We start from the raw sequence: 55,935 nt of genomic DNA on the forward strand, positions 1-55,935 counted from the left end.
GTTTCTGGGCAATTCCATTATATCAAAAGAGCGTTATTTATGCCCTTTTTATTGGCTAAAATATTGAATTTTCAAGGTACAGTACACCTGATTGGTGTGGGAAGTTTGAGTCATATAATTGGAACGGAACAAAATGTTCACTGGAATATATTTATTTTCACAATATCAGTAATCAGTGCATGCTTTGGGAACAGCACCATATGGAAGAACGTCTGAAACAGGATGCTGAGAAAATTATGGGGATGCTAATTAATGTAAAGGAATCAGAAAATATTATCCTTGCTATGCAAAGCATGCTACGTTATGCTATGCTTCTTTTCAGTACCGGTGATTACAGGAACACGATACCATATGCAGATGCGATATTCGAGAAAATACAAAGCTCTTATGAGCTGGCAGAAATTGAACTGGTGAATATTTATGAAAAGATTCTCGCGATGTACTCGGAAGCTGAGCTGCTAGATAAGGCGCATGAAATAGCTGTCCTTTGCGAAACCCTATTGCAGGAAATGGAACGGAAAGGATATTACGAAGAACTGCGTTCGTTTGATATCACACCGATGCAGTATAGATCTTTCATTGGATTAAAACTGACCACTGCATATCTAAATCACGCAATAGCGCTTTCAAGGATGGAAAGCCACGCGGATGCAGACAGGTATTTATGTATGGCCGAAAAAATGGTGAATGAGCATCCGGAAATAGAAGTCTCAGAGGCAGGCATCGTACAAAGAATAATTATGTTCAGGAAAAATGGTTTGCCAAAACCGAAACGTGAGGAGGATTTCGAACAAGAGTATCGCAAATATAAAAATGAGATTGAAACAACATTAAGCAGATATATGAGAAGCAAAGAATATGATACTTCATCATTACTGCGGATTGTTGAATTGATTGAAAAAATGACATGTATGCCGGAACACGAGTTCTTCAAGAATACATATGCGATGGCAAAGTACTACTATGTTCTTAACATGCTATTTGGTAATGTTGGTCGTAAAGATTTGGCATATCAGATGCTTCAGAAAGCAGCCCAAATAGCAGAAAATGACGATAATAAAGAGTCATTGCATGCCGATATTTACTCAGATATGTGTGCATATGAGAGTAGTTCTCAAAAAAAATCTTTTTATTCACGAAAAGCTTTGACAATATATGAGAGCTTACAGGCAAATGGACAAGATTATTCTCCAAACTCATATGCAATGACCCTTTATAATGCGAGCATCATTTCAATGGAACAAAGTGAGTATAAAACAGCGATGGAATATGTGAAAAAAGCATGTTATATTTGGAAAAAGTTGTTGCAATCAACAACAGACGAGCAAATTAATGCATATTTGGCTGAAGCGCAAAGATTGATCATGTATTTGGAACGGAAGATGAAGTGAGTTATGCATAGTTACTCTTGATAGCATTTATATTGATACGATGCTGTGTGAAGAGGTACTGGAGAGTTCAGAAGACATAAGAATTGAAGCACAATCCCGATGTGGTTGAAATTATCAACTGCATCGGGATTTTTTTGATTTCCCCCTACTATCAGAGCAATTATGTTGTGAGATGATTAATCCGTAATGAGGAAGGGCGTGTAGCCGTGAGTTCATATAAGAACTTGGAGTAATAACTCCCCCTCCTAAGATGGCAAATTGCTCATGAGATACTTATCTCACAGGAGCGACAGAGAGTTTTCTCTTCCAAAAGGAACAGAGAACTCCCCCCTCCGGAGAATGGAATTGTCCATGAGACAATTAATTCATCGAAGGAAACTTCGAAAACGGAACCTTGAAAACTCCATAAGAAACATGCCAAAACGCCTGGTTATCGGGGCGTATAGTTCGATAACAGCGACCATTGAGCGGCTGAAGACCTCTGGGGAATGTGACACCAATCGTTGCACGGTAATCAAACAACCAAATTTACATAGATGCAAAGGAGAATTCTACCATGAAGAAATATAACTATTCTAACGAGATTGCAAACGTTGTTAAGAAGTTCCTGACTGACGATGACTGGCATTACTCTTTCGACGAAGAACGTGGCATTTTCGATTTTGGTCTGAGAGTGAGAAGCAAGATCCAGAAGATCAAGTACCTCATCGACGTCAAGGAAGATGAGATGGTGGTTTACGGTATCTGTCCGATTGGTGCTGATCGCGATGACGAGAAGATGATGGCACAGATGGCTGAATTCATCTGCCGTGCAAACTTTGGCCTGAAGAACGGATGTTTCGAGTTCGACTTCAGAGACGGTGAAATTCGCTATAAGAGCTTCATCGATTGTGACGATGTGCTTCCTTCCACTGAGGTTGTAAAGAACAGCATTCATTGTACCGCAGCAATGTACAAGCGTTATGCGGCCGGTATTACATCCATCATCTTTGCCGGAAGTTCTGCAAAGGAGGCCATTGCCATGTGTGAAAAGTCTCCTGACGAGGAACTTCGTAGTATGCTTGCAGAGATCGGAGCGGATGCTGGCGATGGTGATGTTGCTGATATGATTGCTCGTCTTGCTGAGAGACTGGGAATCACAACCGAAGAGGAAGCAGCAACCAGTGAGACTGCATCTTCCGAAGATGCAGCAGAGGTTCACGTAGATCTGTTTGGTAAGAAGAAAGCGGAGGTAGCATAATGAATGTTCTGATCAAAAGCTCCAATGGTATTACACAGGTATCAGCAGATTCCAAGCTGTTATCTCAGAGAAAGGTTTTTATTGAGGGAGAAATTACACCGGAAGCTGCATGCGAATTCATCAAAAAGATCATGGTGCTGAATGAAGAAGATTCTAGTAAGCCTATTGATGTTCTGATTAATAGCCCTGGCGGTGAAATCAATTCCGGTATGGTTATGTACGATGTGATTCAGGCAAGTAAGGCTCCTATCAGAATGTTCTGTATTGGAAGAGCATACAGCATGGGTGCAGTTCTATTTGCCTGCGGAAATCACGGAAGATACATGCTTCCACATTCGGAATTAATGCTTCATGAACCTCTTTTGGGCAATCGTGTAGGAGGTAACAGTTCATCTATCAAGTCTATTTCGGAGAGTCTCCTGGAGACAAAACGAAAGATGAACCAGATTCTTTCTAAACATACCGGAAAGAGTGAAGAAGAAGTAGAGAAAGCCACAAGTTATGATCACTACTTTAGCCCGGAAGAAAGTAAAAGCTTTGGACTTTGTGATCAAATCGTAGACTTTAGTGTGATTATGGAGGGTTAAGTCATGGAAAAAGAAAAAGTGATTCTTGGTGAGAACTGTTGTTATTCTGCAGACAGTAATGAGACTGGATTAAACAACAACGTGATCGTATGTGGTGGCAGCGGTAGTGGTAAGACCATGTCTGTCTCTGAACCGAGATTACTTGAGACCAAAACCTCAAGTATGATCGCAAACAGTCACAAAGAGACGTATTGTGAATAAGTACATGCCTTTGTTCCAGAAGAGAGGTTATGAAATCTTAGACCTCAATTTTGTGAATCCTCTTGAAAGTTCATGTGCCTATGATCCGCTGGAGTATGTAGGAAGCTATTCAGATATTACATTTCTTGCGAAATCTATCGTAAAGGCAGACCCACAGAAGGATAACTCCAGCGCTGATCCATACTGGGATGAAGCAGCCACTTCCCTTCTGTCAGCAGAAATTGCATATACCTTGATGACGAAGGACAATGCCACATTTGCAGATGTTCTGGAACTGCATGACAGCCTTGTTCTGGATGAAGGTAGTGGAACAATCAGAACATCATTGGATGGAAAGTTTGAATACATCGCATCGAAGGATCCGACCTGCTTTGCGGTATCCTGTTGGAAATCCTTCAAAAATCTGCCTATCAAGACGGCAGGATGTGTGTTTGGAACCTTGAACACCACCATCGATACTATCTTCTCTCCCGAACTTAGGAAGATGATGGCAACCAAGAAGAAGGTGGATTTCGAACAGATGGCAACCAAGAAAACAATTCTGTTTGTGACAACCAGTGCAGTAAATCCGGCGCTTCATTGCTTCGTAAATATGTTCTATGCACAGGCATTTAAGCAGCTATTTGAATATGCTGAGAATCGTCCTGATGGAGTGTTACCTATTCCGGTCCACGTGTTATGTGATGACTTCGCAACCGGCAGTCGCGTATTGAACTTCCCGGAATACATAAGTATCTTCCGCGAGAAAGGCATCTCCGTAACGCTTCTTCTTCAGTCTGAAAGTCAGCTCGAACAGATGTACGGAACAGATAATGCAACTACGATCATAAACAACTGTGATTCATATATCTATCTTGGTGGGATGGATCTCAGAACAGCACAGAACATCAGCTTGAGATTAAATGCACCTCTGGATGAAGTTCTTTATATGCCTATTGGGCAGGAAGTACTCTTCAGACGAGGACAGCGTCCGATCGTTACCAGAAGATACGACATTCAGAAGAATGATGTCTATCAGAAGGTAACAAAGGACTATAACAAGAGAATGGCAAATCAGGAAAGATAAGGAGGACTATTATGCAGAAGTATATGTATCAGAGACATGTAAATACATCCGAACACAAGCGAGACTATATGAAAGGTGGTTAGCTCCCCCTGGCTGACCAAGGATAACGGGCTGTTATCATTTAAGTAGAAAGAACGAAGGGGGTGACGCAATGAGTAGTAAGGAACTCGGTGGTGTGGGAAGAGGTATTGACTCTTCCTAAAAACAACAGCAGCGTTGAATGAACGGATAGGGAGGTGATTGTTTTCAAGTAATTAGGAGCTGGCTATACGATCAAGATGACAAGAATGCAATATATAACAAATATGAAGGAGAATAATTCTATGAAGAATATGAACATTGAAAATCAGAATACAACCAATAACAAGATGAACAAGTGTGAAATGCTTCCTGGTGGAGGTTTCTTTGGAGGCGAGCAGAAGGAGACGCTTCCGGGCGGCGGATTCCACGGAGGCGAGCAGAAGGAGACGCTTCCGGGCGGCGGATTCCACGGAGGTGAGCAGAAGGAGACACTCCCGGGCGGCGGATTCCACGGAGGTGAGCAGAAGGAGACACTCCCGGGCGGCGGATTCCATGGAGGCGAGCAGAAGGAGACACTCCCGGGCGGCGGATTCCACGGAGGTGAGCAGAAGGAGACACTCCCGGGCGGTGGATTCCATGGAGGCGAGCAGAAGGAGACACTCCCGGGCGGAGGCTTTCATGGAGGTGAGCAGAAGGAGACACTTCCGGGCGGCGGATTCCATGGAGGTGAGCAGAAGGAGACACTTCCGGGCGGCGGATTCCATGGAGGCGAGCAGAAGGAGACGCTTCCGGGCGGCGGATTCCACGGGGGTGAGCAGAAGGAGACACTTCCGGGCGGTGGATTCCATGGAGGCGAGCAGAAGGAGACGCTCCCAGGCGGTGGTTTCCACTAACAGAACTGGGTTTGCGGACGTTATTCGGTAGTTGGGAGGTGATTTTTTGATTAATAAAATGTTTAGAATAATCAATGTTTCTGCGGTTCAGGCACAAAATATGCCTAATGCTCCCCCCTGCCCTTCTGGTAATTCAGGGTCTTATTATAAGGCTGTAGATGAATTACCGTAACGACTCAATATTTGAGACGTTATTAGGAAAGGTTATTCATGAGAAGGTCTCAGGTATTGAGTTGAGAGGAGGGATGATATGGATGGATTTATTCATATTACAGCAATTGCTTTGATCATAGGTTATGCAGCCTTTTCAGTATGGTTCATATGCAAGAGACAAACTGTTTGGGGAAGCGTAGGATCATCGGCAGGATTGCTGTGTGGAGGTGTGTTTATTGTTCCAGTAGCTGAAGCAATTGCTTCGTTCATTTGCTGGGGTATTGTTGTAGCAATCGTATTAGCAATCATTGGTGCAGTAGCCAATTAATATGGGAGGAAAATGAGATGAGAGAATTTGCATTTGGAACAGATCAGCAGTTTGAAGAACTGGATCAGCAGTTATTGGATAATCAGTGTCACGTATACAACGGTTGTATCCTTCCAGAATGCTGCACTCCAAAAACCGCAAGAATTGGATTTGAGCAGAACTGCAATGGGCATTATATCCTGTATATTGACAAGGGCATTTGTGCTGAGACGGATAATTCCGACTTTAAGAATTTCATCACAAATGGAGAAATCAGATTTATCTGTATGGATGATATGATCTGTTTTCTTCGAGGGCTGCAACCTCTTTTTGAAGCCAATAGTTTTGAAAGTGAAGATATACATCATGATATTGTGGACGGGCAGAACAGCAAGGAGGAGGCTTGCTTAGGTAAAACTGTAGAACCGACTTCTGATGATCCGGTATATGATCCTTCGAAAGTAAAAGCACTCAAGGAGGAAGCAGATGTGCCCAAGATGGTTTGGCCGGAGGAGATTGCAGCACCTCTTAAGAAGAAGGTGTTTGGCCAGGATAATGTGATTGATGAAATCGCGAATAAGATTGTCATCAATAAAATGAGGAAGGATAAGAAGCTTCTGGTAATGGCATTGATCGGCCCGACAGCAACTGGTAAATCCGAGACAGCGAAATCACTGGCTGATGTTCTTAGTAATGTATATGAAACTCCGTATGGTTACATCGAGATCGCAGGAAGTGAGTTCGTAGGTGAACATACTGTTCATAGATTCTTCGGAGCTCCTCCTGGATATATTGGCTTTGGTAATGATACGGTTTTAGAACCTGTTAGAAAAAACAAAAAGCATGTGGTTGTGATTAACGAAATCGAGAAGGCTGACACAAAGCTTCTTACTGGATTAATGGAAGCTATTGATACCGGTTTCCTGGGGATGGCAGATAACTCAAAACCGATTGATTTGAACGAATGCATCCTGTTTTTTACCTCAAACATTCCAATCGATATGGATAGATACCAGAAATTATCTAAGTTTGAGAAAGCAGAAATGTGTAGGGATCAATTCACAAAGCACTGTGGTAGACCGGAAATCAGCGGTAAAATTGGAAACTTTATTGTTTTCAATGCACTCTCTGACACTGCGACTATGGATATTGTAGCCAAGTTTGTAAGGGAAGAACTCAAAAACTATGAGCTTCGACTGGTGCGAATTGATGAAGGATTAATGCTTGATTTCTTAAAGCATCAGACAAAATACGGAGCAAGAGGGATCCGAGATCTTGTCAGTGATGCTATTGGAGAGCACCTTTTGAGAGAAAGACGACTGGAGTCATTAAGAGATAAATCAGTAGCATTAAAGGGAACAATTGGTGCAATTGAGTTTGAAATCGCATAAGGAGGAATTTATGAGACGAGTAGTGAGATTGATTGAGAATGGACTTACTAGAGTGGCCTATGGATTAGATTCAGTAATGAGCTGCTTTAGCTGTGACTATGACGAAGATCTGATGGAGGAGGAAGAAACAATGGAGGCAATGCAGGAAAAAGGGATTCCTAATAAGACAATTAAATTCTCGACTAAAGTGCTGGATGATTTCAGAAAAAATGTAGGAAAGTACAGAGCTGAAACAGGTGGTATGCTTGCATCAAAGACGGATCCAAACTTAATTGATGAGTGTTACTTTGATGTTCACTCAAGAAATACATCAGGCACCTTTTACTATGACGTCGAGTCTATGTCTGAAGTGTTTAGGGCATGGAAGGCCAATGGATTTGTAACAAATGGTATTTACCATTCTCATCCGATTGGATGCGTTCGCCCATCCTACCATGATATTTCTACAGCGCTTCTTCACCTGAGATTCTTCGAATTGGATTACTTCTATCTTCCGATTATCCAGAATGAAAGAAGAGGATTTTACACTATGTACTTCTATGTGGTGCGTCAGGAAGATGATTGCCTGAATGTTAATTTGGAATATGTACTTAAAGCCAACGAAGACGGCTATGTATATGCTTCATTTAAAAAGTGGAGTCAGAATTATTCAATCAAACAGTTGGATGCATATCGTGATGGCATTAACTGCCAGGAAGAAAGACATGCAGAAGCGGAAGAAAAGAAGGTAGATAGCCTCAATGCTACTACCATTACAAGTCAGGAGGAGAGTGTTATGAGAAAAGCTGTAGAGAGCAATGATTACTTTACTAAGGTGCAGAGCTTATATCCGGATCATGTTCTTGATAAGGTGATCATCTGCATTGGTACTGGTGGCGCAAGAAGTGCACTTGAGAATTTTGCAAGAAGCGGCTTCAGAAATTATATTCTTATGGATGCTGATATTGTAAGCCCGTCAAATGTTGCTACACAGGGAGTCTTCATCAGTGAGATGGGTAAAAAGAAGGTTGATGTTATCCGCCAGCGTATTCTGGACATTAATCCTGATGCGAAAGTTGTATGCGTTGATCGTTTCCTTGATGACAATATGTCTGATGAAGAGTTTAAGTCCTACATGGACATGTTCCCTGGAAGAAAACCTACCGACTATCTGATCCTGGGATGTACGGATAACTTCGAAGCGCAGAAAAGAAGCTCTATCCTTGCATTAAAGTATGGTACTCCGTATCTTGCAGCAATGATGTATAAAGCAGGTGCTGCTGCCGAACTCATCTTCGTGTATCCAGGAGTAACAGAGAGCTGTCCGAGATGCCTTCTTGGCAGTCGATTTGAAAAGTATGAGAATGGATTTGAAAATGATGTTGACTCATCTGCTTGTACTATTTTTGCAACTGAGAGAATGAATGCACTGAAAGGATATATTGCTCTCATGCTGCTGATGTATCATGAGGCACCGGGCAATGCATTCAGCGATATGCTCGACAGCGTCAAAGATCGAAACTTTGTACAGATCAGATTAAATCCTAATGTAAGGGATGTGCTGGGTATCGGTATTTTTGACAGAGTGTTTACAGGGGCTGAACGATATACATTTATGGATGAAACAGTCTGGATCCCGCAGAAACCGGATCATCCATCAAACGGATATGAAACCTGCAAACTTTGTGGTGGTACAGGTCATCTGGAAGACCTTCATATGAAATGGCCGGATACAAGAAATATCAAGATGGAGGAAGTGACCGCTAATTCGGTGGCAAGCGATTATGCCGATCAGACTGCCTAAGGTATACATAGTGGGTGGTGGAGGCTTTTAGGGGCTCTCCCCTCCAGCAAATCGTCAAAGGGGTTCAAGTATCATTATAGATGAAATCATAATATGTTAGGAGGAACGAAATATGAAGGAATTTGTATATGGAAGTGATCATCAGTACGAATTACTGAAAGAATCCCTTGAAGATCATCTTTGCCATGTGTATTCGCACTGTTATCTGCCAGGAGCTTGCAGCAAGAATATCGCCAGAATCGGTTTTGAAAAGGAGGAGAATACATATGCCCTCTTTATCGATAAAGGCATTTCTTGCAGCAACAATCAGGCACCAGCTCTTTTTAAAGACTGGCTTGCGATTGGAACAGTAAGATTTCTGGATTTCACAGATATGAAAGAGTTTTTAAGAAGCTTGAAGTGCTTGTATTAAGGAGGTGTTATAAGTGACAGGATGGATTGTAGTAGGAGTAGTGATGGTAGTTGCTGGCATACTTATATATTGCAGTCGAACAAAGGAGACCCCAGCAAGACCTGCCGAGACAACACAAAGAACGACACCCCAGCAGACAAGAGTGGTGCCGCTTTCTCAAAAAAATGAAACTGGTCCAATGGTCTACTATGCAAATGATAGGCATTGTGGCAAGGATAGAGAGTATCGTTTCAATTATAAAAAAGTTAACGGATCCTGGAGAGCTTATATACTTCGAATGCCTAGCCTTGGCAATCGTGATGCAAGAAGTATTCCGACACATAGACTGTGGGATGACAGTAACAACGCGTACATTTGCTGGGATAAGACGGTCAACTCGTTAAAAGACATGCAAAATATTTCCAGAGTGTGGGCGGATTGTATTCAGGAATATATAGCAACTGGTAAAAGGTTTGGACCTGAGTAATAGCAAGATGATTTGGAGGTGTTGATATGAATATGGATGAATGGATGGTTATAGTAGTTGCGATCATTGCAATTACTGCCTGTGTTAAAACCGGTATATTGATTTCACGTAATCAGAATAGTACTTCGGCACCTTCAAACTCAGGAAACCAGGCAATTACATTAGTTGGAAATTCGGCCAAATCCGCAACAGAAACAGGCCCGATGGTTTATTATGCAAACGATAATCATGGGCGCAGAGATAAAGAATATCGGTTTAATTACAAGAAAGTTAATGGATCCTGGAGAGCTTATATTCTTCGTATGCCGAGTCTAGGAAGCCGATCAACAGATGGGCATGCGACTCATAGACTCTGGGACGGATCCAAGCCGTACGTGTGTTGGGACAGTCCTGTAAATTCTCTGAGTGATATGCAGACCATCTCTCGTGTATGGGCAGACAACATTCAAGAGTATATTGCTACAGGCAAAAGATTTGGTTAATAAAAAGAAGTTTGCAGAGTTGAGTGCTTCATAATATAGCAGGCGGGAGAGGGGTGTTTATTCTCTCCCCCTTTCTGTCTATGGATAATTCGATGTTAAGCTGTATATATCAAAAAGAAAGAGGTATACAGCTATGAAGAATATCTGGAATGAAGCTGCAATCCGAAAAGAGTTTGCAAGATTGGATGCAAAGACTGGTTTAAAGGAAGCAACCCTGCCAATTAGTTTCAGCAATGCTAAATGCACACTGGGATCCTATAGCTCTGCCGGTGGAGGAGCATTTCGTTTCTCCAGACACTACTTTGATGATCCATTGTGGCCGATAGAAGAGGCCCTGGATACCATCCGCCATGAGTATGCACACTACATGGATCATATGGTATATGGCAATGTGGGACACGGGGCTACTTGGAAGAAATGCTGTATTGAAGTTGGTTCTCTGCCGATTCGATGTTACAGCAGAGAGAGCGCGAATTATTATCAGGATATGTATGAAGCTGAGCGAAAGCAAGCAGCGATTCTTGATCATTACAGAACCGGCTCTTTCATTATGCATCCTCGATTTGGCAGAGGACGGATAGTGGAGATTGTCGGTGCTGATATTAATCGTTATGCATTGGTCAACTTCAAAGATATGGAAACCAAGAAGCTTTCACTAACATGGGTAGATAAGAATTGTGGGAGGTGCGCTTAATGAAAAGATGTTCTAATCCAAACTGTGATTCTGCTTTCTTATATGGTGAGGACAAGGAGGTATGTCCATTCTGCCATAGTGAATTAGTACACAATATGGACAATGCAGTAGTTCATTTACAACCGGCTGATCGCATACCAGGGCTTGAACCTGTGCGAAATCAGGCAGTGCAGTTCATTCATGAGCATCTTGGCACAATGGAATGTCATGGCCGAATCGTGGAGATTGATCATCAGGAACTGTTTAACTCAAAGCGTTTAAAGCTGATCAATACAATCTTTAGAGGAGAACCATACCAGTTTGCACATCAGACAATCGAGTATACGATTAGGGTGGAAAGTCTATCAGATGAGTATCCTCCTGAAGTACGAGATTTCTGCTTATATGGAAGCTATCTTGGAAGAATGCAGGTGGGTGATGAAGTACAGATCAAAGCCAAGAATTTGAAACACCGTAGAGTTGTGAAGTCTATCTACAATCGAACGACAGATACAACTGTTAAACCTGGATTTCAGATTCCGGCGATCCTGGTACGGATACCCATAGCTATTCTATCAATAATATTGATTGCTTTAATGTGTAGTATTGTATGGATGGTTGAAAGTGGAGCTGCGGCTATTTTATTGACAGCTGTTTTGACCGCTCTGATTCCTATCATAATAATGATATGGATTTTCTGGGAAATTGTTAAAGGTATATTTAGGAGGTAATCATGAATCAGTATAGAGAACAGATTTTACAGGCTCAGAAAACTGCAGCAATAGTAAACCTGCTGAAAAAGAATAATTATCTTACTGCAGTAGGTGCAAACGATGTGGTGATTGATCATGATAATACTTTTGTACCAGTAATACACCGTTGGTATCGAATTGAGGGATTCAGGGCTAAGGAAGATGAACAGGAAACAAAGGCAGCTGTAAGTAGAGCAGCGTATGGATGGCTTCGTGGCGCACATTCAAACTGCTCTGCATTTGTAATGGATCATGTCAGAGACGAAGTCAGAGTATTCTATGGAACGGGTAGTAATACAGATTTAGGATCCATCTTTTCTTCAATCATTCCGGAGTGCATTGTACATAATGCAACATGGGAAGGTGCTACGTATGCATATAATGGTATTCTGTCAGGGACTATTTCAGCAGACAGTTTTGCTGATACTTTTGCTGGCATGAGAGGAGGAGCATGTTACATTGCATGCGTTGTTATTCCAGTCAATGATGACGAAGTGTGGGAGAAGATTAGAGAGAACGAGGTGTTGATTGGACGCTTAGAACAGTTTAAATCCTTCCAGAGGGTATATGGAAATGCGACAAGACGAACAGAAGAGATCCCAATTCCAGAGATTGTGCGTGCTATTTCCCTTCTAAAAGACGAAAATACGTTTTTAAGTAACAATGTTGGACGAGGGTTTGCAAGAAGTTGCGTGCGCTTTGGTGCATCTGACAGGGACACCTATTATCGCTTAGGAGCAGTATTGCGGTCCTGTATGCATTATGATTCGGAAAATCAGGAAGGATTCGAACCAGTACGGATTCTGGATGTACATGGAAATGTCGGAGGATCCAGAGCCTGTTTGGCGATTCCGAGGGTTAATATTTTAAATCAAGTATATCATGGGTACGCAGATCTGGTTTCTTGGCAGACTGTACAGAGCCTTGAAAAGTTCTGCTCAATGCCTATTAATTCTTATACCGGCTTTTATGTTAGAAACAATAATGTGACTGAGAATACACTTAAGGTGTTTCCTGAGATTAGACCTATCAGAGAATCAGGTATTACCATTGGATCCTTTGTTAACTCTTCGGTGCCTGCTGTAATTCCGTTATCTGCATTATATTCTCATATGCTGATTGCTGGGGCAACAAGATCTGGCAAAACTACTACGGTTAAGGAGATTGTTAAAGGCCTTTATAATCTGGGAATTCCATCCCTGGTGATTGAGGGGGCTAAGAAGGAATATATTGGATTACTTTCCGAAATTCCTGAACTGCAAGTATTAACACCGGGGACTGATGGTCTTCAGCTGTTTATCAATCCACTTCAGGTTGAAACTGGTACTCTTATTGAAAACCATGTGGATGCCGTTGTGAGAGCGATAACTGCTTCCACAGCTGGTGAACATCCGATTCCCGAAGCACTGGAAGGTTTGCTGAAACAGACATATGAAAAAGCAGGATGGTACTATGGAATGATGGCATATGAGGATGAGAGAAAGCCGTTTCCGACATTCAAGGACGCCTATAATAATATTCCAGAATATATCAAATCACATGCCCGTTATGGGGCAGAAGTAAAGCAGAATCTTGAAGGTGCTCTGACTCTGCGAACTGAGAATATGTATACAGGTGCACTCGGTAGAAGTTTTTCTAGACCATTTGGCATTACCGCAAAGGAACTTCTCGAAAATCCAACTGTTATAGAACTCGCAGATTTCTCTGATACAGGAACAGAGTTTTTGATGAACATTCTGCTCTTTAAGCTGCATTGCTATATTTCCCGTCTCCCGGACAGCAATACTCTTAAACGGGTCATTGTTGTTGAAGAGGCACATAACGTGTTTAGAAAAACACTTTCAGAGGACAGTAGCCGTGCAAGAAGTAATGATTATTTTGAAAAGATGCTGGCAGAAATCAGCGCATCCGGAACTGGAATGATTCTTTGTGATCAAAGACCGGGTATTATGTCGGATGCTGTGATTGCAAATACCAGTGTTAAAGTGGTACATGCGCTTACGGCGGCAAAGACAGATCTGGACCTGATGGCTTCTTCTCTGGGACTAAGCGGCACACAGGCTGAGAGAATCATGGAATTTGATAAGGGTATTTGTTTGATTGGTATCCGTGGAATTCCTGGTGTGCAGCATGTGAAAGTTAAGTCGTTGAATAAAGGAGAAAAACTGAATCCGGCATGTCATATCTGCGCTGGAAGATTTCGCTGCAGAAAAGCATCAGTGTTAACAATGATTCAGTCAATGGACGAAGGTCGAGTTCGATATCATATTTCCAAGATTCAGGCAAATCCATATAATACTGCGGTATTGTCTCGAAATATTGATTGTATGTTACGGGACTTAAATGTTAGCGCTGCAGCTGTTACAAAATGCTGTTTGCTTGGAGTTCTATTGCAGAAATATGGGACTATATCATATCAAGAGTCAAGAGTAATTCTGAATTCTTATAATCAGTATCTGAAAGGAGGAGCAAATAATGAGTGAGATTAGTGGTGGCGGTTCTAATGAAGGCACTAGTAGCGGCACTGAAATGGATAATTCTGCGGAAGTTGGTTCTTCGGTAGAAACTGGTGGTGCAACTGAAATGAATGGCACTAATGAGGTAGGCACTTCGAGTGAAACCAATGGAGCTGTCGAAATTGGTTCAGCTAAAGAAACCAGTGGAAATGAGATTGCGATTAATCCTGAGCAGACCTCGCATGGTATGAATCAGATACTCGAGACTCCGACAACATTGGAACAGGCCCAGATATCAGTAGAACATTTCCACAACCAGTCGATTGCTCAGATCCTAGACATGAATGGGAAATACATCAGTGAGGCTGATCGTGGAAGAATTGAAAACGGTGTAAATAGCATTAAAGCGATAGAACATAATCCAAACTCCGGACGTTCGGGAGCTTTTAGTACGATGAATGGGAAAAGCAGGATAGAAGTTTCTGCTTTGAGTAAGGACCAGATGGAACGAACTACCAAACATGAGACAAATCATTTTGCCAGCAAGAACAGAGAAATAATCGTTCCTATGCCGGATAAAGGTGGCCATATGGTGTACCAGACTGTTGGAATGAGACACACAAGTTGGTTTCACAATAATACTACTGGTGAGAATTCCGGATTTGAGACTAAGGGTAGAGGTTTGAATGAAGGAATGACCACAATGTATACAAATGAGCAGCTTTCTGCTCTGAGCAAAGAGAAAGGTGAAGCTGCAGAACGAGAGGGTGTTTATTCTCATGCAACAGAGGTTTGCAAACAACTTCAGGAAACCATGGGAAAAGACGCTTTGGGTGATGCATATTATGGTGGTAAAACTATGGCATTACAGGAAAAGATGGACGCAATGGGTGGAAAAGGCACCTTTGAACAATTTCAGAGTAGCATGGATAAAACAATTTCCAAAGACTATGCAGAAAGGGTTCAGGGAATGAAAGAGGCCCAGGCAATCCTGGCAAAGCTTGATGAAATGAATAATGGAGGTAATGCAGCATGATTGAGTATATCTTAAATTATATGGAATCAAAGGGACAAATCATCGCCTCGGCGGCTGAACAGGCAGCAGTTGAAACCGGTATCGGTCTTTACTTAGAAGAGAACGGAATTGATTCAGAAGAAAAACGGGAATACTTTCGTAAATATGTAGACCGACATCTGGCATTGATTGCTCCAGCTGATTTAAAAGGTTATTTTGTCGAGTATCCCATAATCAGTAAGGTGAATCAAATTGCAATAGAACAAGCCTGGGACGGAACTGTGGCACCAGAGCGTGTGACCGAATTATATACTCTGATGGAAAAGCTGAATGCTGCAGGTCTTTATAACAAGTATATTCCTGCAGTAGAGGTTAAATCTATCTTGGGCAAGTATTCATGAGTGATGTTATGAGGAGGTGGTTTGTGTGTAATGGATGGAAGAATCAAATTAGAGTATCTGGATAGAATTAAAAGCATCGATCAAGCGAACAAAACACAAGCTACACGCTGTATTCGAGATATTTTTGATCGATACATGTCAATTAACAAGCATCTTCTGGCATCACAGTTTTGGAACAAGATGGAAGCAAAACAACATGTTTCTGACTGCCAGATACTATTAGAATTAATGGAATATCTGGACAGTAAAAGAAAACAGCAATTGTCTCGGCTGGTGTGTGTGAGCATAGAGTATTGCCTTACGAATCGCTGCAAAATATATGATTTTGATAATTACCTATTAAAGGTGATCCGGCGATTCATTAACATGGAAAAAGATATGAGTGTGATGTTCTGTATATTCTGCATGCTGGATTATTGTCACAACGATATTCAAGATACTTACTATCTTAATATCGTAAAGGCTGGCCTATCAGGAGCACTGCTCGAGTATTATATAGATCTGCTTGGTAAAGTTACGAATCAGAACAAGGAATCTGTTCTTGATGTGATTCGCAATTTAAAGGCCGCTGGTGCACAGCGAGTAGATCTAGAAGAAGCATTAAAATTAGTATGTATATGTGAGTAATGACAGATACAGATTCTGTCAGATATGGAAGTTTAGATTCCCCCCTTCATTTGGTCTAAATAGGAGTTGTTATCCTTAGATCAAGTGAAGAGGGAATTTTTTATAAGGAGGAAATGTATGCGTGCAATCAGGAAAATGGCTATTCTACTAGTGGTTTTATGGGTGTTACTGGTGGTTGTTGGAAATAATACGGCATCTATTAGTGAAGCCATCTGGGAAATTATGAATGCATTTATGCCAGTAGTAATTGTACTCATTGGCATTGGCTTGATGATTCGATCAATTTTTAAGTAAAGAGGAGGTCTTGAAATATGAAGATAAAGAACAAATTTCTGCAGGACATTAAAAATGGCCAGGGAGTGGAACGTCATAGTGTCCTTGATAAGGGCGGCGTATGGATAAAGCCGACCATGGTTTTTGAAATGAAGAAAACATATAACCGCAAGCGCCAGAAGCAGGAATTAAGAAAGATGATGGAATATTAGAACTGCCGAGAGAAAGGGCAAGAAATACTGTAAAGAAGGAGTGGGGTACATGAAAGACAGAAGTACTATGGGACCAATTGAATATATTGCGGAAAGCGTATTTTGGGGCTTGATAAGCATGATTTGGTATAAAAATATTCTTTTTCGCTGTCTTCCAAATCTGACATATGAAACATCCAGGTATGTTCTTTGGAGTATGCTACTTGCTTCGATAGTAGTCTGTTCTGGATATTTCTTTAGAAAGAAAAGGACTGGCTGGAGTGTTTTAGTATCATTACTGTTTCCTTATGGTCTCTATACTATTGGAGCATATTGGAAAACGCTTCAGAACAGAATCATAATCGTGCTTGTGATTTCGACAGTAATATCTTTCCTGTTGGGAATTCTTGTGATGACACGCAGAATTAATCGTAGAAAAAGCTTAAAACGCGTTATTGTGAAAAGAATTCAAAGATGGGCATGTACAACGGGAACCATTTTCTCTATTGCGATGGCGGTGATTGTGGTGCCTCTTCTGTTACAAGGCGCCTTTGGGATGACTCTCTTTAAGTCTAGTGTCGAAGCTAATATTGGAATTGGAACAGAAGAACAAACAATTTCCAATAATATTGATATGGTTTTAAAATTACAGGCAGAAGAATGGTGCTCACTTAGTACAAACGAAAAACTCAACGTACTTCAGTGTGTGGCAAATATCGAGGCACATTATCTAGGGATCTCTAACGAGTTGAATGTAGGTGCTTCCAATTTACCGGAATATACACTTGCCTGTTATTCAGATGCCTCCCATACAATCTATCTCAATCTTGAACACTTGGAAAACGATCCCGTGGATGAGGTTCTGAACTCGTGTTGCCATGAGGCCTACCATAGTTATCAGCATAGGTTAGTTGACGCTTATAATGAAGCCTCTGAAGACGTTCAGAAACTTCGTGTTTATAAGAATACTGTTCATTATGTTGATGAGTTTGGTGCTTATGTGGATGGGTATGAAGACTTCTGTTCATATTATTCGCAGCAGTGTGAGAAGGATGCGCGTACATATGCAGAGGATGCTGTTGAGGATTATTATTCAAGAATAGATGAGTATCTAAATGGCGATTCGGAACAAAAGGATGGGATGGTTATTGGATCTTATTTGAAACAGTATTCAGTGGAAGTTTCACCGGAAGGAGAATTTTTACTGGATCCAGACGGTAACAATATTGCTGGTCCATATCGTAAAGTATATGCTGACGATTTGAAATGGTGCTGGGATGAAACCTGCCGGTATGAGGATGCAAATGGTATGTTAGGATACTTGGCACCCGATGGGAAAGAATTGACTTCAGCGTTGTTCGTTGAAGCATCGGAAATGTCTGATGGAAAGGCTCGGGTTAGAGAAAAGTCCGGAGGCGTGTATTATATTAATTCTTCCTTTGAAAGAATATCTGATGATTATCTAGATGGATTCGAATATGAACATCAAGGCCTTTTTGCCAGAGTTCAGCTAGAAGACAAAACCTGGGGGATAATTGATAGGCATGGTGATCTCGTGCTTGAAGGCGCAGATTCAATTCAACCATTGCCACTTGTTACCGTATATGGTAGTGCGATAATTGGTGGTAAGGCTTGTTTGTTAGAGTTGGATCTTGATACTGCAGAGCAAATCAAAATTGTTAAAGAGTTCGACGAGTTTTGTGAAATCTCAGAAGTGTACTATGGATTGTTTGCAACCGTGATTAATAGTGAGGGCATGATCGGTGTTGTTGATTGCACCGGAGATGTTGTCATTCCAGCTCAATATAAGTCTATAGATTATGAAGTAATCTTTCATGAAGAGTCTGTGTGGGTTGGAGATGATATCGTCTTTCATTGTTATGAAGAAAATGGATTGGAAAAAATTATTGAGAAAAAGTGGTAAGAAGGAAGAAATACAATGAAGAAAAAAATTGTTATTATTAGTGGTTTCTCAGGCGTTGGAAAAGGCAGTGTGATACATCGGCTTATGGAAATTGATGAGTTGGTTTTTAAGGATCAATCAAAGATTTGGCTTCCCGTGTCAGATACTTCAAGAACAATGCGAAATAAGGAAGATAACTATAACTTTGTCTCTATAACAGATTTTCAAAAACGAGTAAATGAAGGCTATTATCTTGAATATAATTGTTATGATGAAAATGGTTACAGAACTCCAAGAGAGCCGGTTCTTGATGCCCTTGGCAAAGGAGAAACTGTCATTCTGGAAATTGACAGAAATGGTATGGAGCAGATCCTGTCAGATGAGCGCCTGATAGATGTGGATATTATTACTATATTTATTTGCGCCAATGCAAATAAATTACAAGCTAGGCTGCTTCATAGAGGAGACGGCAAAGACGATATTTCGCGGCGAATGATCATTGCGTATAACGAACTTAGCCACTTAAGTAAGTATGATCATATATTTATCAATGATGACATAGATAAGACAGCGCTTCGTGTGTGGGCGTTGGTTCATGGACTCCCCGTATCGGATGATGGTTTTAGTGAAGACTTATTTTATCAAGGATAATACTTGTTTCCTTTTGAAGGCAATAGGAGGAATTGCAGCTATGAATATAAGACATAAAAAGTTTGTCGAAACTATAAGACTTAAAATTGATGTGGAGGAAGGGGCACCGAAATCCTTTTCAAATGAATCGGATGAGGACGTGGATACAGATTCTTTTGACCTACAGGCCGAATTGGAAAGAAAGTTTGATGAAATTATTCTTTTGATGAGAATAAGGGCAATTTTCAGTTTGGACTCTGTATCGATAGCAAAATGAAGAATATTAGATATCTTGTTGACGTAGACGATGACAATGTACACTTCCATACGAAATGCTCGTGCAGGTGAACGCATATTATGATGAAGAATGCAGAAAGCTTGAAAATCATATAAGGGAACTTGAGGAGAAATTAGCCTGCATGAAAGCTGAATTGAAGGAAGAAGGTGATGCTGCCTAACGATAATGTATATCATCCAAGCTAAACAGCCATTGCTTTCTTTTCTCTTCCCCCTTAAGAGTTTGAGAATCCTGTTTGGTAAAGTTAAATCAAGGATCAATCAAAACATAAACTATATCAATATTTGAATCATGTCTGTGATCAACTCGATGAACAAAGCGTGTCAGCGCTTCGAGGTGTGTGGTAGGCTCAGTAAGTCTCTGCAAGGATACCTGTAGGGGGCAAGCTGTCTTAGTTTAGTGATAAATTGAGAGGAGATGGAATCATCAACAGCAACACATATCGCAGAACTGTTTGCTTTAAATAGCACGACCCTTCTGGGTGCAGCAATAGACGCCCACTGTGTGGGAATAACCCTATGGGATATCGGCCTGGAAACCGATACGACGGAGGGAATCCAAATAATGCACTTTGCCTTGAAATGAAGAAATTCATGTATAACAGAAGCGGTTGGTAAGAGTAGCCGAATGGCATCATCGGAAGATGGATATTCTCTCTGAATGATCGGTGAATTTAAAGGTAATCAATCCTTTACAGGCTTGGGCATTTGCCAGGGCAAGAAGTTAAGGGTAGCTCCCTGAAGCTCAGACTTGTCTTCCTGTTGGCTGAATATTGAAGAAAAACAGAAGATGTACGGCGAAGGCCGGATCACAGACATGATTGAGGTATTGATGTCATGAGTAAAGGAGCTGAGGAGCTTGGATATGCAGAAACTCCGGTATCAATAACAAATTGGATCTTATTATCTGATTATCTGAAAGAATCGTCAGAAGTGAGGATATTTATGAAGGTTATTAGAGAGTATTCTCTTCTCTTACCCTTATATAAACTCTATGAAATTTTTGCACTGGCAGAGAGGAGGCTGTCAGAAAACGAGTTTGAAGTATTGATTGAAGAACTGTGGAAAAACATCTATGAACTGGAGGTGGATCATTGTTTAAAGAGAAATTATTTGATGCGGCATTAGCTAACAAGGCTGCAGAAATTCCGGTTGCTATTACTCCAAAACCAGGAATGCGACAAGCATTTGCAGAGATGTTAGACATCTTAAAACACTGCAATGATGAGGTGATGTCGTGTGTACCGGAAAGATTTGTCACAATACTGAAAAAACATATGGATCCAAATTGGGTTGTAAATCTTGATTTTTCCAAGGAATTGAAAGACATGGACATGCTGGTTGATACAAGAGTTCTTTTGTACTGGATTCACAGAGATTTTCTATGTTCAGAAACTGAACGGGAACAGATTATTGAAAAGAAAACATTAGAGGCAGCTGCAAGCGGTGAAATATATCCAACCATCTCCTTGTATGAGGTAATGGATATGCTGGGGTGAGCAGGCGGCATTTGCACAGAGAAAGGTGGAATTTTAAATGGATAATACTATTAAGCTTACGGACTCAAATGGACATGATGTGTACTTCGAGTTTCTTGATCTGATTGAGTTCGATAATGAAGAGTATGTTATTCTTCTTCCGATAGATGATACAGACGGTGAAGTAGTTATTCTGAAAATAGAGTCTATAGATGATCCAGATATGGAAAGCTATTGCTCAGTAGAAGATGAATACATACTCAATCAGGTGTTTGGCATATTCAAAGAAAAATTCAAGGATGAATTTGCATTCCTGGAAGATTGAGAAAATTAATTAGAAATTGAAAATGTTGGCATTTTATGCTATACTAAAAACTAAAAAATTGACCCGGTGGCTACAGTAACTGCAAGTTTTTAATCTCTGAACATGGAATCTTCTTTACAATAGAATAAATTCCCCCTTCGGTTATGTGAGAACTGTATGTAATAAAATTCATATTATCAACATTGAGGAGGAGATGTGTCATATGAAGAATACATTTAAAAGTTACATGAAGGAGCCATATGTTCTTGATTTCGGCGAGATGCAGAGGCTGCATGGAGAATTGTTATCTGAAATAGGTAACGACCCTGATGCAATCGAATTATACGATGAGCTCGTTGATATTGCTACAAGATATGCAGCTATCCGTGCTAAATGGGGAAGATTGTCAAGGGAAGAGAAAATGGATACCGATTCTTTAAGAACGTCGCATCATAATTCAGTGATTATCCATTTTAATATGCTTGCAAGATATCTTCGGATGCAAGGGAAAAAAGCTGCGTGGCGCGATGCACTTGGAGATGATGAAGAAAACAGATATTATCGAAAGACGATTGGTGATTTTGGCTGTTACATCGTATTTGTGAATAGTATCTGTGCAAGATAATTTCTAGGAGGTCAATTATGAATTATTACAAAAGCTGGGAATCTTTTGTTTCGAATATCGATGTTATTCCAGACAAACTTGATGGTGAAAAACTGATTCATATGGTATCTGCACTTTCATGTACTCGATCGGAACGTGAATCCTTAGGTAGAGCAGCAAAGGAGGGAGATAAAACTTCTTTAGAGTGCTTTTTAAATGCATATGTTCCGATGATTGTAGGGACTATGAAAAAATATGAACCACGAATTGGATATAGTCGAGACATATTGATGGGTTGTGTAGAAAAACTTCGGGAGAAAGTTGTGAACTCGCTGTATGTTGACAATCTTGAATATAATACAGCTCATTATGTTGACTGGATGGTAAGGAATGAAGTGACCAAATTCATCGCATCACAGGATAAGTGTCCAGAAGAACATCTAGATGATAAAAAACAGAATGAGCCTAAAGTAGAAACTATAGATGAGTTGATTGAAAAAATAAGTGTTTCAATTTCTGATAAAGATCAAGCTGAAAGAATTGAGAAAATGCTTCAGGCTTGCAGAAATGACAGGGAAAGACAACTGCTTGCATTCAGATTTGGGTTGGTGGATGGAGTTCCCAAAACGCTTCAGGAAACGGCAGATAAATTTGGAATTAGCAGAGAACGAGCAAGACAGATAGAAAGTATGGCAATACGGAGATGTGTATCGCATATAAGAAGGAGAAAGTCGCTTGCGGATTTTTTGAATGAATAAAGATTAGGAGGATGCGCATATGAGCATAAAGATAGTTTTCGATGATGAATATGTAAAGAAGGCAATCCATTCAAATTGTCCATGGTTACAATATGAAGAAATAGATATTGCAAATTGTTCGGATCAGAAGATTCTTGATAGTTTGAGCTAATATATTCAGGGAGATTATGACGTGGAATATGTTCACATGGAAAGTCACGATATTGTAGCTGTGGTTGAACGAGACTAGGAGGAGGACGTGCAAATGAGCAAGAAACTCGTTGCATATTTCTCTGCCAGTGGAGTAACCGGCAGAGTTGCTAAGACTTTAGCAGAGGCGGCAAATGCCGACCTATATGAGATTAAACCGCAGATTCCATACACTACTGCGGACCTAAACTGGATGGATAAGAAATCACGTAGCACGATTGAGATGCAGGATAAGGCATCAAGACCGGCAATGGCAGATTGTAATGCACCTGTGGCAGATGCAGACGTAATTTTTGTTGGTTTCCCGATTTGGTGGTATGTGGCACCACACATTATTAATTCCTTCCTGGAGGCATATGATTTTAGTGGAAAGACCATTGTACTTTTTGCTACTTCCGGTGGCAGTGATTTCGGAAGGACGCTGGAAGCATTGGAAGATAGTGTTCGAGGTACTGCACATCTGATGGAAGGGAAAATGCTTAATGGAAAGCATGGTAAGGATGACATGGCAGTATGGATAAAAAGTCTGAACTTATAGTTCATATCAGACAGTAAGTCGAGGATTCTTACGAGAGCCTTCCCTCCCTACTTGGGGAGACTGTCCGAAAACTCGAACAATCTAACCTGATGTAAAATGGTTGATGCACTCATTTATGAGTGTTCAATATAGATTAAATTGCACATTGAAAACTGAATAAAGTACACAGAAATCATGCAGTCATTGCCTAAATATAGTATAATGGAGTCAGTAAAAAAAGGGGTTTGAGGTGTTCTGGTATGCCATATATTTCTGGTTTTGACCGTGATCAGTTGATGTGCTGTTCATGGGATGAGTTTGTAGATAAAGAGAGTATTGCAGGGATAATAGATGCGTTTGTAAACAGTCTTGATATAAGCAGATATGGTGTAAAACCTGTATCTGTTGAAGGACGTCCGGCATATGATCCGAAAAGTCTGTATAAACTGTATATTTATGGAAGCAGAAAAGGAATTCGTTCTTCACGCAAACTGGCAGAAAGCTACAAAGTGAATCTGGAAGTAAAGTGGATGCTTGGATGTGTAGAACCTGATTTTCGTACAATCTCAGATTTCAGGAGAAGCAACATAGACAGTCTGAAAGAAATTTTCCATGAATTTAACCACCGGCTTTCTGGTGCGGTAGAATGGGGATTTTGTTCTGTTGATGGAAGTAAAATTCAGGCCAACAACTCGAAAGATAATAACTTTACAAAAAATAAACTGGATGACCGGATCAAGTGGCTGAATGGTCATACAGATGAATATCTTCGAATACTGAATGAGATGGATGAAGATGAAGAACAGGAGGACAATCCGGAAAAGTTAACACGGGAAATCATTGAAGCTAAACTCAAAGAGGCCCAGGAACGTCTTGCAAGATATGAAGGCTACTAGAAATTGATGGAAGAAACAGGAGTATCACAGCTTTCTATTACCGATGCAGATGCGAAGCTTATGAAAAATAAAAATGGGTTTGGTGTAGCATATAATCCGCAGACAGTAGTGGATTCAAAAACACATCTGATCCGTGATTTCCAGATGACAAATCAGGTAACAGATCATGGGCTTCTAGAAAGTACGATGAAGGGAATCAAAGCAGCGGAACCGGAAACTATTGTAGAAGTTGTTGCAGATAAAGGCTACGAAGATACAGATGATATGGTCAGATGTCTGGAGAATGGAATTATTCCCCACGTGATAACGGGTGATGGAAAAGATGGCTATGAAATAGAAATACCCTACGAAGACTCTGAAGTAGATACAACCAGTGCAGAACCGGAAGACTTAAAAAAGCATTGCATTCAGGAATGATTCCGGAAGCATATAAAGAAGTTATACAGGATATAAAAGTAGAGGAAGTACACCGAAAAGTTGTAGATGAAAAGGCAGAGGTTACTTCGATTTACGGAACACCAGAGGAGATGCAGGAAAAAGCAAAGGAAGGGTATTTTGTCAGAGATTCTGAGAGGAATCTTGTATACTGTCCTGCAGGAGAAATGCTCAGGCAGAAATGTGTTAAGAAAAATGGAAATATCCGGTATGCAAATAAAAATGCCTGTAGACACTGTAAAAATCGTAATAAGTGTTATAAAGGAAAAAATGAATGGAAAGAGATAGATTTTACAAAAGATCAGTTGCAGAAGCCGTGTAAGGACTGGTTAAAAACAGAAGGAAAAGAACTGGAAAAAACGAAAGTTAAAGAAAAATGGCATTATGAGAAAGTAAAGATTGTAAAATTCTTTCTTAAACCAGACCGGGAGAAAATGAGCCAGAGGATGAGTTTGTCAGAGCATCCGTTTGGGACTATAAAACGTGCAATGGGAGCCACTTATTTCTTGCTGAAAGGAATACAAAAAGTGGCTGGGGAGTTTGCGCTCTTTTGTCTAGGGTATAACCTAGAACGAGCTAAAAATCTCCTTGGATTTCAAAAAATGATGGAACTGATGGAACAGGCATAAACCTTTTTCTTTCAAAATGTGTATTTTATTCAGTTTTCAATGTCACAGATGAAAGAAAGGGACTAAATTTATGCCTAATAATCAAGTTTTCGGACGGTCTGTGGGAGGGGGAGGCTTGTTTTGTTTTATTGTAAGAAATTTTTCGATTTTATCGGGAAAACACAAAAATGTTCGATTTATTACATACACCGGATGATTAACTGTATGAAAAAAGGAGAAAGAAAATCATGGCAATGAGACCTGTCTATGAAGTAAAAGAAAACATACCATTTTTTACTGCTGTGAATGTGGAATTTGAGTGGAATGGAGGATTCGCCAAAACTCAGAAACAAAAAAATATCAGAGCACTTCATGAAAACTATCGTGAACGTAGATCCGATAAAAAGGTATTAGAGATTTCAAGTAAGTCTTTACAGGAAGGAGGAGAAGCATTGAGCGCCTTTTTCCTTCCTAAATACGTTCCGGAACTTGATAAGAGTGTACCTGTAGAATGTGTTTTTCAGTCAGGAAAAACATTTATGAATGGAGGGCCATATAAAGATCTCTTATGTGCAACACCGAGAGAGGCAAAAAAGGATGAACGTTTAAAAACTAGCGGAAGACTGAAGTGTTTCATGTTCGATGGCAAGGAATATCCACTCATTCCAAAGACTATTTTTTATGATTACATTTATATAAATGCGCTCCTTGAAAATGAAAAATTGGCAGAGATTGCTCTTCAATATGATGCTTTCACAGATATTGAATTTAATCCGGAAAAGAGTCTTAATTGTCAGGCAAAAGCTTGTGCGACATTTGTTGCTTTATCCCGATTGGGATTATTGAGTCAGGCTAAGGGGTTTGACTCATTCCTTGCATTATATGATCTGGAAATTCCAAAGAAAGCTAAGGAAACTAAAAAGGTTAGTTTGGTGGAGATGGAAAGAACGGAACCAACAAATGTTAATATCCAGGTAGGTGCCATAATTCGCCATAAGAAGTTCGGTGATGGAGTAATTAAGAAGATAGATTCTAAAGTTTTGGTAGCTCATTTTCCAGAAGTTGGAGAGAAGAATCTTGGAATGAACTGGTGTGTCCGAAATTGTGAAATCATTAAGAATTAGGTTTCCGACGAGATTGGAGATATACAACAAAAAAATTATACCGATGAAGGAGCTGGGAATATATGACCAAAAGTATGTTTGAAAATATTCGTGTAGTGGCGGCAGTTAATCGTAATCGTATTTCATATCAGAACCTTGAGTTGATTCAATTAAAATATGAAGTAACAGATATGGAAGAATGCCTTCGTTTCTGTGAAGAGAATAGTATTGAAGTGTATAAAGAAGAGTATGCTGTTGATGCTATTCCCGTAATAAGGAACAATGTGGATACTAAACCTCGAAAAACCTCGGAAGAAATATATCAAAATAAGTTGGCAAAGAGAATAACTCGACGAATTATGTATCTTGGATCAGTCAAAGCTAGAAAACGAGTAAGGGAGCAGGGGCTTCACGGATGGTTATGTGGAACTTACACCAGTAAGATTGCCGAGAGTATATGTTCGAGGGTGAAACATATTTTCTCAGTTGAAGAAATGGAGTTTATAGTAGCGCATCTTGTTGAGGAAAATGATGAGGATAGTATGTTTGTGATGGTTGATGATTTAGAGCAGGAAACTTGTGATTTATTAAATGGAAAGCTAAATGAACTGATCCCAAAGCTACATGTTAATATTTCTATGGTTGATTCATAAATTAATAATTGTGATGAGTGAAAAGGTACACAAGTAGTCATAATGTAACGGATATGATAGGTGTTTCCGGTTGAAGTATTCATGTAGCTTCAGCGGCAGCGTTGGTCGAAAAATTGAATATGGACACATTACTTGTGATTAAGCATGCATAGATAAATAGGAAAGAAGCCTTCGAATAAAAGCAACTTGTTATTCGGAGGTTTTTTGTGGGTGGGAATACTTTGGACACTATGAACACAAGGACGGCGAATAAAGCCACTATTTTGCCTTAAAAATAATGCTGCTTGCCGCCAATGATGAGCGATTGTGTCTTCATTGGTATGAAATGACCTATTAGCAGAGCAAACGTGCAGTATATGTGGCTGAGATATGAGAGCATCACGAATATAATATAAATATAAAGATAGCAAGAAAGGAGGTCAGCCAATGAAAACAGAAGCAGCTTTCAAGAATCGCGAGCGTTTTATCGAGTTAGGTATTGTGATTGCAGCACTGAGAAAACGTCAGGGTTTTTCACAGGATGCACTGGCAACGAAAGCAGATATCAGCAGATCGACGTTGAGTGCAATAGAGGCAGCGAATATGACAAGAATGTTCTCTGTAGACACTCTGTATAAGATTGCAGATGCACTTGGAATTTCGGCGGGTGACCTTCTAAACTATTCGTTACCAGCTTCTAATTTGTGATTAGCGAAGAGATTTAATTGTATCCTGCAATGCTCTGATACTGATTCTGGCTTGATAGATTACATCATGATGGCCTTACTAATATTATATGAAATTATTGACCGCAAGGCTATCAGTTTCGATACTGAGAACCCTTGCGGTTTTCTTTTATACAAAATAATACTTTGGCACAACCGGGGAAACCCGGCGTCGCAAAACTACAGGGCCTGAAATGGCAGCCAGTTGCACTAACGCGGTTAAGCGTAGTACCTGCCCAGGCAACCAATGTCTGGGCTTTTCTGTTATACATTGAGGAGGTGTTCTTATGTTCTTCGAGAAATTATTTAGGAAAAAAGAAGGACAGACAATCGAACGGGTAGAAGCACCGTCGATTGAGACGACTAAGATTATGGAGAGCGCTGCAAATTCTGCATTGATTACGGATGAGCAGAAATATGTCCATGATTTCAGGATGACACTTACGGGATTGGAACAAAGACTACATACGTCTGAGAGCAATGAGAAAATTAGCATGGAGGCTATCAAGACGGGATGTGACTTCTATGAAGCAGAATGGGCAGGCATTTTGATTGCTGATGTTGAAACCGAGGCATGTGGCTCCGATGACTTGCTATAACCGCCTTACCGGAAGAATGGAATCTCGCTATACAAAAGAGGTTGAAGCATTTGAAGGTTTTGGTCGTTGGATCAAGGCATTTTATGATGGAAAACCATTAGTCGTGCCGGATGCATCTGTCATCAAAAAGATGTTTCCGGATGAGTTCCAGCATTATCAAAGATTAGATGTCCAAAGTTTGATTGGCACTCCATTTGGTGAGAAGTCAACGGGTTCTTTGTTGTGAAGAATCCTACAAGATATAAGACATATCCGGATATGGCACAGATGCTTGCGTTTGTAAGCATGAAGACTTTTTATCTGCAGGAGCTGCAACAGAGTATGGCAGAGTTGGAAACAAATCAGGATGACTCTGCAGACGAACATACCATTCGTATTAATCTCCTTGGTATGCCGGAAGTTTGCGTCGGAAGCAAAAAGCTGGATATGAGAGTATATGCTTCTGATAACGCATGGAAAGTAATTTCGTTCCTGGCACTGAAAGGGAAACCGGTTCCAGGCTCAACATTGATTGAGAATATCTGGCCGAAGATAAAAGATACATCCGATACCAATCCACTTCGCAGTGCTCTGTATCAGATGCGCAGCAAGTTCCAGTTCCTCTGTCCGAATATCATTTCCAGCAATGAACAAGGATACTGGTTTAATCCAGAGTACCGTGTTGAGGTGGATACGGCTCTGGTGGAAGAACTGTGGAAGAAAATTTCTGAAGAGAAAAATCACAGTGTAAGATTGGCTCACCTGAAGCAGGCGGTCAAATTGTTCAGAGGGTATCTCTGTGATAATAAACTGGATGAGCCATGGATGATTTCTTATTATCATACATACAGTAGTCTCTACGCTCAGGTTATGACTTCTCTTTTAGATGAAATTGATAAGGATGAGAATTATACCGGTATTCACAAGTATGCTTCTGCTTCTTTATCCATGCTGGATGGTAATCCCAAAATCTGTTTCTGGATGACTGTCTCTACTTATTTTATTAGTGGAAAAAGTGCTGCGTTGGAAGTGATAAATGCCAACAGGTGTTCTTTGTCATCAGAAGAATTTGATGTCCTGATGAAGGAAGTCGAAGCTTACATTAAAAATCATGGAGGTACTCTGTAAACTATTTTCGTGGTAACACGGGAAATAACACACTGATTTTTAGGTTACACATAGTATTACACAGGTGATGTTACTGGATACAACACGGCAACACGTCTGGTGATACGGCTCTAAACACGTAGTATAACACCCTCGTTCGATAGCATTTCGAGGCAAGTAAAAATTGCCTTTGAAATCTACCGAATGGGGGTGTCTTTTTGCATCCGGACAAGTCTTTTGGAGCGGTTATTCTTGCATGTATTTGTAGGAATGACCGCTCCTTTTTGGTTATTACAGGTGCCGTGCACCTCCTTCGGTTCTTGAGTTTGCATCTTTTCAAATTTCAAGAACTGGAGGAAATAAAAATGTATTATGATCCGAAAATGTGCGGAAAACGTATTCAGGTCCTTCGCAAGAAAAAGGGGCTTACACAGCTGCAGTTGTCTTTCAAAATAAATGTCTCAGAGAGTCATCTGAGAGCAATCGAAATCGGTATACGCGGTGCTTCCATAGATTTGCTGATTGAGTGCTCAGAGTTTTTCCAGGTATCTCTTGATTACCTGGTTCTTGGCAAGACGGATCCGGACAAAGCAGAGATGATGATGCAGCTGGATATTCTGAGCAATCACATTGATCAGTTGAGAAAACTGATTTGAAGTATACGGAATTGTCAAGAGGAAAACATATCGTTTCTGGCGAGGTTGTGTGCCCTCTGAGAATATGTTGAGGGCAAAAATCTTCGGTAGAATTATTCTCGTAAGCGGTGCTTCACCGCTTACGTGATCTTTGAAAACTGAATACTATTCATCAGAACTTTACTGTAGAAGGGAGCCTTCGTCGGCACACCATGATGTTCAATGGAACGTAGCGATTCGCCGGAGCAAATGCTAGGTTGCAACTGGCGGTGGTGTTGATCTTCTACAGGTACAATGATACTTCCGTAATTCGCGGTCCGGCCATAATGAAGGCGGGATGGTTAAGCGCCAATGAAGCTGCTTCGCAAGCGCGTCTGATGAGTTGATGACTTTAGGGCAGTCCTGTACCTCATCGAAGATGATGAGGGGCTTTTCTGGCACAATCTTCTGACCGCTTGCCAGCATCAGGTTCTGCAGAATACGATCAACATCCTTGGTGGTTTCAAAGAATTGTTTGTATTCTTCGTTTTCATCAAAGTTAAAATAAGCCGTATTTTCATAGTAACGCTTGCCGAACTCTTTCAGAATCCAGGTCTTACCCACCTGACGTACACCCTTCAGGATCAACGGCTTACGGTAGGGAGAATTCTTCCAGTCCAGCAGCTTTTTCAAAATAAATCGTTCCATAGACTCACACCTCACACTTTTATTGGAGTTTTAGTGTTTCTTGATCACACTTTTATTATATGCGTAAGTTTCCCGAAATACAATCATAATCACAAAATTATACGAGTTTTATGGAGGTAAAATCACACTTTTATATTGATACAAGAAATAGGTCTGAATTTCGGAACTGATTTTATACGATTTCTCGTTGCTCCGCCAATCATTCCGATAGCTGTTAAAATAATCTTTTTTACGTTTGCCATATGCCATCCTCTTGAGAAGGATGCCCACATTATCAGATATGTAAACGCACTGCATGTATCGTGGAGAAACGCCATGTTATTGATGCGGTTGTTACAGTCAATGTAACGGAGCGTTGCCAGCTTTCAATCATGTGGATTTATTATATTATATATTAGTCATTCATATTGTAATAAGATAGGAATTCCGTTACAAATTGTTTTACATTTTTTACTTTTTCATCAAAGAAAATTTGCATTTTTATTTCGTCGTCAATAGTATCATTATTTTGGAAGAATTCAGTTGCAGATTCCATACAACCTTGCATGTAGCCTTGCACATAGCCTCGGACATAACCTTCTACAAAAGCATCAGCTCCATAACTATCAGGTTGATAATTTCTTTGCGCTTTCAGGGCAATATAAGCTCGTTCATTTGCTTCTTCATGCAATTTCTCTAAGTACTGCTCAAATTCGGTCATGTATGTGTTCCTCCCTTATCTATATGCGCTCTTCTTTTTTTATTATATTGTCATTTGCAGAAATCGGCAATATTGATTTTTGAGCGATAGTCTCTTTCCTAGTTGGTGAAAAGCAGTAGTATTATTTTTACTTTCTACTCTGGAAAATGGTTCTGTAACCGGCGTACGATGAAGAGTATTTTTGTGGCCTGGGAACTTTTTCACTTTATTATATAAAAATACCCCGCTCCTGGATATGGGGCAGGGGATTTTAGCTTAATATGTAACTGTTCCAGGCTGATAAATAATCGATTTTTTTGTGCCGATTCCGAGTATCTTGTTCAATTCAGAATAGAATATTTCTTTTTCGCTCATTTGATCTAAAAGCTTAAAGTCATAATCCCAAAAGCAAGACTCTACGCATCTTTCCAAATCTTCAATATCAGACATCATATTTTCAGTAAGTTCACAAGGATCTTCATTTTCTCCGCACTCTTCATCAGCGGTCATTTTTTCACATTCTTGTTTCAAAATACTGAATACATATTCTCGATCTTCCTGCAGCATCTTTATAGTCGTACTTGTATTGCACTCTTCACACTGCTCAATTCCGTATCTGATCAGTTCATACATAACATATTCCAAGATAAGTGCTGGTATATATGTTTTTTCTGATTTCAATAAAGCAATCAAGTCTGAAAAAGCTGCTTTTCTTTTGTGTCTTGGATACGACTTTGGGAAAAAGCGGGCTAACATCCATTCATCATCCTTTAACGGTTCTGCAATTTCCAAGATTCTTTTTGAAATGAATTTTGCAATTAATTCATTTGCTTTGGCATCTCCAGTTCCTAATAAATCCGTCAATTGTAACATTTTTGATATCTCCTTTTTTGGTTTTCTTGCTTATAAGTATACATCTGTAAGCATTCTTTTTGGTTACACGACATGTAACTTTCATATTTTTCTGTGAAAAAAACGAAAAAAATTCCCAAATGCTATCCTGAAATAAAAAAGACAAGGAGGAATTGTTTATGATGTCATTTAAAGAAGTTTATGAAAAATTCAAATGTAACAAAACAGATGCCGCAGTAGCACGCAAAGCAAATCTGAACAAAACTACATTGTCACGTATCATTCGAGAATTGATTCCTGCGAATCGCAATTATCTCTGGAGCTTATGTTTTGCTTTAGAATTAAATTTGAATCAATCAGAAGAATTATTTGATGCCGCGGGAATACATATGAATAGATCATATCATATGTCCGAACGAGAAAAAGATCGTGAGAAATTTTTGAAAGAATGCATCAACAAAAAACAATATAATGTGATTGAATTAAATGCTGAGTTATACGGGATGGGATATCCGTTATTGGGGAATCAGACATACACGAAAAATTAGTGCATTGACACTTTTGGGGAATGTTGTTAACAATCAAATTTAGTGAAGTGTTTCAGAATGTGATCAGTGCGGTGAGGAAATATTAATTTCTCCAAACGCTTTCTATCGGCAAATTATAACCATCTGCCATAATGTCAGCATTGCAGTGTGGACATTCGTACACTGGTTGCGCATTTTTCTGATTTGGATTATACTTAAACTATCAGGAGATAGGAGGAACGATTGTATGCCACAAACAATTCATACACTGCTTACTCAGTATTTATCAGAAGTACAAAAGATTTACGGCGCACATCTCAAGAGCGTCATTTTATATGGTTCCTATGCAAGAGGTGATTATACATCCGATTCCGATGTTGATATCATGTTGTTGGTGGATTTAACACAGGAAGAAATGGATGCTTACTCGGATGCATTGTCAGAACTGGGATATGAGTATAATGTAAACTATGATATCTGGATGATGCCGGTTGTGAAAAATCTTCAGCATTTTAAGCAATGGGCAGCAGCATATCCATTTTATACCAATGTACAGAAAGAAGGGGTGGTTTTATATGAAGCAGCCTGATTCGTTGGATGTTGGAACAAAAATGGATGTGGTCCGTCATCGCTTAGAACGAATGCAGGAAAGAGATATCAGCAGAGCAGATGTAAAAAACGGGATTGCCACCGGGGAAATAAATATGTGTATGTTTTGTAAAAATACGACTACTATCCAGAGTACCACAACCCACGTTGTGAACTATAAAGACTGCATCATCGTAATCAAGAATGTTCCATGCCTTGAATGTGACCAGTGCGGCGAGAAATACTACACCGATGAAGTCGCTGAGAAACTGGAAATGATTGTAAATATGGCAAAGAAACTGATGCAGGAAATTGCGGTAATTGATTATAAGCAGGCAGCGTAGAATGAAGAACAAATTTAATATATGAAATTATTAGACAAACCCGATTTGTAGTATGATTCTACTGTTGGGTTTGTTTTGAGTATAATATGGTTTTTATCGTGTCAAATTTTGTGTTACAATAAAGACACCTCTTTTCAGAAGCGTCTTTCTCATGTAAAATATTAAAAAGTTGCTGTTTGTGCGGCTTTCGCACTATTCAGTCCATCAATCCAGTTGCATAATATAATAATCGTTTCAAGATTTACATTGTATATTGTACGACACCTTTTCGGCCACCCAACACATCTTTCCCTTTCAAATCATCCCAGGAGAAATCCGCCATTTCTTCCCTTGCGACAAGAAAGTTCCCGGCTCTTTGTGTAAGCTGCGCGAAGTTGACGATCACATCATTTGCACCTTCCTGATACGTGTAGATGGAAGATTCGCTTCCCATGAATCCGATATCGGCCTCCCCGGAAAGAACGGCGGTCATGACTTTATCTGCTCCAAAACCAGTGATGAGTTGGAGAGAAATTCCTTCTTCCTCAAAATACCCTTCTTCGATTGCCACGTATTGCGGTGCATAGAAGATAGAATGTGCAACTTCATTTAGAGTAACTTCCGTCATTTTTTTGTGAGCAGTGTTTTCGGAATTGCTTTCAGTGGCAGCAGGAACGGCAGCGGGATCACTGCTTTCATTTGCCGAGCATGCAGGGAGCAGGCTTACGAGAAGTATGCCTGCCAGTAAGAATGAGATGGTTTTCTTTTTCATAGTATCCTCCTGAACAAAAAAGTATCTGATTTAAGGTATGCACGGGATGGGGGAATGTGAGAAAATATTGACGAATATGGGGATTTGCCTGTTGAATTTAGATGTAACATCTTTTTATTTTGTGTATAATATAAACTGAACATGACATACAGATGTCGTGTTATGGATGGTATAATGAATCAGGAAGTGAACGTGATATGAAAATAGATAGGCTTATCGGTATTCTTTCTATCCTTTTGCAGGAAGAGAAAATTACTGCTCCGGAATTGGCAGAAAGATTTGAGGTTTCAAGAAGAACGATAAACAGAGATATTGAAGATTTATGTAGGGCCGGCATTCCGATTTTTACATCACAGGGTGCGGGCGGCGGCATCAGCATTATGGATGGTTATAGGATGGATCGGACGATTCTGACATCTAGGGATATGCAGATGATTCTGGCAGGTCTTCGAAGTCTTGACAGTGTGAGTGGAAGCCATTATTATGGGCAGCTTATGGAAAAACTCAAGGCTGGATCATCGGATGTTATCAGTGGAAATGAGTCTGTTCTTATCGACCTGTCATCGTGGAATAAAGATTCTCTGTCACCAAAGATTGAACTGATTCAGGATGCAATCGAGCTGGGGAAGACACTGAAGTTTATGTATTATGCGTCGGGCGGGAATACTGAGAGGGAGATGGAACCTTATTTTCTGATTTTCAAATGGTCAAGCTGGTACATCTATGGATATTGTCTGCTTAGGAATGACTATCGGATGTTCAAATTGAATCGAATGGCAGAACTGGTGCATGCCAGCGATTTTGAAAAATCTGGATAATTGAACAGGACTCTATGCTTAAAATGGTGTGGGACATTTGTTGTCTGCAGAGAAAATTCCTGCATTGCTCGCTGGGATACGGGAAATAATCTTCCGGATTTATCTGTGATAGTTGAACTTGCTGATTTTTATGATGTTGATCTAAATGAAATCTTTCGTGGAGAAAGGAGAAAGGAGACAATGGATACAGAGTTAAAGGATACCTTGTTGCAGGCAGCAGAATATTCAGAAGGTATAAGAAAAAATAATCAAAAGAATGCATTCGCTGTTTATTTGTGGTTGTATTACATTTGTATTTTACTTGACTGTTCTATTCTTAGAACCAGAACAAACATCTGACCTGTTTGATTTTATAGAGGGAATGTCTCTGGGCATTTCTTTTGGAATGGTTGTGGTAGGAATCATTATGACCAGCAAATATGCGGATAGAATCGTTGAGTGGAAAGTAAAGCACAAAATTATATCTGAATAAAAGATGTCAAAAGCCCTTCCGGTTAAGAGGGGCTTTTGCTTTTTTCCGTGGCGTTACAGCCGGTCATACCATGTTTGAAAAATAGATAGCCTATTGCAAAACTTCTCCATCGGGGATGCCAGGTTCGTTTTCAGTGGAAGCAGGCATATCAGCGGGCTCACTGGTTATACACGGATAACTTTATATAAAAATATAACATAGTATATTGTCAAATATGTTTTTAGACGGTATAATATAACATATTTTTCTGTGTGGTGATTACTATGAAGATATTAATAGACGAAACAGAACTAGATCTTCTGTTGGAAAAGAAGAAACAATTCATAGGGAAAGAGGTAGTTTGGGATAGCCTTTTGTCCGCGGTTTCGTTTCTGGTTTCGGTTTTTTTGGCAACCTACAAAGAAATATTTGGCGTGCCCGGAGCAGCAATAAAAACAACGTTTGTAATGTTGGGATTATTCTTTACAGCAAAAAGTGTAAAAGATATATGGTCCGGCGCGAAAAATAATTACTCGAAAGAAGATCTTTTTAAGGATATCAATAAATTAAACCAAATAACTCATAACCATTCTATTATAGCAATAAAAGATACGTATAGTGAATTCCCAAATAGATTCTTAGTGTATGATGAGCCGAAGTGGAATTGTAAATTGTTTTTAAATTACAAGACCAACCAAAACAATGAAAAATTTATTATAGATCATATCTCACATGAATTGAAAATAAAAAGCGAAGATATTTCTATTGAATATATGTCACAGAAAATTCATGAAAAATATTCACAAAATCATAAAGAAATGCGGGTTTATTGTCACAGACTTTATCAAGTTACGCTTAAAACGTTTCCAAATATAATGCAAGATAATTCGTTTGAAATTGATGGTGTACAGTATTATTGGATGAGCATTTCTGAGATGGAACGGGATAGTAGGATTAGGGAAGTGAATCAGGATATTGTTGATTTTGTAAAAGAAAATTGCAGTTGATTTAATGCTTTGCCAACCATCAATCGGATGGTTGGTATTTTATTACAGATATGAGTAAAGTCAGTGCGGCACTGTGAAATAACGAGAGTGATGATTTCCTGGAAAGGAGAAAATAATGGTTGGTAAAAAACTGTTAATCATAGAGGATGATATTGATTTAAGAGAAGGATTGCACTTTTCTTTTGAAGGAGATGGATATGAGGTTTTCGATGTGGGAACCGGAAGAGAGGGACAGCAGGAAATCAAAAAAGGCAGTTATGATCTTGTGCTTTTGGATTGCAACCTCCCGGATGGAACTGGATTTGATCTGTGCAGGAAAGTGCGCCGGTTCAGTATGATTCCCATTATCATGCTGACTGCCCGTGATACGGAAATGGATGAGATCAGGGCATTGGAACTGGGGGTGAATGATTATCTGTCAAAACCGTTTTCACTTGGTGTGCTGAAAGCGAGAATGAAACGGATTCTGAATGAAAAAGCAGAAACGGCAAATTTATGTTCCGGAAATATTGTCATTGATAAAAGTACCTGTAAAGTCTATAAGAATGAGGAAGAAATTACATTAAGCAAATTAGAGTACCGGCTGCTGATGTACTTGATTGAAAATAAAAATCATGTGCTGTCAAAGGAACAGATTTTAAGCCAGATATGGGATAGCGACGGAAAGTATGTAGATAACAATACAGTTTCTGTGAATATCAGCAGATTGAGAATGAAGATAGAAGAGGATGCATCCAATCCAAAGTTCATAAAGACCGTTCATGGAGTGGGATATATTTGGAAGGAATAAGAACATGATACTCAATATCATACTTGTGGTGTTGTTATGTTTCACTGCAGGGTATAGTATTTATAAAAATAGAAAAACCTATCGTTCGATAGACAGGTTATTAGATTGTGTGTTAAATCAGGAAAAGATAGAACTATCCGATGTCCAGGAGGGAGAACTGTCTGCCCTGGTAAATAAGATCAATCGGATTCAGGAAGTTTTGGGAAAACAGGTGGAAGTGGCAGAAGCAGAAAAAGAGCAAGTAAAAAGCCTTGTTTCCAATATGTCGCATCAGCTTAAAACACCGTTAGCAAACCTCTCTATCTATACAGAAATATTAAACGGTCAGGAATTAGAGGAAAAGAAGCAAGCTGAAGTTGCTGAAAAAATCAAAAAGCAGATTGATAAGCTGGACTGGATCATAGGCTCATTGGCTAAGATGGTAAAACTGGAGCAGGATGTGATTGTATTTGATGCAGAAGGAATCTCAATCAGAAAAACGCTTCTGGATGCAATAGATACTGTATATGAAAAGCTAGAGAAGAAAGGGATCATGCTAATTTCGGAACCATATGAGGATATCCTGCTGTTTCATAACCGGAAGTGGACGGTTGAAGTTTTTGTAAATCTTCTGGAGAATGCGATCAAATACACGCAGCAGGGAGGCACAATCCAGATCAAGGTTTGTCCTTATGAAATCTATACGGAGATTCAGATTTTAGATAACGGATGCGGTATCCATGAGGAGGAGACAACGGAAATATTTAAACGCTTTTACAGAAGCCGGGAAGTGGAACACATAGAAGGCTCCGGCATTGGGCTGTATCTGTCTAACTTGATTCTTGAAAAGGAAAAAGGCTATATGGTAGTGAAGTCCGTCTATGGAGAAGGAAGCTGCTTTTCGGTGTTCTTACAAAACTGTAAGAATTGATTACCGCCCTGTAAAGAAAATGCAAGATTCCATAGATATACTGTTGGTATCAACAGGAAAGGAGCGGTAAGCCATGAGCAATATACTGGAATTAAGCCATGTAGAAAAAATATATGGTGAAAAAGAGAATCAGGTAAAAGCGCTAAAGGATATCAATATACAAGTTAAAGAAGGAGAATTTATTGCTATTGTAGGAACCTCTGGCAGTGGGAAATCCACACTTCTAAACCTTGTCGGAGGTTTGGATACTCCTACAAAGGGGAGAATTCTTGTAAAAGGGAAAGAGATCGGTACACTGACCAGAAAGGAACTGACCATTTTCCGACGGAGAAACATCGGGTTTGTGTTCCAAAATTACAGTCTCATGCCCGTCTTGAATGTGTATGATAATGTTGCCCTCCCGGTAACTTTTGACAAAGGAAAGCATATCAATCGTAAGTATATCGAACAATTGCTGAAGGAACTGGGAATCTGGGATAAACGGAAAAAGTATCCGAATGAGCTGTCAGGCGGACAGCAGCAGAGGGTTGCGATCGCAAGGGCCTTAGTCAATAAACCTGCAATCCTTCTGGCGGATGAACCCACCGGGAACCTTGATTCAGCTACAACCATAGAAGTTATCGGATTGCTGAAAACAAGCTGCAGAAAGTACAATCAGACAATCCTGATGGTAACGCATAATGAGACCATTGCACAGATTTTTGACAGAATCATCCATATTGAAGATGGAATGGTAACGTCAGGAACACACCTGTTTCCCCAAAAAGGTGGTGATGGCGTATGTTAATACTGGCGTATAAGTATATGCGGTATTATAAAAGTCAGACTTTTGCAATTCTGGCAAGTATCATCTTAACGGCTGCCTTGTTGTCTGGCGTTAGTTCCCTGATCTACAGCAGCCAGATGAACAGTCTGGAGACTCATAAGGCCATATATGGGGATTGGCATTATTACCTGGATGTGGAACCGGAGGTGTTTGAGGAAGTACGCAGTGGGCAAACAGATGCCGGATTTCAGGTGGAGCAATGCGGTAAAATGGAAATCCGGGATGTGGTGACAGAACCTTATCTCATCTATTTTATCAATACGGATGAATCTTACCGACAGATGGCACACCGGGAGCTTATTGAGGGAATTTATCCCGCAGGATCAAACGAGATCGCGGCGGATCGTTACACGTTGGGGAATTTGGGATTTTCAGGAGAGATTGGCGATACATTAAGCCTGAATGGAAAAGATTATGTCATGACCGGAATCATAAAAAGTGCCTGGGCAGCCAGTTCCAATGAAATGGAACTTTTTGTGGGAGAGGATTTTGAAGGCCGGGGAAGCCAGCCACTCTTATATTTGAGATTCGATGAAAGTGAGAAGCTGTATAAGCAGTTGGATGTGTTTTTGAAGAAGTATCAAATTTCCAGTGATGCAGTAACGGCAAATGATGAAGTTGTCAGGTATCTGGGCGGTGAGCAGCCGGACAGTATTGTAGACATCGTAAAGTTTGCATTGACAGATGAGAGTGGTAATTTCACATACATTGTTTTGAAATTGCAGAGCGAGTATAACCTGGCATTCAATGGGATGATCTTGCTGCTCTGTGTTTTTAGTCTGTTCATCATAAACAGCATCTTTCATATCTCTGTTTCCAAACGCACAGCGGAGTATGGCGTGATGCAGACACTTGGAATCAGTGAAAAAAGCATTGGCGGCACGCTGATTTTAGAATTATGGATCTTATTTTTTATCGGTTATCCGATGGGGTGTCTGTTAGGAAACGGGATTCTGAATCAGCTTTACGGACAGTTAGATGGTGTCTTTTCTACTCAAACGGTTGGAGTAGCAGGAACTGGTATTGAACTTTCCGGGCTGGATCAGACTGCCATCCAGGAGAGTATGAGAACTGCGGCGTTCCATGTGTCCTGGGATGCGATGGTCATCGGTTTTCTTTTCTTATTGGTAACATTGGCGGCCGTTGGTTTTTGCACGGTATACTCTGTGCGAAAACAATCGATCCGGCAGGTGATGAGCGGAGATACCTCTTTTGTAAAAAGCAGGAGGAAGATATACAGCTTAAGAAATGTCAGGCTTGCAAATGTTGTAGTAAGAAAATTCATGTTTTCTAATAAAAAAAGAGTCATTGGAATTTTGCTGTCCTTGTCGATTGGAGGATGTATCTTCCTTTGTACCACTTATATGGTGGAAAATCTGAAAGTACACGCAGAAATGTCCATGAAGTCAGACGATGGTCTGGGATCGGAATATAGGGTTTCTGTAAAATCAAATGTTTTGTCGGATACCATTCCGGCGTCAACCGTTGATGCAATAAAGGCTATGTCTGAGTTGTCGGAGGTATATGCAACGAAATATACGTTGGGAGAACTTACGATTCAGGCACAGGAACTGGAATGGGAGAAATATTTTAATGAGCGGAATGCAGACGGTTACTTCCAGCAGCAGTATGGGGGAATCTGTATAGACAAAGAAGATGGAACCTACGGGATCAAGTATGATGTTTACGGATATGATGCCGGATTACTCGAACAACTACAGGAGTTTATTCTGGAGGGAGAGATGATCCCGGAAAAGTTGGAAGAAGGGAATCAGATTATAGCAGTCGCAAACATGGACGGACAGGGAAATTATAACTTTTACGGAAAACATCCCGGAGATACGATTACACTGCGGGTTCCAGGAAACCTGAACTGTTCCCAGGAGGTGTTGACGTTCCGGGAGGCAGAGGAAAACTACATAGCAAAGGATTTTAAAATTGCAGCTATCGTAAGCCGCGCATTGGTCCAGGAGGACAGATTCCTGAACGTGGAACCATGGAGTAATAGTCCGAGTTTTATCATGACAAACCAACAGATGAGCAGTCAGTTTGGAATAGAGGATTACAGCTTTGTGAATGCATCCCCGGCTGCCGGGGCAGACCCTGATCAGGCAAGCGGTCAGTTACTGCAAAAGATTCAGGATGTACCAAAGGCGGTCTTGCAGGATTATACTGCAGCAATCGAAACCCAGAAGAATTATCTGCGGCAGCAACAGTTATTCTTTTCGGGAATTGCCCTGATCTTACTGGTGATCAGTTTGTTCCATATCATGAATAGTATGAACTATTCCATATTATTCCATAGGCGTGAATATGGTATTATCCGGGCGATGGGGATTACTGATATTGGATTTTATGGAATGATCTTAAGAACAGGATTCTTATATGGGATTCTGGCAGATTTGTTTATTTTCCTGATTTACAATATTGTTTTTCGGAAAATCATGGATTATTACATGGCTCATGTAGTACAGTTTCTGCACTTTACAGCAGGAGTTCCAAATGGGATCATGGCAGCGCTTATGGTTCTGAATATTTTGATTGCAATCATAGCAGTTAGTATTCCAGCGAGAAAGATTGTGAAATCGAATATTATAGATGAAATTGAGAGATAAATAGCAGTAAGGCGCATCACCAGAAATGGTGGTACGCCTCTATTTGATTGGAAAAGATCAATCTTTATTAAGTCTTTATTTTTTCAATATCCTTACGAATGTAGTGGAAGTGTAGACATGAACGATATAATCCGGATGCCACTTTTTTTACAAGAAACATGCAGAATTGTTTGCTTTCGTTGGTAGAATTACTGCCCCGTTCATGCTACCATGATGTTAAGAATAATAGCATAGGTGGTAATAATAAGAGGAAAACTTACATTGATAATATCAGATGGTGCGCCTGCGAAATTGGAGGTGGAAAATAATGTTTGCGGATAATTTGATGGAGTTGAGAAAATACCATTCGCTGTCCCAAGAGGAACTGGCTGAAAAGGTATATGTGACAAGACAGACGATTTCAAATTTGGAGAACGGAAAAAGCTACCCCGATATTCAAAGCCTGTTGCTTCTCAGTTCATTGTTTAATGTATCTCTCGACCAACTAATTAAAGGAGATATAGAGACAATGAAAGAAATGATCAACGAGCAGGAAGTTAAGAAGTTTAATTATTACGGAAACATTTTCAGTATTCAGTTTTTGATTTTGATTATCTCAGCGGCCCCGCTGTTTATCTGGTTAGAATACTATACGTTTATACCTTTCTGGCTGTTATTTGCCATAACCATGTTTTGGGCATTGAAAGTTGAAAAAAATTAAGAAAGAAAATGATATTCAGACATACAAGGAGATAGTCGCCTTTACAGAAGGGAAGAAGCTGGATGAACTTCACAAAGCGATGGAAGTAGGAAAGCGTCCATACCAAAATGAATTAAAAGTTATCATCAGTGCTGTTGTTACGGCGGCGGTTTGCTTTTTAATCGGGTTTATGATGCACATATTCTTGAATTGAGCAACATTCACAAGAAAATTGTGAAGTAAATGATTCGTAGAATCCCATATTAATAAGGTTTTTCAGAAGTAAACGAAACATCGGTTGTTTTTTAAAAAACATACAGAACTTGGTGCGGTTTTCTTTCTTGTGCAATCCATGTGCCGTATTATTCCGAAGGGAGAACCTAATTGGTACCTGCCTATGGCTTTGGTGCTGAACTGCATAGCAATTTTCCTGAACATGGCGCAGAAGAAAAAAGAGAGCCGAAAATAATTGCAGATCATCAGAGCCGATGGGCAAGAACCATCGGCTCTAATTACGTTCCGGGATATTCGGGATCGTCCAGATACACTCATTCAGGTAATAGGTCATAATAACCGGTTTTCGCATATTTTCGATGATGAGTTTACAATGGAATTCTATCTGATTCGAGAAACTGCGCCTTACCCAATAGGAATCCACCTTGTACCGCTCGCCGTTGATGCCGACATAAAGAGGCTTGATCTGCCCGTCATCGTTAAAGGAAGCGATGACCGGGACAATCTGCATGGGCAGATAATCATGGGAGTTGGAGGATAGGATTTGACTCATAAAGCATCACTCCTCGCTCGAAACATTTTGTTCATGTCTATCATCTCCTGGTTGAAAATATTGAAAGGATCTGATATAATTATACACGAACATACATTCGATTTCAACAACAAGATATAGGGGAATGATTGGTAATGAGACCATAGAAACCTGAGAGGAGGCTTAGATGTGACAGACAGAACATATATTGCAATTGATTTGAAATCTTTTTATGCCTCTGTAGAATGTATCGAAAGAGGTCTTGATCCGCTTACTACGAATCTGGTCGTTGCGGATGCATCCAGGACAGAGAAGACCATATGCCTTGCGGTATCCCCTTCCATGAAGAGCTACGGTATTCCGGGAAGGCCAAGATTATTTGAGGTGGTTCAAAAGATCAAGGAAGTAAATAGAGAGAGAAGATCAAAGATACCGGGCGGAGAATTTACAGGAGCGTCTTTTCATGCAGTAGAGCTTGCAAAGTCTCCAGATCTGGAGGTGGCTTATATAGCAGCAGCTCCGAGAATGGCATATTACATGGAATACAGTACGAGGATTTTTGATATTTATTTAAGATATATTGCACCTGAGGATATGCATGTATATTCTATTGATGAGGTATTCATTGATGCTACGACTTATCTGAATACTTATGGGATGAGTGCCCGTGAGCTTGCGCTTAAAATGATTCGGGATGTGCTGCGGGAAACGGGAGTGACAGCAACAGCGGGAATCGGTACCAATATGTACCTTTGTAAGGTTGCTATGGATATTGTAGCCAAGAAGATCCCTGCGGACGCGGACGGAGTCCGGATCGCAGAACTTGATGAGATGTCCTATAGAAAGCTTTTGTGGAATCATGTCCCGCTTACGGATTTCTGGCGAGTCGGCCCGGGATACGCAAAGAAGCTTATGGCAAATGGTTTATATACTATGGGAGATATTGCGCGTTGTTCGATCGGAAAGCCGAATGAGTATTATAATGAGGCATTTTTATATAAGCTGTTTGGAGTGAATGCGGAGCTTTTAATCGACCATGCGTGGGGATGGGAGCCTACGACCATTGCGGAGATCAAGGCTTATAGACCGCAGAAGAACAGCCTGGGCTCCGGTCAGGTGCTTCATTGCGCGTACACGGCAGAAAAAGCAAGGCTGATCGTAAAGGAAATGACGGATTTACTGGTGCTCGATCTGGTGGATAAGAAGCTTGTCACAGATCAGATGGTACTTACGATCGGATATGACATAGAGAATCTGACGGATCCTGCAATCAGGAATAAATATCATGGAGAGGTTACTACAGACCATTATGGCAGACGAGTTCCGAAGCATGCGCATGGAACCATGAATCTGCCTTGTCAGACTTCTTCTACCAGGATTATTATGAAAGCAGTGGAAGAACTGTTTGACAGGATCGTCAATCCGGATTTACTTGTGCGAAGGGTGAATGTTGTGGCGTCAAGGGTGATCCCTGAGAGTGAAGTTCCTAAGAAGCAGACTTTTGAACAGCTTGATTTATTTACGGATTATGCAGCGCTCGAACGAGAAAGAGAGCAGGAGAACAAAGAGCGCGAGAAGGAGAAAAAGCTTCAGCGGGCGGTTCTGGATATTCAGAAAAAATACGGTAAGAACGCGGTCCTTAAGGGAATGAATTTGGAAGAGGGCGCTATGACCAGAGAAAGAAATGGACAGATAGGAGGCCATAAAGCGTGAGTGGATATTATAAAGACGAGCACAGATATGATGATATTATGGACCTGCCACACCACCAGTCTAAAGAGCAGACACACATGTCACTCCACGACAGGGCAGCGCAGTTTGCGCCTTTTGCGGCCCTTGCCGGACATGAGGAAGCCATCGAAGAAACCGCAAGACTTACAGATGAGAAGATCATGCTTGATGAGACTGCGATCGAGAAGATCAATGAGAAGCTTTACGATATCTCTCAGCATTTGTCTGAAAAAAGAAATGTGTCCATCACATATTTCAGGCCGGATACTCAAAAATGCGGCGGGGCATATCTTACGGATGTGGGAACGGTCAAAAAGATGGATGAGGTGGAAAAAGTCATTCTCATGGATAGTGGAATGAAGATAGCAATGGAGCAGATTATAGAGATAGAAGAAGTGTAGAGATAAATGTTGGAATCAACGGGAATGAAATGAGGAGAGTACATTGAGTACTCTCCTTAAAACATATCATTGTAAACTTATTTTTATGTCCCCGAAATTAACCCCGGTTCTGCTGTGCAACCAGCTGATCTGCGCCGTACTTCTTGCGGAGGGCAGGTTTTTCAATTTTGCCGGTGGCATTTCTCGGAACGTCTGCGAAGATAATTTTCTTCGGTCTCTTATATCTTGGAAGTCCTTTGCAGAATTCTTTGATTTCTTCCTCTGTGCAGGTCATGCCCGGTTTGATCGAGATAATCGCACCTGTGATCTCGCCGAGACGTGGATCCGGAAGACCGATAACGGCAACGTCATTGACCTTATCGAAGGTGCTCAGGAAGTTTTCAATCTGTACCGGATAAATGTTTTCTCCACCGCTGACGATGACATCTTTCTTACGGTCTACGAGGAAGTAGAAGCCGTCTTCATCCTGCATGGCCATATCACCGGTACGGAGCCAGCCGTCTACGATCGTCTCTGCGGTAGCCTTCGGATCATTGTAATAACAGGTCATAACACCGGGACCCTTGACACAGAGCTCTCCAACTTCTCCAAACGGAACTTCTTTCAGATTCTCGTCTACGATCTTGCATTCCCAGCGATATCCGGGAACACCGATAGCACCGACTTTATGAATATTCTCTACACCAAGGTGAACACATCCGGGACCAGTGGACTCGGAAAGTCCGTAGTTGGTATCGTAGAGATGGTTCGGGAAGTATTCTTTCCAGTGTTTGATCAGAGATGGCGGAACAGGCTGCGCACCAATGTGCATCAGTCTCCACTGACTCAGCTCATAATCTTCGAGCTTCACATCACCTCGGTCCAGAGCATTCAGGATATCCTGAGCCCACGGAACCAGAAGCCATACGATAGTACATTTTTCTCTTGAAATAGCATCCAGAATGATTTCCGGAGTCGTGCCCTTCAGAAGAACTGCTTTGCTTCCTGCGCAGAGACTTCCCATCCAGTGGAATTTTGCTCCGGTATGATAAAGCGGCGGGATACAAAGGAAGGTATCGTTCCGGTCTGTCAGGTGATGTTTCTGTTCCATCTCTGCAGCCTGGGTCAGACTTTCATGATTATGTAAAATTGCTTTCGGGAATCCGGTGGTTCCGGAAGAAAAGTAGATAGCGGCATCATCGCTTTCTTCCAGATGGATCATCGGAGGCTGGCTGGAACAGTCGGCTACCATTTCACGATAGCTTTCGGCAAAGGTGGGACAGGTGTCTCCTACATAAATAAGAAGCCGTCCCTTGGTCAGTTCATCAACAATCGCTTCAATTCGGCCGATAAATTCCGGCCCAAAGAATAAGACATGTACTTCGGCCAGATCTGCACAATATTTAATTTCAGAAGAATCAAAACGGAAGTTAAAAGGAACGGCGATCGCACCGGTTTTCAAAATTCCGAAATAAATCGGCAGCCATTCCAGACAGTTAAACATCAGAATTGCAACGCGGTCCCCTTTCTTAATTCCACGTTCCAGAAGCATATTTGCAACGCGGTTTGCTTTTTCATCAAAGACACTCCATGTGATTTCTCTTCTGTACGGTTCAAAAGAAGTAGGCTGTACCAGACTGTATTCTCTCCAGCTGGTTCTTTTGGTGTCTTTCACAGATGGGTTCAGTTCCACAAGAGCCACTTCGTCCCCATATAATTTGTGATTTCTCTCAAGTAAATCAGTAACAGGCATGATGGATTTCCTCTCAATTCAAACTTTAATACTTTAAATCAAGATAGCATATTTGAAAGATAAAGTCAATAATCTGGCAGGATACTTTGAAAGGTACGATTTGTTTAACGTCGGAGGAGCTTCTGCCGATATAAAAATACTGTTTACCAATTCCGATAAAAATGATACAATAATACAATACAGTAATAAAGTGTACTCATTGTGCAGAAAAGAGAGGTTTATATGAAAAAGAATTTTCAGAGAACCAGAAACGAAGATATGTATAAGGCAATTCTTCAGCTGGAATCAATAGAAGAATGTATGGATTTTTTTGAGGATATCTGTGCAGAGACAGAGCTTCGCGCTATAGAACAGCGTTTTGATGTGGCGAGAATGCTCTCAAAGGGAAAAATCTATTCAGATATTATGAGTACAACAAGTGCCAGCACAGCAACTATCAGCCGTGTGAGCCGTGTGTTGAATGGCGGTACGGGTATGCTGGAGAAGACGTTGATTCGTTTGGAAGAGAGCGAAGTAAATGCAGAAAGTGAAAGTTGAAAGGAGAGTTACTATACCGATGAAACAGTTGATGCTAGGTAATAAGGCATTTGCCAGAGGTTTATACGAGGCAGGATGCAGCGTGGTGTCCAGTTATCCGGGGACGCCAAGTACAGAAGTCACAGAAGAAATTGCAAAATATGATGAGGTCTATTGTGAATGGGCTCCGAATGAAAAGGTGGCCATGGAAGTTGCTTTTGGAGCCTGTCTTGCCGGAAAAAGAAGCTTTTGCGGCATGAAGCATGTCGGACTTAATGTAGCGGCCGATCCGCTCTATACTTGCTCCTATACAGGTGTAAATGCAGGGATGGTGATTTGCGTGGCGGATGATCCGGGCATGCATTCTTCCCAGAATGAGCAGGATTCCCGCCATCATGCAATCGCAGCGAAGGTACCTATGCTGGAGCCGTCTGACTCTGCAGAAGCACTGGAATTTGTAAAGACCGCATATGAGATTTCGGAGACATTTGATACTCCGGTCATTATAAAAATGTGTACCAGAGTAGCACATTCCCAGAGCGTTGTCGTTCCGGGCGAGCGTGTGGTTCCTAAGCAGAAGCCATATGAAAAGAAGATTCAGAAATATGTAATGATGCCGGGTAATGCGATCCGCCGTCATCCATTTGTAGAAGAACGGACCAGAAAACTGATCGAATACGCGGAGACCAGCCCGCTGAATCGTGTGGAGATGGGAGGAACCGCACTGGGTATCATCACTTCGTCCACCTGCTATCAGTATGCGAAGGAAGTTTACGGAGAAAATGCAAGTATCTTGAAGCTTGGTATGGTAAATCCGCTGCCGGTAAAACTGATTCGGGATTTTGCGGCAAAGGTTGAAAAGCTGATCGTGATCGAAGAGCTGGATCCGATCATTGAAAATCATTGTAAGCAACTTGGCCTGACTTTATCAGGAAAAGATCTGCTTCCGATCTGCGGCGAGTTTTCTCAGAATCTCATTGCGGAAAAAATAGAAGGAAAATGTGCAGACTGTTATTCTCTTGGCGAACAGCTTCCGGGAAGACCGCCTGTTATGTGTGCAGGATGCCCGCACAGAGGACTGTTCTATACTCTTTCCAAGAATAAATGCACGGTTCTTGGAGACATCGGCTGCTATACCCTTGGCGCGGTAGCTCCCCTTGCCGCTATGGATATGACTCTTTGCATGGGTGCATCCATCAGTGCCGTTCACGGATTTAACAAAGCCAGCGGCGAAGAAAGTGAAGGAAAGACAGTAGCCGTAATCGGTGATTCCACCTTTATGCATTCCGGTATGACCGGTTTGGCAAATGTTGCCTATAACCAGAGTAATTCCACCATTATCATTCTGGATAATTCCATTACCGGTATGACCGGTCATCAGCAGAATCCGACGACCGGATACAACATCAAAGGTGATCCGGCAGGAAAGATTGATCTGGAGGCATTGTGCAGAGCGATGGGCTTCAACCGCGTAGCTGTCGTGGATCCATACAATCTGGAAGAGTGCGATAAAGTATTGAAAGAAGAACTTGCAGCAGATGAGCCGTCTGTCATCATCAGCCGCCGCCCATGTGCACTTCTTAAATATGTAAAACATAAAGCTCCTTTGAAAGTTGCTGTGGATAACTGTGTAGGATGTAAATCCTGTATGCGTCTTGGATGTCCTGCAATCAGTGTAAAAGACAAAAAAGCTGTGATCGATACAACATTGTGCGTTGGCTGCGGAGTTTGCCAGCAGATGTGTAAGTTTGATGCATTACAGAGCGGGGAGGAATAAAGAAATGACAAAGAATGTAATGATTGTCGGTGTAGGAGGACAGGGATCTCTCCTTGCCAGCAAACTTTTAGGATATCTCCTTCTGAATGAAGGATATGATGTAAAAGTATCTGAGGTACATGGTATGAGTCAACGCGGTGGAAGCGTGGTTACATATGTAAGATTTGGAGAGAAGGTGTATTCACCGGTCATTGACAAGGGTGAGGCAGACTTTATCGTATCCTTTGAAAAGCTGGAAGCGGCACGTTATGTGGAATATTTGAAAAAAGGCGGACGCATCGTGGTCAATACCCAGGAGATCGATCCAATGCCGGTCATCACCGGTGCAGCTTCTTATCCGGAGAACCTGATCGATAAGATGGAAGCAGAAGGAATCGCAGTTGATGCAATGGACTGCCTTTCCCTTGCAGAGCAGGCTGGCTCTGCCAAAGCGGTAAATCTGGTCCTGATGGGAAGACTTTCCAGATATTTTGATATTCCGGAAGAAAAATGGATCAGTGCTATTGAGAAGTGTGTTCCGGAAAAATTTGTCGAAATGAACAAAAGAGCGTTTGCCCTCGGGAGAGGTTAAACAATACAGTAAGAAGGAGAAAAAGAGATGAAAAGATATTTTCAGCCAGAGATCGAATGCGCATCCAGGGATGAGATTCATAAGATCCAGAGTGAGAGACTTGTAAAACAGGTCCGGAATGTTTGGGACAATGTGCCAATGTACAGAAAGAAAATGGAGGAAAAAGGACTGACTCCGGAAGATATCAAGTCTGTGGATGATCTGCCGAAATTGCCTTTCATTGAAAAAGATGATTTAAGAGACGAGTACCCATATGGATTGCTTGCACGTCCGCTTTCAGAATGTGTTCGCATTCAGTCAACCAGTGGTACTACCGGAAGACGTGTGGTTGCCTTCTATACTCAGCATGACATTGATCTCTGGGAGGATTGCTGCGCCAGAGCAATCGTAGCCGCAGGCGGAACCAAAGAAGATGTCTGCCATGTAAGTTATGGTTATGGTTTGTTTACCGGCGGTCCGGGATTAAATGGTGGTTCCCACAAAGTAGGATGTCTGACGCTCCCGATGTCTTCCGGAAATACGGAGAGACAGATTCAGTTTATGACAGACCTGGGATCTACGATTCTTTGCTGTACTCCATCTTATGCTGCCTACCTAGCGGAGAGCATTCATGAAAAAGGGGTACGCGATCAGATCAAATTAAAAGCAGGTATTTTCGGAGCAGAAGCATGGACAGAAGAAATGCGCCATGATATCGAAGAACAGCTTGGCATTAAAGCGTATGATATTTATGGACTTACAGAAATTTCCGGTCCGGGTGTAGCCTTCGAATGCGAAGAGCAGACCGGTATGCATGTAAATGAAGACCATTTTATTCCGGAAATCATCAACCCGATCACGGGAGAGGTGCTTCCGGACGGCGAGAAGGGCGAGCTTGTATTTACCAGCATTTCGAAAGAAGCATTCCCGCTCATGAGATATCGTACCCGTGATATCTGTATCTTAAGCAGGAAAAAATGTTCTTGCGGAAGAACGCATGTGAAGATGAGTAAACCGCTTGGAAGAAGTGATGATATGCTGATCGTTAAGGGTGTAAATGTATTCCCGTCCCAGATCGAGACCGTACTTATGAACCAGGGATATCCGGCGAACTATCAGATCATCGTTGATCGTGTAAACAACAGTGACACCATCGAAGTTCAGGTAGAAATGACACCTGAGATGTTCTCCGACAACTTGAGTGTTGTATCCGAAAAAGAGAAAGAGCTTGTAAACGGACTGAAAGCGATGCTTGGAATTTACGCTAAGGTTAAGCTGGTTGCACCTAAGAGCATTGTAAGAAGTGAAGGCAAAGCAGTTCGAGTGATTGATAAACGAAACCTGTATCAGGGTTAATGAATAGGAGGGAAAATTCATGACAGTTAAACAGATTTCCGTATTTCTTGAAAACCAGCCGGGGAAACTTGCTGAGGTTGCAGCGGTTCTTTCCGCTCAGAAAATCAACCTTCGTGCAATTTCAGTAGCAGAAGCTTCTGATTTCGGTATTGCCCGTATCATCGTGGATGATGTTTTCAACGCAGTTACCATTCTGAAAAATGAAAATTATATTTGCTCTATTACCGATGTCATCGCTGTGGAAGTTCAGGATGAGCCCGGTATGCTTGCAAATATGATTGCTGTACTTGGGACAGAAGGAATCAATATTGAGTATATGTACACGATTTTGGGAAAGAAGAACGATGTTGCATATATGATCATTCGTACGAATGATGATGCACAAGCTGCAAAGATTCTGGATGCGAAAGGATTCCGTATTGTAGGTATGGACGCAATGAAGTAATTGGATAGAGAGAAAAGCAAAACCCACCGGAGAATTCTTCAGTGGGTTTTACTTTTATTGAATGCCTAATAATTTTATAGCATTTTCTGATAGAATCAATTCTTTTTCCCGATCAGTGAGTGCGCTTTCCTTCAGAATTTCAGCACAGGTTCTTTGGTCTGCCCATGGACAGTCGGTAGCAAAAAGAATCTTATCCGCGCCATGTTTGCGCACCATGCGGATAAACTGGGCTTCACTCACACGAGTGATAGAGTAAGCAGTGTCGAGAAAGATGTTCTGACCGCAGAGTTTTTCTTCGGCCTCATCGTAATTTTCGTTGCTTCCTAAATGTGCAAGAATCAGATTTTCCGGAGCAACATCTTTCAAAACGTCGAGAACCATATCGGGAGTGCAGAACTCATGATCCGGCGTATAGGGATCATATCCGGCATGAGTGATAACCGGAAGACCGATCTCGGATGCGGCATAGATCAGATTTTTCATGCGGATATCATTGAATTCTACATTCTGATAATGTGGGTGGACTTTGACTCCGGCGAATCCTTCTCGTTTAATCAGCGCCAGATGAGCTTTGCAGTCAGGATCGTCCGGATGGATACCCGCAAGGGAAATCAGCCGTTGCTCATGAACGGAAGCATACGTCTCGTTGATATAAACCGCAAAACGAAGGATGGAATCAAATTGCTTCACATCGGTTACGACAGGAAGCACAACACTGATGTCGATACCGGCCTGTTTCATGGAAGAACGCAAGCCGTCTGCACAACCGTTGGTGGTGGGCTTTTGTCTTATGACTGCTGCCAGATTGGAAATCGCTCGTTCTGCGATTTTCTCTGGAAATATATGAGTATGAAAATCAATAATCATGGGTGTTTTCTCTTCTAGTATTTATTTGACAGATTTTTATGTGTTATTTATAAGAATCTGCCAGTTTTTTGAACGCATCAAGCGCGCGTTCGATTCTTTCTGTAGGTACGCAGTAGGAAATACGTGCATGTCCCGGACAGCCGAAACCGGATCCCGGAACGATGAGGATATTAAACTGTTTTGCTCTTTCACAGAAAGCAACGTCATCTTCTTCCAGTGTCTTCGGGAAGATGTAGAAGGTTCCGTCCGGTTTTACTACATCAAAACCAATCTCGCGGAGCCCATTGTAAAGGAGATTGCGGTTGGTCTCATAGATGGTGATGTCGGCAGTCATATCTGCACACATGGCACATACGCGCTGGAAAAGTCCGGGTGCATTGACATATCCAAGGGAACGGCCTGCACCTGCAACAGCTGCGTACACCAGTCCGTGTTCCTCGACTTCATCCGGAACAAGAACGTATCCCAGACGTTCTCCCGGAAGGGAGAGGGACTTGGACCAGGAATAGCACACCAGAGTATTGTTGTAGTATTTAGGAAGGTACGGAACCTCAATACCATCGAACACGATCTCGCGATAAGGCTCATCCGCGATCAAGTAGATCGGATGGCCCAATTCAGCAGATTTTGCGTTGAGGATCTCCGCAAGTTTTGTGCAGGTCTCATGTGAATATACAACACCGCAGGGGTTATTCGGAGAGTTTACAATGACTGCTTTTGTGTTCTCGTTGATTGCTGCTTCAAACTTTTCAAAGTCGATCTGGAAAGCTTCGGTATCGGCAGGGATCAGATTCATTTTTGCGCCGGCACCTTCGATAAATACTTTGTATTCCGGGAAGTATGGTGCAAATACAATGACCTCGTCATCCTTGTTGCAAAGACCATTCAGACAGCAGCAAAGTGCAGCGGCGGCACCGACGGATACATAAAAGTTATCCGGCCCGAAAGATGTATCGAACCGTCTGTTTACGGAATCGGCAAGGAGCTTTCTGACTTCGATGTCTCCCTGAGCGCTGGTATAACCATGAATAACTACAGGATCTGTATCCTGAAGCAGTTTGATTGCAGTTTCATTGACTGCATCCGGAGCCGGAACACTTGGATTTCCGATGGAGAAATCAAATACATTCTCAGCGCCGATTTCTGCAGCTCTTTGTTTACCAAATTCGAAAAGTTCACGGATCACGGAACGGGAAGTCCCCAATGCCACCATTCTTTCATTTAAATTCGCCATGATGATTACCTCGTTGTTTTTGTTTATTTATGATTGGATTGTAGTTGTATATTAACGCGTTGCTGTAATAATGATAGAGCATAATATTTTATTTGTCAATGAAAGAATCCCGATGAAAAAGCATCTTATTGTATGAAAAAAGGAAAAAAACAAGCGGACGTATCCGTAATCTGATTGACAGATCAAATGGCGTATGCTACAATTTTATTACTTTAACGATTTAAAGATTAAAAACTTTAAGGTACTAAAGAAAAAGCACAAACTCAATGAGTTAGTTGAGAGGGAAGAGGAAAGAAAATGTTAAAAGTAATTGTACTCCTGGCATACTTTGCACTGATGATCGCAATCGGTCTGTATTGCCGCAAAACAGCAACAGATGTAAATGGTTTTGTATTGGGCGGCCGCTCGGTTGGACCGTGGCTTACCGCTTTCGCATACGGTACTTCTTATTTTTCCGCGGTCGTATTTGTAGGATACGCGGGACAGTTTGGATGGAAATATGGTATCGCAGCGACCTGGGCCGGTATTGGAAATGCCATTATTGGCTCACTTCTTGCATGGGTAGTTCTGGGAAGAAGAACCAGAATCATGACACAGCATCTTGATTCAGCGACGATGCCGCAGTTTTTCGGACAGAGATACAACAGTAAAGCACTGAAATTGTGTGCTTCCCTGATTATCTTCGTGTTCCTGATCCCATATACAGCATCGCTTTATAATGGTCTTTCCAGATTATTCGGAATGGCATTTAACATTGATTATTCCGTATGTATTGTATTGATGGCAGTTCTCACCGGTATCTATGTAATTGCCGGAGGTTATATGGCTACTGCGATCAATGATTTCATTCAGGGTATGGTTATGTTGGTAGGTATTGTTGCAGTGATCGCGGCAGTCCTTGCAAGCAAAGGCGGATTTATGGAAGCATACCAGGGACTTGCACAGATTTCGGATGAAACGGTTTCTACCGCGCCCGGTGTATTCGCATCTTTCTTTGGACCTGATCCACTGAACCTGATGTTTGTGGTTATCCTTACTTCTCTTGGTACATGGGGACTTCCACAGATGGTTCAGAAATTTTATGCGATCAAAGATGAGAACGCGATTCAGAAAGGAACTATTATTTCCACGCTGTTTGCTCTGGTTGTAGCCGGCGGATGTTATTTCCTTGGCGGTTTCGGACGTCTGTTCTCCGATAAAATTGATATTGCCGCAAATGGATATGATTCTGTTATCCCGACCATGTTGGAGAGTTTAAGCCCGATGCTGATCGCACTGGTAGTAATCCTGGTACTTTCCGCATCTATGTCTACACTGTCCTCACTGGTAATCGCGTCCAGTTCCACACTGACGATCGATTTTATTAAAGATAACGTGGTAAAAGATATGGATGACAAAAAGCAGGTAACTGTAATCCGTGGATTTATCGTCGTATTTATCGCGATTTCTGCAGTACTTGCACTGATTCAGTATAAGAGTTCCGTAACCTTCATCGCACAGCTGATGGGTGTGTCATGGGGAGCACTTGCAGGTTCCTTCCTGGCTCCGTTCCTGTATTCGCTGTACTGGAAGAAGACAACGGTAGCATCCTGCTGGGTATCCTTCATCTGGGGCTGCGGTCTTACGTTTATCAATATGTTTGCAAGATCAAGCCTTCCGGTGATCATGCAGTCTCCGATCAATACGGGTGCAATCGCAATGCTCGGCGGTCTGATTATCGTTCCGCTTGTCAGCCTTGTTACACCGAAGCCGGATAAGAAACTGGTAGACGAGGCATTTGCCTGCTATGAAAAATCAACTGTAGTTTCACAGAAAACGGCACTTGGAAAATAAAGAATGTAGATGTTAAAAAATAG

General features: G+C 41.1%; 68 protein-coding genes, 3 pseudogenes and 1 riboswitch. Of the genes and pseudogenes, 63 read left to right on the plus strand and 8 right to left on the minus strand.

All coding sequences use genetic code 11. The features are described from left to right. From ACTNB3_RS02215 to ACTNB3_RS02420, 42 genes are all read left to right on the plus strand, one after another. On the plus strand, positions 1–216 hold a 216-nt coding region (locus ACTNB3_RS02215), incomplete at its 5' end, for a hypothetical protein (RefSeq protein ID WP_441024360.1). 194 nt (positions 217–410) lie between these two features. Continuing rightward, positions 411–1,391, plus strand: coding sequence for a hypothetical protein (locus ACTNB3_RS02220; RefSeq protein WP_441024362.1), 981 nt, complete (start codon positions 411–413; stop codon positions 1,389–1,391). Positions 1,392–1,947: 556 nt separating this feature from the next. Continuing rightward, positions 1,948–2,631, plus strand: a complete 684-nt coding sequence (locus ACTNB3_RS02225; RefSeq protein ID WP_441024364.1) for a hypothetical protein — start codon at positions 1,948–1,950, stop codon at positions 2,629–2,631. Further along, the gene (locus ACTNB3_RS02230; protein WP_441024366.1) at positions 2,631–3,218 is read left to right on the plus strand and encodes a ClpP family protease; all 588 of its coding nucleotides are present in this window, start codon (positions 2,631–2,633) and stop codon (positions 3,216–3,218) included. The genes ACTNB3_RS02225 and ACTNB3_RS02230 overlap by 1 nt, the downstream gene beginning before the upstream one ends. A 3-nt stretch (positions 3,219–3,221) precedes the next feature. After that, positions 3,222–3,419, plus strand: coding sequence for a hypothetical protein (locus tag ACTNB3_RS02235; RefSeq protein ID WP_441024368.1), 198 nt, complete (start codon positions 3,222–3,224; stop codon positions 3,417–3,419). Then, positions 3,412–4,485 carry a type IV secretory system conjugative DNA transfer family protein gene (locus ACTNB3_RS02240; protein ID WP_441024370.1) on the plus strand — a complete coding sequence of 358 codons (1,074 nt, stop codon included), beginning with the start codon at positions 3,412–3,414 and terminating at the stop codon, positions 4,483–4,485. Before ACTNB3_RS02235 ends, ACTNB3_RS02240 begins: the two co-directional genes overlap by 8 nt. A gap of 323 nt (positions 4,486–4,808) precedes the next feature. Beyond that, a complete protein-coding gene (locus tag ACTNB3_RS02245; protein ID WP_441024372.1) occupies positions 4,809–5,399 on the plus strand; it encodes a hypothetical protein in 591 nt (196 codons plus the stop codon). Between the two features lie 46 nt (positions 5,400–5,445). Next, entirely contained in the window at positions 5,446–5,571 is a 126-nt protein-coding gene (locus ACTNB3_RS02250; RefSeq protein ID WP_441024374.1) for a hypothetical protein, read from the plus strand. Between the two features lie 78 nt (positions 5,572–5,649). Further along, a complete protein-coding gene (locus ACTNB3_RS02255) occupies positions 5,650–5,880 on the plus strand; it encodes a hypothetical protein (RefSeq protein ID WP_441024376.1) in 231 nt (76 codons plus the stop codon). A 17-nt stretch (positions 5,881–5,897) separates the two neighbouring features. Beyond that, positions 5,898–7,250 (plus strand): AAA family ATPase, encoded by a 1,353-nt coding sequence (locus ACTNB3_RS02260; protein WP_441024378.1) that lies wholly within the window; start codon positions 5,898–5,900, stop codon positions 7,248–7,250. Positions 7,251–7,260: 10 nt separating this feature from the next. Next, complete coding sequence (locus ACTNB3_RS02265; RefSeq protein WP_441024379.1) at positions 7,261–9,033, plus strand: ThiF family adenylyltransferase; 1,773 nt, start codon at positions 7,261–7,263, stop codon at positions 9,031–9,033. Between the two features lie 112 nt (positions 9,034–9,145). Next, the gene (locus ACTNB3_RS02270) at positions 9,146–9,445 is read left to right on the plus strand and encodes a hypothetical protein (RefSeq protein ID WP_441024380.1); all 300 of its coding nucleotides are present in this window, start codon (positions 9,146–9,148) and stop codon (positions 9,443–9,445) included. Positions 9,446–9,458: 13 nt separating this feature from the next. Next, positions 9,459–9,911 (plus strand): hypothetical protein, encoded by a 453-nt coding sequence (locus tag ACTNB3_RS02275; protein ID WP_441024381.1) that lies wholly within the window; start codon positions 9,459–9,461, stop codon positions 9,909–9,911. Between the two features lie 26 nt (positions 9,912–9,937). Continuing rightward, the gene (locus ACTNB3_RS02280; protein WP_441024382.1) at positions 9,938–10,393 is read left to right on the plus strand and encodes a hypothetical protein; all 456 of its coding nucleotides are present in this window, start codon (positions 9,938–9,940) and stop codon (positions 10,391–10,393) included. A 133-nt stretch (positions 10,394–10,526) separates the two neighbouring features. Further along, positions 10,527–11,087 carry a SprT-like domain-containing protein gene (locus ACTNB3_RS02285; protein ID WP_441024383.1) on the plus strand — a complete coding sequence of 187 codons (561 nt, stop codon included), beginning with the start codon at positions 10,527–10,529 and terminating at the stop codon, positions 11,085–11,087. After that, positions 11,087–11,797 (plus strand): hypothetical protein, encoded by a 711-nt coding sequence (locus tag ACTNB3_RS02290; protein WP_441024384.1) that lies wholly within the window; start codon positions 11,087–11,089, stop codon positions 11,795–11,797. Before ACTNB3_RS02285 ends, ACTNB3_RS02290 begins: the two co-directional genes overlap by 1 nt. Positions 11,798–11,799: 2 nt before the next feature. Continuing rightward, positions 11,800–14,301: an ATP-binding protein gene (locus ACTNB3_RS02295; protein WP_441024385.1), complete on the plus strand. Its 2,502-nt coding sequence runs from the start codon at positions 11,800–11,802 to the stop codon at positions 14,299–14,301. After that, complete coding sequence (locus tag ACTNB3_RS02300; protein ID WP_441024386.1) at positions 14,294–15,310, plus strand: hypothetical protein; 1,017 nt, start codon at positions 14,294–14,296, stop codon at positions 15,308–15,310. Before ACTNB3_RS02295 ends, ACTNB3_RS02300 begins: the two co-directional genes overlap by 8 nt. Further along, a complete protein-coding gene (locus ACTNB3_RS02305; RefSeq protein WP_441024387.1) occupies positions 15,307–15,690 on the plus strand; it encodes a hypothetical protein in 384 nt (127 codons plus the stop codon). Before ACTNB3_RS02300 ends, ACTNB3_RS02305 begins: the two co-directional genes overlap by 4 nt. A gap of 30 nt (positions 15,691–15,720) precedes the next feature. Beyond that, a complete protein-coding gene (locus ACTNB3_RS02310; RefSeq protein WP_441024388.1) occupies positions 15,721–16,317 on the plus strand; it encodes a hypothetical protein in 597 nt (198 codons plus the stop codon). A 117-nt stretch (positions 16,318–16,434) separates the two neighbouring features. Continuing rightward, positions 16,435–16,611, plus strand: a complete 177-nt coding sequence (locus ACTNB3_RS02315; protein ID WP_441024390.1) for a hypothetical protein — start codon at positions 16,435–16,437, stop codon at positions 16,609–16,611. Positions 16,612–16,628: 17 nt separating this feature from the next. Beyond that, positions 16,629–16,802 (plus strand): hypothetical protein, encoded by a 174-nt coding sequence (locus ACTNB3_RS02320; protein WP_441024392.1) that lies wholly within the window; start codon positions 16,629–16,631, stop codon positions 16,800–16,802. A 49-nt stretch (positions 16,803–16,851) separates the two neighbouring features. Continuing rightward, positions 16,852–18,705 carry a hypothetical protein gene (locus ACTNB3_RS02325; RefSeq protein WP_441024393.1) on the plus strand — a complete coding sequence of 618 codons (1,854 nt, stop codon included), beginning with the start codon at positions 16,852–16,854 and terminating at the stop codon, positions 18,703–18,705. Positions 18,706–18,720: 15 nt separating this feature from the next. Beyond that, a complete protein-coding gene (locus tag ACTNB3_RS02330) occupies positions 18,721–19,335 on the plus strand; it encodes a guanylate kinase (protein WP_441024394.1) in 615 nt (204 codons plus the stop codon). A gap of 40 nt (positions 19,336–19,375) precedes the next feature. Next, on the plus strand, positions 19,376–19,591 hold the full coding sequence (locus ACTNB3_RS02335; protein WP_441024396.1) for a hypothetical protein: 216 nt from the start codon (positions 19,376–19,378) through the stop codon (positions 19,589–19,591). An 857-nt stretch (positions 19,592–20,448) separates the two neighbouring features. After that, positions 20,449–20,739, plus strand: coding sequence for a hypothetical protein (locus tag ACTNB3_RS02340; protein WP_441024397.1), 291 nt, complete (start codon positions 20,449–20,451; stop codon positions 20,737–20,739). After that, positions 20,706–21,110 (plus strand): hypothetical protein, encoded by a 405-nt coding sequence (locus ACTNB3_RS02345; RefSeq protein WP_441024398.1) that lies wholly within the window; start codon positions 20,706–20,708, stop codon positions 21,108–21,110. Before ACTNB3_RS02340 ends, ACTNB3_RS02345 begins: the two co-directional genes overlap by 34 nt. 37 nt (positions 21,111–21,147) lie before the next feature. Next, on the plus strand, positions 21,148–21,414 hold the full coding sequence (locus tag ACTNB3_RS02350; protein ID WP_441024399.1) for a DUF1292 domain-containing protein: 267 nt from the start codon (positions 21,148–21,150) through the stop codon (positions 21,412–21,414). A 202-nt stretch (positions 21,415–21,616) separates the two neighbouring features. Continuing rightward, a complete protein-coding gene (locus ACTNB3_RS02355) occupies positions 21,617–22,018 on the plus strand; it encodes a hypothetical protein (RefSeq protein ID WP_441024400.1) in 402 nt (133 codons plus the stop codon). Positions 22,019–22,035: 17 nt separating this feature from the next. Then, positions 22,036–22,755, plus strand: coding sequence for a sigma-70 family RNA polymerase sigma factor (locus ACTNB3_RS02360; protein WP_441024401.1), 720 nt, complete (start codon positions 22,036–22,038; stop codon positions 22,753–22,755). 19 nt (positions 22,756–22,774) lie between these two features. Further along, positions 22,775–22,906, plus strand: coding sequence for a hypothetical protein (locus ACTNB3_RS02365; protein WP_441024402.1), 132 nt, complete (start codon positions 22,775–22,777; stop codon positions 22,904–22,906). 93 nt (positions 22,907–22,999) lie between these two features. Further along, entirely contained in the window at positions 23,000–23,482 is a 483-nt protein-coding gene (locus ACTNB3_RS02370; protein WP_441024403.1) for a flavodoxin, read from the plus strand. A 239-nt stretch (positions 23,483–23,721) separates the two neighbouring features. Then, complete coding sequence (locus ACTNB3_RS02375) at positions 23,722–24,357, plus strand: transposase (protein WP_441024404.1); 636 nt, start codon at positions 23,722–23,724, stop codon at positions 24,355–24,357. A gap of 6 nt (positions 24,358–24,363) precedes the next feature. Further along, the gene (locus ACTNB3_RS02380; RefSeq protein ID WP_441024532.1) at positions 24,364–24,774 is read left to right on the plus strand and encodes a transposase; all 411 of its coding nucleotides are present in this window, start codon (positions 24,364–24,366) and stop codon (positions 24,772–24,774) included. After that, positions 24,771–25,421, plus strand: a complete 651-nt coding sequence (locus ACTNB3_RS02385; RefSeq protein ID WP_441024406.1) for a transposase — start codon at positions 24,771–24,773, stop codon at positions 25,419–25,421. Before ACTNB3_RS02380 ends, ACTNB3_RS02385 begins: the two co-directional genes overlap by 4 nt. A gap of 227 nt (positions 25,422–25,648) precedes the next feature. After that, the gene (locus tag ACTNB3_RS02390) at positions 25,649–26,524 is read left to right on the plus strand and encodes a DarT1-associated NADAR antitoxin family protein (RefSeq protein ID WP_441024408.1); all 876 of its coding nucleotides are present in this window, start codon (positions 25,649–25,651) and stop codon (positions 26,522–26,524) included. 62 nt (positions 26,525–26,586) lie between these two features. Beyond that, a complete protein-coding gene (locus ACTNB3_RS02395) occupies positions 26,587–27,156 on the plus strand; it encodes a hypothetical protein (RefSeq protein WP_441024409.1) in 570 nt (189 codons plus the stop codon). A gap of 426 nt (positions 27,157–27,582) precedes the next feature. Beyond that, positions 27,583–27,843 (plus strand): helix-turn-helix domain-containing protein, encoded by a 261-nt coding sequence (locus ACTNB3_RS02400; protein ID WP_441024411.1) that lies wholly within the window; start codon positions 27,583–27,585, stop codon positions 27,841–27,843. Positions 27,844–27,999: 156 nt separating this feature from the next. Then, positions 28,000–28,073: riboswitch (cyclic di-GMP riboswitch) on the plus strand. Between the two features lie 74 nt (positions 28,074–28,147). Next, entirely contained in the window at positions 28,148–28,459 is a 312-nt protein-coding gene (locus ACTNB3_RS02405; RefSeq protein WP_441024412.1) for a hypothetical protein, read from the plus strand. After that, positions 28,446–28,685, plus strand: a complete 240-nt coding sequence (locus ACTNB3_RS02410; protein ID WP_441024413.1) for a GAF domain-containing protein — start codon at positions 28,446–28,448, stop codon at positions 28,683–28,685. Before ACTNB3_RS02405 ends, ACTNB3_RS02410 begins: the two co-directional genes overlap by 14 nt. Further along, entirely contained in the window at positions 28,682–29,566 is an 885-nt protein-coding gene (locus tag ACTNB3_RS02415) for an AfsR/SARP family transcriptional regulator (protein ID WP_441024414.1), read from the plus strand. Before ACTNB3_RS02410 ends, ACTNB3_RS02415 begins: the two co-directional genes overlap by 4 nt. Before the next feature lie 344 nt (positions 29,567–29,910). Beyond that, a complete protein-coding gene (locus ACTNB3_RS02420) occupies positions 29,911–30,201 on the plus strand; it encodes a helix-turn-helix domain-containing protein (protein ID WP_441024415.1) in 291 nt (96 codons plus the stop codon). Between the two features lie 231 nt (positions 30,202–30,432). Here ACTNB3_RS02420 and ACTNB3_RS02425 read toward each other — a convergent pair whose 3' ends face one another. The 3 genes from ACTNB3_RS02425 to ACTNB3_RS02435 all read right to left on the minus strand — a co-directional run bounded on the left by ACTNB3_RS02425 (position 30,433) and on the right by ACTNB3_RS02435 (position 32,419). Continuing rightward, positions 30,433–30,867 (minus strand): AAA family ATPase, encoded by a 435-nt coding sequence (locus ACTNB3_RS02425; protein ID WP_441024416.1) that lies wholly within the window; start codon positions 30,865–30,867, stop codon positions 30,433–30,435. Positions 30,868–31,261: 394 nt separating this feature from the next. Beyond that, on the minus strand, positions 31,262–31,567 hold the full coding sequence (locus tag ACTNB3_RS02430) for a hypothetical protein (RefSeq protein WP_441024418.1): 306 nt from the start codon (positions 31,565–31,567) through the stop codon (positions 31,262–31,264). A gap of 255 nt (positions 31,568–31,822) precedes the next feature. Further along, the gene (locus tag ACTNB3_RS02435) at positions 31,823–32,419 is read right to left on the minus strand and encodes a hypothetical protein (protein ID WP_441024419.1); all 597 of its coding nucleotides are present in this window, start codon (positions 32,417–32,419) and stop codon (positions 31,823–31,825) included. Positions 32,420–32,577: 158 nt separating this feature from the next. Here ACTNB3_RS02435 and ACTNB3_RS02440 point away from each other — a divergent pair, with 158 nt between their 5' ends. From ACTNB3_RS02440 to ACTNB3_RS02455, 4 genes and pseudogenes are all read left to right on the plus strand, one after another. After that, positions 32,578–32,946, plus strand: coding sequence for a hypothetical protein (locus tag ACTNB3_RS02440; protein ID WP_441024420.1), 369 nt, complete (start codon positions 32,578–32,580; stop codon positions 32,944–32,946). A 226-nt stretch (positions 32,947–33,172) separates the two neighbouring features. Next, positions 33,173–33,514 (plus strand): nucleotidyltransferase domain-containing protein, encoded by a 342-nt coding sequence (locus ACTNB3_RS02445; RefSeq protein WP_441024421.1) that lies wholly within the window; start codon positions 33,173–33,175, stop codon positions 33,512–33,514. 22 nt (positions 33,515–33,536) lie between these two features. Further along, positions 33,537–33,617 (plus strand): annotated as a pseudogene (locus ACTNB3_RS02450) (hypothetical protein); the annotation flags it as partial. 12 nt (positions 33,618–33,629) lie between these two features. After that, a complete protein-coding gene (locus tag ACTNB3_RS02455) occupies positions 33,630–33,857 on the plus strand; it encodes a type II toxin-antitoxin system MqsA family antitoxin (protein ID WP_441024533.1) in 228 nt (75 codons plus the stop codon). A gap of 262 nt (positions 33,858–34,119) precedes the next feature. On the opposite strand, the pseudogene ACTNB3_RS02460 reads toward ACTNB3_RS02455, so the two are convergent. Then, a pseudogene (locus ACTNB3_RS02460) lies at positions 34,120–34,608 on the minus strand (ABC transporter substrate-binding protein); the annotation flags it as partial. Positions 34,609–34,805: 197 nt separating this feature from the next. On the opposite strand from ACTNB3_RS02460, the pseudogene ACTNB3_RS02465 reads away from it, so the two are divergent. From ACTNB3_RS02465 to ACTNB3_RS02505, 9 genes and pseudogenes are all read left to right on the plus strand, one after another. Next, a pseudogene (locus tag ACTNB3_RS02465) lies at positions 34,806–35,408 on the plus strand (helix-turn-helix transcriptional regulator); the annotation flags it as partial. Between the two features lie 198 nt (positions 35,409–35,606). Further along, positions 35,607–35,765 (plus strand): hypothetical protein, encoded by a 159-nt coding sequence (locus ACTNB3_RS02470; protein ID WP_427805655.1) that lies wholly within the window; start codon positions 35,607–35,609, stop codon positions 35,763–35,765. A 396-nt stretch (positions 35,766–36,161) separates the two neighbouring features. Then, complete coding sequence (locus ACTNB3_RS02475; protein WP_427805656.1) at positions 36,162–36,884, plus strand: hypothetical protein; 723 nt, start codon at positions 36,162–36,164, stop codon at positions 36,882–36,884. Between the two features lie 115 nt (positions 36,885–36,999). Further along, the gene (locus ACTNB3_RS02480; protein ID WP_427805657.1) at positions 37,000–37,674 is read left to right on the plus strand and encodes a response regulator transcription factor; all 675 of its coding nucleotides are present in this window, start codon (positions 37,000–37,002) and stop codon (positions 37,672–37,674) included. Between the two features lie 4 nt (positions 37,675–37,678). Next, on the plus strand, positions 37,679–38,584 hold the full coding sequence (locus tag ACTNB3_RS02485) for a sensor histidine kinase (RefSeq protein WP_441024423.1): 906 nt from the start codon (positions 37,679–37,681) through the stop codon (positions 38,582–38,584). Between the two features lie 73 nt (positions 38,585–38,657). Beyond that, positions 38,658–39,371, plus strand: a complete 714-nt coding sequence (locus ACTNB3_RS02490; protein WP_441024424.1) for an ABC transporter ATP-binding protein — start codon at positions 38,658–38,660, stop codon at positions 39,369–39,371. After that, on the plus strand, positions 39,365–42,025 hold the full coding sequence (locus ACTNB3_RS02495; RefSeq protein WP_441024425.1) for an FtsX-like permease family protein: 2,661 nt from the start codon (positions 39,365–39,367) through the stop codon (positions 42,023–42,025). Before ACTNB3_RS02490 ends, ACTNB3_RS02495 begins: the two co-directional genes overlap by 7 nt. 307 nt (positions 42,026–42,332) lie before the next feature. After that, a complete protein-coding gene (locus tag ACTNB3_RS02500) occupies positions 42,333–42,725 on the plus strand; it encodes a helix-turn-helix domain-containing protein (RefSeq protein ID WP_427805661.1) in 393 nt (130 codons plus the stop codon). After that, positions 42,712–42,918, plus strand: a complete 207-nt coding sequence (locus ACTNB3_RS02505) for a hypothetical protein (RefSeq protein ID WP_427805662.1) — start codon at positions 42,712–42,714, stop codon at positions 42,916–42,918. Before ACTNB3_RS02500 ends, ACTNB3_RS02505 begins: the two co-directional genes overlap by 14 nt. Before the next feature lie 294 nt (positions 42,919–43,212). Here the strand turns inward: ACTNB3_RS02505 and ACTNB3_RS02510 are convergent, their stop codons facing one another. Next, positions 43,213–43,491 (minus strand): hypothetical protein, encoded by a 279-nt coding sequence (locus tag ACTNB3_RS02510; RefSeq protein ID WP_427805663.1) that lies wholly within the window; start codon positions 43,489–43,491, stop codon positions 43,213–43,215. A gap of 168 nt (positions 43,492–43,659) precedes the next feature. Here ACTNB3_RS02510 and ACTNB3_RS02515 point away from each other — a divergent pair, with 168 nt between their 5' ends. Next, positions 43,660–45,183, plus strand: coding sequence for a Y-family DNA polymerase (locus ACTNB3_RS02515; RefSeq protein WP_441016032.1), 1,524 nt, complete (start codon positions 43,660–43,662; stop codon positions 45,181–45,183). Continuing rightward, entirely contained in the window at positions 45,180–45,602 is a 423-nt protein-coding gene (locus ACTNB3_RS02520; protein WP_441024426.1) for a hypothetical protein, read from the plus strand. The genes ACTNB3_RS02515 and ACTNB3_RS02520 overlap by 4 nt, the downstream gene beginning before the upstream one ends. Before the next feature lie 97 nt (positions 45,603–45,699). On the opposite strand, the gene ACTNB3_RS02525 is transcribed toward ACTNB3_RS02520, so the two are convergent. After that, positions 45,700–47,334: a class I adenylate-forming enzyme family protein gene (locus ACTNB3_RS02525; protein ID WP_441024427.1), complete on the minus strand. Its 1,635-nt coding sequence runs from the start codon at positions 47,332–47,334 to the stop codon at positions 45,700–45,702. 222 nt (positions 47,335–47,556) lie between these two features. Between ACTNB3_RS02525 and ACTNB3_RS02530 the strand changes: the two genes are divergently transcribed. The 5 genes from ACTNB3_RS02530 to ACTNB3_RS02550 are packed head-to-tail and all read left to right on the plus strand — an operon-like array spanning position 47,557 to position 51,978. Further along, entirely contained in the window at positions 47,557–47,871 is a 315-nt protein-coding gene (locus ACTNB3_RS02530; RefSeq protein ID WP_427805667.1) for a YerC/YecD family TrpR-related protein, read from the plus strand. Continuing rightward, positions 47,852–49,627, plus strand: a complete 1,776-nt coding sequence (gene iorA, locus ACTNB3_RS02535) for an indolepyruvate ferredoxin oxidoreductase subunit alpha (protein WP_427805668.1) — start codon at positions 47,852–47,854, stop codon at positions 49,625–49,627. The genes ACTNB3_RS02530 and iorA overlap by 20 nt, the downstream gene beginning before the upstream one ends. Before the next feature lie 4 nt (positions 49,628–49,631). Further along, positions 49,632–50,198 (plus strand): indolepyruvate oxidoreductase subunit beta, encoded by a 567-nt coding sequence (locus ACTNB3_RS02540; protein ID WP_427805669.1) that lies wholly within the window; start codon positions 49,632–49,634, stop codon positions 50,196–50,198. Positions 50,199–50,225: 27 nt separating this feature from the next. Beyond that, positions 50,226–51,533, plus strand: coding sequence for a phenylacetate--CoA ligase family protein (locus tag ACTNB3_RS02545; RefSeq protein WP_427805670.1), 1,308 nt, complete (start codon positions 50,226–50,228; stop codon positions 51,531–51,533). A 19-nt stretch (positions 51,534–51,552) separates the two neighbouring features. Continuing rightward, a complete protein-coding gene (locus ACTNB3_RS02550; protein ID WP_427805671.1) occupies positions 51,553–51,978 on the plus strand; it encodes an ACT domain-containing protein in 426 nt (141 codons plus the stop codon). A 54-nt stretch (positions 51,979–52,032) separates the two neighbouring features. On the opposite strand, the gene ACTNB3_RS02555 is transcribed toward ACTNB3_RS02550, so the two are convergent. Both ACTNB3_RS02555 and ACTNB3_RS02560 read right to left on the minus strand, forming a co-directional pair. Beyond that, positions 52,033–52,845: an amidohydrolase family protein gene (locus ACTNB3_RS02555; protein WP_427805672.1), complete on the minus strand. Its 813-nt coding sequence runs from the start codon at positions 52,843–52,845 to the stop codon at positions 52,033–52,035. Positions 52,846–52,888: 43 nt separating this feature from the next. Then, positions 52,889–54,079, minus strand: coding sequence for a pyridoxal phosphate-dependent aminotransferase (locus tag ACTNB3_RS02560; RefSeq protein ID WP_427808513.1), 1,191 nt, complete (start codon positions 54,077–54,079; stop codon positions 52,889–52,891). A 297-nt stretch (positions 54,080–54,376) separates the two neighbouring features. Here ACTNB3_RS02560 and ACTNB3_RS02565 point away from each other — a divergent pair, with 297 nt between their 5' ends. Beyond that, positions 54,377–55,912, plus strand: a complete 1,536-nt coding sequence (locus ACTNB3_RS02565) for a sodium:solute symporter family protein (protein ID WP_427808515.1) — start codon at positions 54,377–54,379, stop codon at positions 55,910–55,912. The last annotated feature ends 23 nt before the right edge of the window (positions 55,913–55,935 follow it).

The organism is Bariatricus sp. HCP28S3_D3 (assembly GCF_052065755.1).
In the GTDB taxonomy this organism is placed as follows: Bacteria; Bacillota; Clostridia; order Lachnospirales; family Lachnospiraceae; genus Allocoprococcus.

What these genes read in the sequence shown, in the direction of transcription:
- ACTNB3_RS02225 (WP_441024364.1), top strand. Translation starts at nt 1,948, where the DNA reads ATGAAGAAATATAACTATTCTAACGAGATTGCAAACGTTGTTAAGAAG.
- ACTNB3_RS02230 (WP_441024366.1), top strand. Translation starts at nt 2,631, where the DNA reads ATGAATGTTCTGATCAAAAGCTCCAATGGTATTACACAGGTATCAGCA.
- ACTNB3_RS02235 (WP_441024368.1), top strand. Translation starts at nt 3,222, where the DNA reads ATGGAAAAAGAAAAAGTGATTCTTGGTGAGAACTGTTGTTATTCTGCA.
- ACTNB3_RS02245 (WP_441024372.1), top strand. Translation starts at nt 4,809, where the DNA reads ATGAAGAATATGAACATTGAAAATCAGAATACAACCAATAACAAGATG.
- ACTNB3_RS02255 (WP_441024376.1), top strand. Translation starts at nt 5,650, where the DNA reads ATGGATGGATTTATTCATATTACAGCAATTGCTTTGATCATAGGTTAT.
- ACTNB3_RS02260 (WP_441024378.1), top strand. Translation starts at nt 5,898, where the DNA reads ATGAGAGAATTTGCATTTGGAACAGATCAGCAGTTTGAAGAACTGGAT.
- ACTNB3_RS02265 (WP_441024379.1), top strand. Translation starts at nt 7,261, where the DNA reads ATGAGACGAGTAGTGAGATTGATTGAGAATGGACTTACTAGAGTGGCC.
- ACTNB3_RS02270 (WP_441024380.1), top strand. Translation starts at nt 9,146, where the DNA reads ATGAAGGAATTTGTATATGGAAGTGATCATCAGTACGAATTACTGAAA.
- ACTNB3_RS02280 (WP_441024382.1), top strand. Translation starts at nt 9,938, where the DNA reads ATGAATATGGATGAATGGATGGTTATAGTAGTTGCGATCATTGCAATT.
- ACTNB3_RS02285 (WP_441024383.1), top strand. Translation starts at nt 10,527, where the DNA reads ATGAAGAATATCTGGAATGAAGCTGCAATCCGAAAAGAGTTTGCAAGA.
- ACTNB3_RS02290 (WP_441024384.1), top strand. Translation starts at nt 11,087, where the DNA reads ATGAAAAGATGTTCTAATCCAAACTGTGATTCTGCTTTCTTATATGGT.
- ACTNB3_RS02295 (WP_441024385.1), top strand. Translation starts at nt 11,800, where the DNA reads ATGAATCAGTATAGAGAACAGATTTTACAGGCTCAGAAAACTGCAGCA.
- ACTNB3_RS02300 (WP_441024386.1), top strand. Translation starts at nt 14,294, where the DNA reads ATGAGTGAGATTAGTGGTGGCGGTTCTAATGAAGGCACTAGTAGCGGC.
- ACTNB3_RS02305 (WP_441024387.1), top strand. Translation starts at nt 15,307, where the DNA reads ATGATTGAGTATATCTTAAATTATATGGAATCAAAGGGACAAATCATC.
- ACTNB3_RS02310 (WP_441024388.1), top strand. Translation starts at nt 15,721, where the DNA reads ATGGATGGAAGAATCAAATTAGAGTATCTGGATAGAATTAAAAGCATC.
- ACTNB3_RS02315 (WP_441024390.1), top strand. Translation starts at nt 16,435, where the DNA reads ATGCGTGCAATCAGGAAAATGGCTATTCTACTAGTGGTTTTATGGGTG.
- ACTNB3_RS02320 (WP_441024392.1), top strand. Translation starts at nt 16,629, where the DNA reads ATGAAGATAAAGAACAAATTTCTGCAGGACATTAAAAATGGCCAGGGA.
- ACTNB3_RS02325 (WP_441024393.1), top strand. Translation starts at nt 16,852, where the DNA reads ATGAAAGACAGAAGTACTATGGGACCAATTGAATATATTGCGGAAAGC.
- ACTNB3_RS02330 (WP_441024394.1), top strand. Translation starts at nt 18,721, where the DNA reads ATGAAGAAAAAAATTGTTATTATTAGTGGTTTCTCAGGCGTTGGAAAA.
- ACTNB3_RS02335 (WP_441024396.1), top strand. Translation starts at nt 19,376, where the DNA reads ATGAATATAAGACATAAAAAGTTTGTCGAAACTATAAGACTTAAAATT.
- ACTNB3_RS02340 (WP_441024397.1), top strand. Translation starts at nt 20,449, where the DNA reads ATGAGTAAAGGAGCTGAGGAGCTTGGATATGCAGAAACTCCGGTATCA.
- ACTNB3_RS02350 (WP_441024399.1), top strand. Translation starts at nt 21,148, where the DNA reads ATGGATAATACTATTAAGCTTACGGACTCAAATGGACATGATGTGTAC.
- ACTNB3_RS02355 (WP_441024400.1), top strand. Translation starts at nt 21,617, where the DNA reads ATGAAGAATACATTTAAAAGTTACATGAAGGAGCCATATGTTCTTGAT.
- ACTNB3_RS02360 (WP_441024401.1), top strand. Translation starts at nt 22,036, where the DNA reads ATGAATTATTACAAAAGCTGGGAATCTTTTGTTTCGAATATCGATGTT.
- ACTNB3_RS02365 (WP_441024402.1), top strand. Translation starts at nt 22,775, where the DNA reads ATGAGCATAAAGATAGTTTTCGATGATGAATATGTAAAGAAGGCAATC.
- ACTNB3_RS02370 (WP_441024403.1), top strand. Translation starts at nt 23,000, where the DNA reads ATGAGCAAGAAACTCGTTGCATATTTCTCTGCCAGTGGAGTAACCGGC.
- ACTNB3_RS02375 (WP_441024404.1), top strand. Translation starts at nt 23,722, where the DNA reads ATGCCATATATTTCTGGTTTTGACCGTGATCAGTTGATGTGCTGTTCA.
- ACTNB3_RS02380 (WP_441024532.1), top strand. Translation starts at nt 24,364, where the DNA reads ATGGAAGAAACAGGAGTATCACAGCTTTCTATTACCGATGCAGATGCG.
- ACTNB3_RS02385 (WP_441024406.1), top strand. Translation starts at nt 24,771, where the DNA reads ATGATTCCGGAAGCATATAAAGAAGTTATACAGGATATAAAAGTAGAG.
- ACTNB3_RS02390 (WP_441024408.1), top strand. Translation starts at nt 25,649, where the DNA reads ATGGCAATGAGACCTGTCTATGAAGTAAAAGAAAACATACCATTTTTT.
- ACTNB3_RS02395 (WP_441024409.1), top strand. Translation starts at nt 26,587, where the DNA reads ATGACCAAAAGTATGTTTGAAAATATTCGTGTAGTGGCGGCAGTTAAT.
- ACTNB3_RS02400 (WP_441024411.1), top strand. Translation starts at nt 27,583, where the DNA reads ATGAAAACAGAAGCAGCTTTCAAGAATCGCGAGCGTTTTATCGAGTTA.
- ACTNB3_RS02405 (WP_441024412.1), top strand. Translation starts at nt 28,148, where the DNA reads ATGTTCTTCGAGAAATTATTTAGGAAAAAAGAAGGACAGACAATCGAA.
- ACTNB3_RS02410 (WP_441024413.1), top strand. Translation starts at nt 28,446, where the DNA reads ATGACTTGCTATAACCGCCTTACCGGAAGAATGGAATCTCGCTATACA.
- ACTNB3_RS02420 (WP_441024415.1), top strand. Translation starts at nt 29,911, where the DNA reads ATGTATTATGATCCGAAAATGTGCGGAAAACGTATTCAGGTCCTTCGC.
- ACTNB3_RS02425 (WP_441024416.1), bottom strand. Translation starts at nt 30,867, where the DNA reads ATGGAACGATTTATTTTGAAAAAGCTGCTGGACTGGAAGAATTCTCCC.
- ACTNB3_RS02430 (WP_441024418.1), bottom strand. Translation starts at nt 31,567, where the DNA reads ATGACCGAATTTGAGCAGTACTTAGAGAAATTGCATGAAGAAGCAAAT.
- ACTNB3_RS02435 (WP_441024419.1), bottom strand. Translation starts at nt 32,419, where the DNA reads ATGTTACAATTGACGGATTTATTAGGAACTGGAGATGCCAAAGCAAAT.
- ACTNB3_RS02440 (WP_441024420.1), top strand. Translation starts at nt 32,578, where the DNA reads ATGATGTCATTTAAAGAAGTTTATGAAAAATTCAAATGTAACAAAACA.
- ACTNB3_RS02445 (WP_441024421.1), top strand. Translation starts at nt 33,173, where the DNA reads ATGCCACAAACAATTCATACACTGCTTACTCAGTATTTATCAGAAGTA.
- ACTNB3_RS02455 (WP_441024533.1), top strand. Translation starts at nt 33,630, where the DNA reads ATGTGTATGTTTTGTAAAAATACGACTACTATCCAGAGTACCACAACC.
- ACTNB3_RS02470 (WP_427805655.1), top strand. Translation starts at nt 35,607, where the DNA reads ATGGATACAGAGTTAAAGGATACCTTGTTGCAGGCAGCAGAATATTCA.
- ACTNB3_RS02475 (WP_427805656.1), top strand. Translation starts at nt 36,162, where the DNA reads ATGAAGATATTAATAGACGAAACAGAACTAGATCTTCTGTTGGAAAAG.
- ACTNB3_RS02480 (WP_427805657.1), top strand. Translation starts at nt 37,000, where the DNA reads ATGGTTGGTAAAAAACTGTTAATCATAGAGGATGATATTGATTTAAGA.
- ACTNB3_RS02485 (WP_441024423.1), top strand. Translation starts at nt 37,679, where the DNA reads ATGATACTCAATATCATACTTGTGGTGTTGTTATGTTTCACTGCAGGG.
- ACTNB3_RS02490 (WP_441024424.1), top strand. Translation starts at nt 38,658, where the DNA reads ATGAGCAATATACTGGAATTAAGCCATGTAGAAAAAATATATGGTGAA.
- ACTNB3_RS02495 (WP_441024425.1), top strand. Translation starts at nt 39,365, where the DNA reads ATGTTAATACTGGCGTATAAGTATATGCGGTATTATAAAAGTCAGACT.
- ACTNB3_RS02500 (WP_427805661.1), top strand. Translation starts at nt 42,333, where the DNA reads ATGTTTGCGGATAATTTGATGGAGTTGAGAAAATACCATTCGCTGTCC.
- ACTNB3_RS02510 (WP_427805663.1), bottom strand. Translation starts at nt 43,491, where the DNA reads ATGAGTCAAATCCTATCCTCCAACTCCCATGATTATCTGCCCATGCAG.
- ACTNB3_RS02525 (WP_441024427.1), bottom strand. Translation starts at nt 47,334, where the DNA reads ATGCCTGTTACTGATTTACTTGAGAGAAATCACAAATTATATGGGGAC.
- ACTNB3_RS02530 (WP_427805667.1), top strand. Translation starts at nt 47,557, where the DNA reads ATGAAAAAGAATTTTCAGAGAACCAGAAACGAAGATATGTATAAGGCA.
- iorA (WP_427805668.1), top strand. Translation starts at nt 47,852, where the DNA reads ATGCAGAAAGTGAAAGTTGAAAGGAGAGTTACTATACCGATGAAACAG.
- ACTNB3_RS02540 (WP_427805669.1), top strand. Translation starts at nt 49,632, where the DNA reads ATGACAAAGAATGTAATGATTGTCGGTGTAGGAGGACAGGGATCTCTC.
- ACTNB3_RS02545 (WP_427805670.1), top strand. Translation starts at nt 50,226, where the DNA reads ATGAAAAGATATTTTCAGCCAGAGATCGAATGCGCATCCAGGGATGAG.
- ACTNB3_RS02550 (WP_427805671.1), top strand. Translation starts at nt 51,553, where the DNA reads ATGACAGTTAAACAGATTTCCGTATTTCTTGAAAACCAGCCGGGGAAA.
- ACTNB3_RS02555 (WP_427805672.1), bottom strand. Translation starts at nt 52,845, where the DNA reads ATGATTATTGATTTTCATACTCATATATTTCCAGAGAAAATCGCAGAA.
- ACTNB3_RS02560 (WP_427808513.1), bottom strand. Translation starts at nt 54,079, where the DNA reads ATGGCGAATTTAAATGAAAGAATGGTGGCATTGGGGACTTCCCGTTCC.
- ACTNB3_RS02565 (WP_427808515.1), top strand. Translation starts at nt 54,377, where the DNA reads ATGTTAAAAGTAATTGTACTCCTGGCATACTTTGCACTGATGATCGCA.